This is a genomic window from Methyloceanibacter sp. wino2, from assembly GCF_003071365.1.
Classification (GTDB): Bacteria; Pseudomonadota; Alphaproteobacteria; order Rhizobiales; family Methyloligellaceae; genus Methyloceanibacter.
Genome location: NZ_CP028960.1, coordinates 1,084,975 through 1,141,439, shown reverse-complemented (window position 1 = coordinate 1,141,439; position 56,465 = coordinate 1,084,975). Strand labels below are relative to the sequence as shown.

Annotated in this window: 52 protein-coding genes, 1 tRNA gene and 1 pseudogene (2 of these 54 only partly in view); 31 read left to right on the top strand and 23 right to left on the bottom strand. The window is 63.8% G+C overall.

What is annotated here, in order from left to right:
• Window positions 1-2,494, top strand: partial view of a ligase-associated DNA damage response DEXH box helicase gene (locus DCY11_RS05300; RefSeq protein ID WP_108681658.1) — the 3' portion only. The gene continues 110 nt to the left of window position 1, outside the view; 2,494 of the gene's 2,604 nt are visible here — the last part of the coding sequence; the start codon falls outside the window, past its left edge; the stop codon is at window positions 2,492-2,494.
• Complete coding sequence (gene pdeM, locus DCY11_RS05295) at window positions 2,475-3,200, top strand: ligase-associated DNA damage response endonuclease PdeM (RefSeq protein ID WP_159079825.1); 726 nt, start codon at window positions 2,475-2,477, stop codon at window positions 3,198-3,200. The genes DCY11_RS05300 and pdeM overlap by 20 nt, the downstream gene beginning before the upstream one ends.
• Window positions 3,201-3,223: 23 nt before the next feature.
• Here the strand turns inward: pdeM and DCY11_RS05290 are convergent, their stop codons facing one another.
• The 3 genes from DCY11_RS05290 to DCY11_RS05280 all read right to left on the bottom strand — a co-directional run bounded on the left by DCY11_RS05290 (window position 3,224) and on the right by DCY11_RS05280 (window position 8,054).
• On the bottom strand, window positions 3,224-4,036 hold the full coding sequence (locus DCY11_RS05290) for a TIGR02186 family protein (RefSeq protein WP_108681654.1): 813 nt from the start codon (window positions 4,034-4,036) through the stop codon (window positions 3,224-3,226).
• Between the two features lies 1 nt (window position 4,037).
• Window positions 4,038-4,964, bottom strand: a complete 927-nt coding sequence (locus tag DCY11_RS05285) for a sulfite exporter TauE/SafE family protein (protein WP_108681652.1) — start codon at window positions 4,962-4,964, stop codon at window positions 4,038-4,040.
• Window positions 4,965-5,111: 147 nt separating this feature from the next.
• Window positions 5,112-8,054 carry an SEL1-like repeat protein gene (locus DCY11_RS05280; RefSeq protein WP_108681650.1) on the bottom strand — a complete coding sequence of 981 codons (2,943 nt, stop codon included), beginning with the start codon at window positions 8,052-8,054 and terminating at the stop codon, window positions 5,112-5,114.
• A gap of 296 nt (window positions 8,055-8,350) precedes the next feature.
• Here DCY11_RS05280 and DCY11_RS05275 point away from each other — a divergent pair, with 296 nt between their 5' ends.
• Window positions 8,351-8,785: a secondary thiamine-phosphate synthase enzyme YjbQ gene (locus tag DCY11_RS05275; protein ID WP_108681648.1), complete on the top strand. Its 435-nt coding sequence runs from the start codon at window positions 8,351-8,353 to the stop codon at window positions 8,783-8,785.
• A 3-nt stretch (window positions 8,786-8,788) separates the two neighbouring features.
• On the opposite strand, the gene pip is transcribed toward DCY11_RS05275, so the two are convergent.
• The 5 genes from pip to DCY11_RS15455 all read right to left on the bottom strand — a co-directional run bounded on the left by pip (window position 8,789) and on the right by DCY11_RS15455 (window position 15,119).
• Window positions 8,789-9,751, bottom strand: a complete 963-nt coding sequence (gene pip / locus DCY11_RS05270) for a prolyl aminopeptidase (protein WP_245409501.1) — start codon at window positions 9,749-9,751, stop codon at window positions 8,789-8,791.
• Between the two features lies 1 nt (window position 9,752).
• Window positions 9,753-11,615: a cation acetate symporter gene (locus tag DCY11_RS05265; RefSeq protein WP_108681644.1), complete on the bottom strand. Its 1,863-nt coding sequence runs from the start codon at window positions 11,613-11,615 to the stop codon at window positions 9,753-9,755.
• A gap of 3 nt (window positions 11,616-11,618) precedes the next feature.
• Window positions 11,619-11,924 carry a DUF4212 domain-containing protein gene (locus DCY11_RS05260; RefSeq protein ID WP_083241098.1) on the bottom strand — a complete coding sequence of 102 codons (306 nt, stop codon included), beginning with the start codon at window positions 11,922-11,924 and terminating at the stop codon, window positions 11,619-11,621.
• 211 nt (window positions 11,925-12,135) lie between these two features.
• Window positions 12,136-14,337, bottom strand: coding sequence for an autotransporter outer membrane beta-barrel domain-containing protein (locus DCY11_RS05255; RefSeq protein WP_159079824.1), 2,202 nt, complete (start codon window positions 14,335-14,337; stop codon window positions 12,136-12,138).
• On the bottom strand, window positions 14,334-15,119 hold the full coding sequence (locus DCY11_RS15455; RefSeq protein ID WP_159079823.1) for a hypothetical protein: 786 nt from the start codon (window positions 15,117-15,119) through the stop codon (window positions 14,334-14,336). Before DCY11_RS15455 ends, DCY11_RS05255 begins: the two co-directional genes overlap by 4 nt.
• Before the next feature lie 470 nt (window positions 15,120-15,589).
• Between DCY11_RS15455 and DCY11_RS05245 the strand changes: the two genes are divergently transcribed.
• From DCY11_RS05245 to DCY11_RS05210, 8 genes and pseudogenes are all read left to right on the top strand, one after another.
• A complete protein-coding gene (locus DCY11_RS05245; RefSeq protein WP_108681636.1) occupies window positions 15,590-15,949 on the top strand; it encodes a 2Fe-2S iron-sulfur cluster-binding protein in 360 nt (119 codons plus the stop codon).
• On the top strand, window positions 15,946-17,394 hold the full coding sequence (cysG, locus tag DCY11_RS05240; RefSeq protein ID WP_108681634.1) for a siroheme synthase CysG: 1,449 nt from the start codon (window positions 15,946-15,948) through the stop codon (window positions 17,392-17,394). Before DCY11_RS05245 ends, cysG begins: the two co-directional genes overlap by 4 nt.
• Window positions 17,387-17,683 carry a DUF2849 domain-containing protein gene (locus DCY11_RS05235; RefSeq protein WP_108681632.1) on the top strand — a complete coding sequence of 99 codons (297 nt, stop codon included), beginning with the start codon at window positions 17,387-17,389 and terminating at the stop codon, window positions 17,681-17,683. Before cysG ends, DCY11_RS05235 begins: the two co-directional genes overlap by 8 nt.
• Window positions 17,670-19,324, top strand: a pseudogene (locus DCY11_RS05230) (nitrite/sulfite reductase). Before DCY11_RS05235 ends, DCY11_RS05230 begins: the two are co-directional and overlap by 14 nt.
• Window positions 19,230-20,465, top strand: coding sequence for a phosphoadenylyl-sulfate reductase (locus DCY11_RS05225; protein WP_108681630.1), 1,236 nt, complete (start codon window positions 19,230-19,232; stop codon window positions 20,463-20,465). The pseudogene DCY11_RS05230 and the gene DCY11_RS05225 overlap by 95 nt, the downstream one beginning before the upstream one ends.
• Entirely contained in the window at window positions 20,462-21,367 is a 906-nt protein-coding gene (gene cysD / locus DCY11_RS05220; protein WP_108681627.1) for a sulfate adenylyltransferase subunit CysD, read from the top strand. The genes DCY11_RS05225 and cysD overlap by 4 nt, the downstream gene beginning before the upstream one ends.
• Window positions 21,367-22,851, top strand: a complete 1,485-nt coding sequence (locus DCY11_RS05215; protein WP_108681625.1) for a GTP-binding protein — start codon at window positions 21,367-21,369, stop codon at window positions 22,849-22,851. Before cysD ends, DCY11_RS05215 begins: the two co-directional genes overlap by 1 nt.
• A gap of 61 nt (window positions 22,852-22,912) precedes the next feature.
• Window positions 22,913-23,710 (top strand): sulfite exporter TauE/SafE family protein, encoded by a 798-nt coding sequence (locus DCY11_RS05210; RefSeq protein ID WP_108681623.1) that lies wholly within the window; start codon window positions 22,913-22,915, stop codon window positions 23,708-23,710.
• Window positions 23,711-23,753: 43 nt separating this feature from the next.
• On the opposite strand, the gene DCY11_RS05205 is transcribed toward DCY11_RS05210, so the two are convergent.
• Entirely contained in the window at window positions 23,754-23,972 is a 219-nt protein-coding gene (locus tag DCY11_RS05205; RefSeq protein WP_108681620.1) for a hypothetical protein, read from the bottom strand.
• A 191-nt stretch (window positions 23,973-24,163) separates the two neighbouring features.
• On the opposite strand from DCY11_RS05205, the gene DCY11_RS15450 reads away from it, so the two are divergent.
• The gene (locus tag DCY11_RS15450; protein ID WP_159079821.1) at window positions 24,164-24,397 is read left to right on the top strand and encodes a hypothetical protein; all 234 of its coding nucleotides are present in this window, start codon (window positions 24,164-24,166) and stop codon (window positions 24,395-24,397) included.
• A gap of 38 nt (window positions 24,398-24,435) precedes the next feature.
• On the opposite strand, the gene DCY11_RS05200 is transcribed toward DCY11_RS15450, so the two are convergent.
• From DCY11_RS05200 to DCY11_RS05190, 3 genes are all read right to left on the bottom strand, one after another.
• Window positions 24,436-24,663: a hypothetical protein gene (locus DCY11_RS05200; protein WP_108681618.1), complete on the bottom strand. Its 228-nt coding sequence runs from the start codon at window positions 24,661-24,663 to the stop codon at window positions 24,436-24,438.
• Complete coding sequence (locus DCY11_RS05195) at window positions 24,660-25,055, bottom strand: hypothetical protein (protein WP_245409453.1); 396 nt, start codon at window positions 25,053-25,055, stop codon at window positions 24,660-24,662. The genes DCY11_RS05200 and DCY11_RS05195 overlap by 4 nt, the downstream gene beginning before the upstream one ends.
• Before the next feature lie 61 nt (window positions 25,056-25,116).
• Window positions 25,117-25,446, bottom strand: a complete 330-nt coding sequence (locus DCY11_RS05190) for a hypothetical protein (protein ID WP_108681614.1) — start codon at window positions 25,444-25,446, stop codon at window positions 25,117-25,119.
• 189 nt (window positions 25,447-25,635) lie between these two features.
• On the opposite strand from DCY11_RS05190, the gene DCY11_RS05185 reads away from it, so the two are divergent.
• Window positions 25,636-25,944, top strand: a complete 309-nt coding sequence (locus tag DCY11_RS05185; RefSeq protein ID WP_141701858.1) for a hypothetical protein — start codon at window positions 25,636-25,638, stop codon at window positions 25,942-25,944.
• A gap of 114 nt (window positions 25,945-26,058) precedes the next feature.
• Here DCY11_RS05185 and DCY11_RS05180 read toward each other — a convergent pair whose 3' ends face one another.
• Window positions 26,059-26,310 (bottom strand): hypothetical protein, encoded by a 252-nt coding sequence (locus DCY11_RS05180; protein WP_108681612.1) that lies wholly within the window; start codon window positions 26,308-26,310, stop codon window positions 26,059-26,061.
• 325 nt (window positions 26,311-26,635) lie between these two features.
• Entirely contained in the window at window positions 26,636-26,884 is a 249-nt protein-coding gene (locus DCY11_RS05175) for a hypothetical protein (protein ID WP_108681610.1), read from the bottom strand.
• A 542-nt stretch (window positions 26,885-27,426) separates the two neighbouring features.
• On the opposite strand from DCY11_RS05175, the gene DCY11_RS05170 reads away from it, so the two are divergent.
• Window positions 27,427-27,897, top strand: a complete 471-nt coding sequence (locus tag DCY11_RS05170; RefSeq protein WP_159079820.1) for a class I SAM-dependent methyltransferase — start codon at window positions 27,427-27,429, stop codon at window positions 27,895-27,897.
• A gap of 40 nt (window positions 27,898-27,937) precedes the next feature.
• Here the strand turns inward: DCY11_RS05170 and DCY11_RS05165 are convergent.
• Window positions 27,938-28,012, bottom strand: a tRNA-Thr gene (locus DCY11_RS05165).
• A 262-nt stretch (window positions 28,013-28,274) separates the two neighbouring features.
• Between DCY11_RS05165 and DCY11_RS15675 the strand changes: the two genes are divergently transcribed.
• The 7 genes from DCY11_RS15675 to DCY11_RS05135 all read left to right on the top strand — a co-directional run bounded on the left by DCY11_RS15675 (window position 28,275) and on the right by DCY11_RS05135 (window position 33,312).
• The gene (locus DCY11_RS15675) at window positions 28,275-28,442 is read left to right on the top strand and encodes a hypothetical protein (protein ID WP_174202135.1); all 168 of its coding nucleotides are present in this window, start codon (window positions 28,275-28,277) and stop codon (window positions 28,440-28,442) included.
• 101 nt (window positions 28,443-28,543) lie between these two features.
• Window positions 28,544-29,833 carry a UDP-N-acetylglucosamine 1-carboxyvinyltransferase gene (gene murA / locus DCY11_RS05160; protein ID WP_108681606.1) on the top strand — a complete coding sequence of 430 codons (1,290 nt, stop codon included), beginning with the start codon at window positions 28,544-28,546 and terminating at the stop codon, window positions 29,831-29,833.
• A gap of 86 nt (window positions 29,834-29,919) precedes the next feature.
• Complete coding sequence (locus DCY11_RS05155; protein WP_108681604.1) at window positions 29,920-30,480, top strand: DUF2948 family protein; 561 nt, start codon at window positions 29,920-29,922, stop codon at window positions 30,478-30,480.
• A gap of 6 nt (window positions 30,481-30,486) precedes the next feature.
• Window positions 30,487-31,785, top strand: coding sequence for a histidinol dehydrogenase (hisD, locus tag DCY11_RS05150; RefSeq protein WP_108681602.1), 1,299 nt, complete (start codon window positions 30,487-30,489; stop codon window positions 31,783-31,785).
• Between the two features lie 2 nt (window positions 31,786-31,787).
• Window positions 31,788-32,291, top strand: coding sequence for a UPF0262 family protein (locus tag DCY11_RS05145; RefSeq protein WP_069443036.1), 504 nt, complete (start codon window positions 31,788-31,790; stop codon window positions 32,289-32,291).
• Between the two features lie 3 nt (window positions 32,292-32,294).
• Window positions 32,295-32,747: a low molecular weight phosphatase family protein gene (locus DCY11_RS05140; RefSeq protein ID WP_108681600.1), complete on the top strand. Its 453-nt coding sequence runs from the start codon at window positions 32,295-32,297 to the stop codon at window positions 32,745-32,747.
• Window positions 32,748-32,844: 97 nt separating this feature from the next.
• Window positions 32,845-33,312 (top strand): hypothetical protein, encoded by a 468-nt coding sequence (locus DCY11_RS05135; RefSeq protein ID WP_159079819.1) that lies wholly within the window; start codon window positions 32,845-32,847, stop codon window positions 33,310-33,312.
• 37 nt (window positions 33,313-33,349) lie between these two features.
• On the opposite strand, the gene DCY11_RS05130 is transcribed toward DCY11_RS05135, so the two are convergent.
• The gene (locus tag DCY11_RS05130) at window positions 33,350-33,622 is read right to left on the bottom strand and encodes a DUF3303 domain-containing protein (protein ID WP_069443034.1); all 273 of its coding nucleotides are present in this window, start codon (window positions 33,620-33,622) and stop codon (window positions 33,350-33,352) included.
• 354 nt (window positions 33,623-33,976) lie between these two features.
• Between DCY11_RS05130 and DCY11_RS05125 the strand changes: the two genes are divergently transcribed.
• Window positions 33,977-37,570 carry a hypothetical protein gene (locus tag DCY11_RS05125; RefSeq protein WP_159079818.1) on the top strand — a complete coding sequence of 1,198 codons (3,594 nt, stop codon included), beginning with the start codon at window positions 33,977-33,979 and terminating at the stop codon, window positions 37,568-37,570.
• Between the two features lie 163 nt (window positions 37,571-37,733).
• Here DCY11_RS05125 and DCY11_RS15445 read toward each other — a convergent pair whose 3' ends face one another.
• Both DCY11_RS15445 and DCY11_RS15440 read right to left on the bottom strand, forming a co-directional pair.
• Complete coding sequence (locus DCY11_RS15445) at window positions 37,734-37,910, bottom strand: hypothetical protein (RefSeq protein WP_159079817.1); 177 nt, start codon at window positions 37,908-37,910, stop codon at window positions 37,734-37,736.
• Window positions 37,911-38,528: 618 nt separating this feature from the next.
• Window positions 38,529-38,744, bottom strand: coding sequence for a hypothetical protein (locus tag DCY11_RS15440; RefSeq protein WP_141701856.1), 216 nt, complete (start codon window positions 38,742-38,744; stop codon window positions 38,529-38,531).
• 330 nt (window positions 38,745-39,074) lie between these two features.
• Here DCY11_RS15440 and DCY11_RS05115 point away from each other — a divergent pair, with 330 nt between their 5' ends.
• The 7 genes from DCY11_RS05115 (at window position 39,075) to DCY11_RS05085 (ending at window position 48,783) form a co-directional block, all read left to right on the top strand.
• Entirely contained in the window at window positions 39,075-40,835 is a 1,761-nt protein-coding gene (locus DCY11_RS05115) for a sulfatase-like hydrolase/transferase (RefSeq protein ID WP_108683682.1), read from the top strand.
• Window positions 40,836-41,139: 304 nt separating this feature from the next.
• Window positions 41,140-42,168: a hypothetical protein gene (locus DCY11_RS05110; RefSeq protein ID WP_159079816.1), complete on the top strand. Its 1,029-nt coding sequence runs from the start codon at window positions 41,140-41,142 to the stop codon at window positions 42,166-42,168.
• Window positions 42,169-42,445: 277 nt separating this feature from the next.
• Window positions 42,446-44,071, top strand: a complete 1,626-nt coding sequence (locus DCY11_RS05105; protein ID WP_108681590.1) for an arylsulfatase — start codon at window positions 42,446-42,448, stop codon at window positions 44,069-44,071.
• A 100-nt stretch (window positions 44,072-44,171) separates the two neighbouring features.
• A complete protein-coding gene (locus tag DCY11_RS05100; protein WP_108681588.1) occupies window positions 44,172-45,161 on the top strand; it encodes an HAD family hydrolase in 990 nt (329 codons plus the stop codon).
• Between the two features lie 194 nt (window positions 45,162-45,355).
• Window positions 45,356-45,763: a hypothetical protein gene (locus tag DCY11_RS05095; RefSeq protein ID WP_141701854.1), complete on the top strand. Its 408-nt coding sequence runs from the start codon at window positions 45,356-45,358 to the stop codon at window positions 45,761-45,763.
• Window positions 45,764-45,774: 11 nt separating this feature from the next.
• Window positions 45,775-46,194 (top strand): hypothetical protein, encoded by a 420-nt coding sequence (locus DCY11_RS05090; RefSeq protein ID WP_159079815.1) that lies wholly within the window; start codon window positions 45,775-45,777, stop codon window positions 46,192-46,194.
• A 162-nt stretch (window positions 46,195-46,356) separates the two neighbouring features.
• Window positions 46,357-48,783: a tetratricopeptide repeat protein gene (locus tag DCY11_RS05085; protein ID WP_108681584.1), complete on the top strand. Its 2,427-nt coding sequence runs from the start codon at window positions 46,357-46,359 to the stop codon at window positions 48,781-48,783.
• 3 nt (window positions 48,784-48,786) lie between these two features.
• Here DCY11_RS05085 and DCY11_RS05080 read toward each other — a convergent pair whose 3' ends face one another.
• Together DCY11_RS05080 and DCY11_RS05075 are read right to left on the bottom strand one after the other, a co-directional pair.
• Window positions 48,787-49,521 (bottom strand): nickel/cobalt transporter, encoded by a 735-nt coding sequence (locus DCY11_RS05080; protein WP_108681583.1) that lies wholly within the window; start codon window positions 49,519-49,521, stop codon window positions 48,787-48,789.
• 89 nt (window positions 49,522-49,610) lie between these two features.
• A complete protein-coding gene (locus DCY11_RS05075; protein ID WP_159079814.1) occupies window positions 49,611-49,910 on the bottom strand; it encodes a hypothetical protein in 300 nt (99 codons plus the stop codon).
• Window positions 49,911-50,139: 229 nt separating this feature from the next.
• On the opposite strand from DCY11_RS05075, the gene DCY11_RS05070 reads away from it, so the two are divergent.
• The gene (locus tag DCY11_RS05070) at window positions 50,140-51,282 is read left to right on the top strand and encodes a glycosyltransferase family 4 protein (protein WP_108681579.1); all 1,143 of its coding nucleotides are present in this window, start codon (window positions 50,140-50,142) and stop codon (window positions 51,280-51,282) included.
• Here the strand turns inward: DCY11_RS05070 and DCY11_RS05065 are convergent.
• The 3 genes from DCY11_RS05065 to DCY11_RS05055 are packed head-to-tail and all read right to left on the bottom strand — an operon-like array spanning window position 51,279 to window position 55,191.
• Complete coding sequence (locus tag DCY11_RS05065) at window positions 51,279-52,208, bottom strand: NAD-dependent epimerase/dehydratase family protein (protein ID WP_108681577.1); 930 nt, start codon at window positions 52,206-52,208, stop codon at window positions 51,279-51,281. The two genes, DCY11_RS05070 and DCY11_RS05065, sit on opposite strands and share 4 nt — an antisense overlap.
• 6 nt (window positions 52,209-52,214) lie before the next feature.
• Window positions 52,215-53,222, bottom strand: a complete 1,008-nt coding sequence (locus tag DCY11_RS05060) for a glycosyl transferase (protein WP_159079813.1) — start codon at window positions 53,220-53,222, stop codon at window positions 52,215-52,217.
• A 4-nt stretch (window positions 53,223-53,226) separates the two neighbouring features.
• Complete coding sequence (locus tag DCY11_RS05055) at window positions 53,227-55,191, bottom strand: nucleoside-diphosphate sugar epimerase/dehydratase (RefSeq protein ID WP_108681573.1); 1,965 nt, start codon at window positions 55,189-55,191, stop codon at window positions 53,227-53,229.
• A 172-nt stretch (window positions 55,192-55,363) separates the two neighbouring features.
• Here DCY11_RS05055 and DCY11_RS05050 point away from each other — a divergent pair, with 172 nt between their 5' ends.
• Window positions 55,364-56,465: the 5' portion of a TRAP transporter substrate-binding protein gene (locus DCY11_RS05050; protein WP_108681571.1), read on the top strand. Its footprint extends 47 nt past the window's final position; only the first 1,102 of its 1,149 coding nucleotides appear in the window; it begins with the start codon at window positions 55,364-55,366; its stop codon lies beyond the right edge, outside the window.

Sequence of the window (56,465 nt, the reverse complement as noted above, 5' to 3'; positions counted from 1 at the left end):
TCAGCTCGACTTGCTGGAAACGGTCCAGCGCGGCTCCGATGCGCTCCTGATTGCGCCCACCGGCGGCGGTAAAACGCTCGCGGGCTTTCTGCCCGGATTGATCGATCTTGCCGGCCGGCCGCTCACCAAACAGAGCCACGGCGTGCACACGCTCTATGTCTCGCCGCTCAAGGCGCTCGCGACCGACATTGCCCGCAATCTCGCAACGCCCATCGCCGAGATGGAGCTGCCTATCCAGATCGAGACCCGCACCGGCGACACGCCGCAGTCCCGCCGCGCGCGTCAGCGCGTCCTGCCGCCGGATATTCTGCTGACGACGCCCGAGCAGATCGCGCTGATGCTCTCCCACAAGAGCGCGGCGCAGATCTTCGGCAACCTCAAATATCTCGTGCTCGACGAGTTGCATGCCTTGAGCGCCAGCAAACGCGGCGATCTTCTGGCGCTCGACCTGGCGCGGCTTCGCTCGCTATCGCCGGACTTGCGGGCAATCGGCCTATCGGCCACCGTTGCCCGTCCCTACGAGCTCTCCGCCTATCTCGTGCCCCAGCAGGACGGCGGGGCGCCCGCCACCCATTTCGCCGAGATCGTCACGGCCGAGGGCGGGGTTCAGGCGGACATCACGATCCTCAAATCCGAGGCGGACCTGCCCTGGGCCGGTCATTCCGCGCGCTATGCGCTGCCGGAAATCTACGAGGCCATCAAGGCACACAAGATGTCCCTCATGTTCGTCAACACGCGCTCCCAGGCGGAGATGCTGTTCAACGAGCTGTGGCGTTGCAACGACGACAATTTGCCGATCGCGCTTCATCACGGCTCGCTCGACGTGGGCCAGCGGCGCAAAGTCGAGGCGGCCATGGTGGCGGGCAAGCTCCGCGCGGTCGTATGCACCTCGACGCTCGATCTCGGCATCGACTGGGGCGATGTCGACCTTGTCGTCAATGTCGGCGCGCCGAAGGGCTCGAGCCGTCTGGCCCAGCGCATCGGCCGCGCCAATCATCGCCTCGACGAACCGAGCAAGGCGCTGCTGGTGCCGGCGAACCGCTTCGAGGTCATGGAGTGCCAAGCCGCGCTCGAAGCGGCGGGGGAGGGTCAGCAGGACACACCGCCCACGCGCCCCGGTGCGCTCGACGTGCTGGCGCAGCACATTCTCGGCACGGCCTGCGCGGAACCTTTTGACTCCGACTTGCTTTTTAAAGAGGTCACAAGCGCGGCGCCGTATCGCGATCTCTCTCGCGAAAGCTTCGACCAAGTCGTCTCTTTTGTGGCTACGGGAGGCTACGCGCTCGCGAATTACGACCGCTACGCCAAACTGAAACGCACCAAAGAGGGCGCCTACCGCGTGGCTCATCCGCGTATCGCGCAGCAATACCGTCTGAACGTGGGCACCATCGTCGAAGCGCCTATGCTGCGTGTGCGGCTGGCGCGGCTCAAGGGTGGCGCGCTCAAGCCGACAGGTGCGCTCGCAGGGGGACGTATCCTGGGCGAGGTCGAGGAGCACTTCATCGAACAACTCGCTCCGGGCGATACTTTCGTGTTCGCAGGCGAGGTGCTGCGCTTCCAGGGCCTGCGCGAGATGGATGCCATCGTGACCCGGGCGCATGCGACCGACGCCAAGGTGCCCGCCTATGAAGGGGGGAAGTTCCCGCTCTCCACCTATCTCGCCGAGCGCGTGCGCCTCATGCTGGCGGACCGCCGCCACTGGGCCAAACTGCCGGAGCAGGTGTCCTATTGGCTGAAACTGCAGTCGGCCTTCTCGATCGTTCCTAACGCGCAGGAAATGCTGATCGAGACCTTCCCGCGCGGGCAGCGCTACTATCTCGTCTGCTATCCCTTCGAGGGCCGGCTGGCGCACCAGACGCTCGGCATGCTTCTCACGCGCCGCCTGGAACGGGCGGGCGCGGCGCCGCTCGGGTTCGTCGCCAACGAATATGCGCTCGCCGTCTGGGGCCTCAACGATATGAGCGCGATGATCCGCAACGGGCGCCTCAATCTGCGAGAGCTGTTCGACGAAGACATGCTCGGCGATGATCTCGATGCATGGCTCGCCGAGTCCAACCTGATGAAGCGTTCCTTCAAGGTCTGCGCCATCATCTCCGGCCTCATCGAGCGCCGGCATCCGGGTCAGGAAAAGTCCGGACGCCAGATGACCGCCTCGTCGGATCTCATCTACGACGTGCTGCGTCAGCACGAGCCCGACCATGTGCTGCTGAAGGCGGCCTTCGCCGACGCCGCAACGGGGCTGATCGATTTGCGCCGGCTGGGCGAATTCTTGAAGCGTATCGGCGGACGAATCAGGCATAGTGAGGTGAGTCGCGTATCGCCGCTTGCTGTTCCTGTCATGCTCGAGATCGGGCGAGAAAGCGTTCCTGGCGATGCGGGCGACACCCTGTTGCGTGAGACCGCCGAAGAACTCGTTGCCGAAGCCCTTGGAGAGGAAGCTTCGAGCGGCGGGACGCAGAGCCCTGGGGGGGAGCATGCTGCACGCCAGACTTGATCTCATGCCAGAGACCGCACCGACATTGCGCTCGCATCTCACCATCGGAAAACATTCGTTCCGGCCGCTCGTGGCGGGCGCCCTTTACTGGCCGGAGCAGGATGCGCTGCTCGTCGCCGATCTTCACTTGGAGAAGGGTGCTGCCTTGGCCGCCCGCGGCATGCTGCTGCCGCCTTATGATACGCGGGCGACCCTGTCGCGGCTCGGCAAGCTCATCGAGGCGCTCGACCCACAGCGCGTCGTTGCGCTTGGCGACAGCTTCCACCGCAGCGAATGCGCGGACAGGCTCGTTGACGACGATTTCGCGATGCTGCGGTCGCTCCAGAAGGGCCGCGACTGGTTCTGGATTTGCGGCAATCACGATCCGCATCTGCCCGAGAGCGTTGGCGGGACGGTCTGCGGGTCGCTGACCATCGAAGGCGTCGTGTTGCGCCACGAGCCGTCGGAGGAGGCGACGGGGCCGGAGATCGTCGGCCACTTGCATCCTATCGCGCGTATTTCCAGGCGCGGCACAGTCGTCCGCCGCCGTTGTTTCGCGAGTGACGGCAGCCGCCTCGTCATGCCGGCGTTCGGCGCCTACACGGGCGGCCTCAACGTCATGAACGAGGCCTTCAAGCCGCTCTTTTTCTGGCACCAGCTCGAAGCCTGGATGATGGGGCGGCACGCGGTCTATCCGGTTCTCGGCAGCCTGCTCCTTCCCGACTAGACGCCCTCGGTGCTGGACACCTCTTAGTCTTTGCGGAAGGCGAACCAGCCCATGAGGCCCGCAAGCACCGCGATGGCGATGCCGAGAATGCCGTAGAGAAACGGCTGGTGAAGGGCGAGATTGTAGATCGTCGCCTCCATTCCGGCCTTGTTGACCTCCAGCGATCCCTTCGTCTTGCTCGCGAGGGTTCCGTCCCGAAAGAGATACACTTCCACTCGGTAGCGGCCCGTCGGGACGTTTGCCGGCAGGGCCACCGTCGCGCGAAAGAGGCTGCGGCCAATAAACACCACACCGGAATCATCTTCCGTATACAGATTCCTCTCTTCCATCAGCCGGATCAGGGCAGATTCGAAGCTCTGTTCCTGCGGGCTGCCGGCGGTCTCTCGTCCGAAATTGAGCTCCGACAGGCCGATGTCTAGCTCCTTCAGAGTCTCGTTCGACGCGATGGCGCGGACCGGACGCGACGACAGGACCGCGTAGAAGCTCGGCGCATCCGGATAGGTCGCGCTCGGACCGTTCACCCAAATTCCGCCCACGCGTTTCTTCCGCCGGATCGTGATGGGATCCGTGGGGCCACGCACCAGGGCGATCACGTCGTACTTCCCCTGGGTCGGCATGCGGGCGTCGCTGAAATCGATGCTGCCGAAGATCAAAATCTCGACGCCGCTGAAATTCGACTGGATCGCGACCTCGCGCGTTGAAATATCCGCCACGACCCTTTCGTGGCTCGTTCCGGGTTTGAGCACCGGTGCAGGCGGCACAACATCCTGGCCGAGCGCGGGGCCGGCGCCAAACGCCAGCGTCAGAAGCGGGGGGATGAGCAGGGTCGTGCGCATCTCAACTCCCCACCATCGGAATGATGCTGTAGAGATCGGCCGGACGCACCACCAGATCGATCAGGATCCGCGCCGCAACGCCGAGCACCATGAGCGCCAGCAGCGCGCGCAGCTGCTCGCCGCGGAGCTTCTGTCCGGCGCGCACACCGAACTGACCGCCAACAACGCCCCCCACGATCAACAGAAACGCCAGGAGGATATCCAGCGTGTGATTGAGCGTGGCATGGAGCAGCGTGACGAGAGCGGTCACGAAGATGATTTGGAAGATCGATGTGCCGACCACGATATTGGTAGGCATGCGCAGGATGTAGATCATGGCGGGGACCATGACGAAACCGCCGCCCACACCCAAGAATGCCGCGAGCAACCCGACGAGCGCGCCGATCACGAGCGGAGGGATTGCGCTGATATAGAGCCGCGAGCGTGGAAAGCGCATCTTGAACGGCAGGCCGTGAATCCAATTGTGCTGGCCCGACTTCCGTGCGGAGACGGTCTTCCCCGCCCGCTGACGCCGCATCACGTTGACGCTCTCCCAAAGCATCAATGCGCCGATGGAGCCGAGGAAGACGACATAGGTGAGGGAGATGATGAGGCCGGCCTGACCGACGCCACGCAGATAGCGCAAGAGAAGCACGCCGATGAGCGCGCCCGCGACACCGCCTGCGATGAGGATGGCCCCCATATGCAAGTCGACATTACCGCGCCGCCATTGCGCGAGCGTACCCGATACCGATGTGCCGACGATTTGATTGGCGCCGGTCGCCACGGCGATGGCCGGCGGAATGCCTGACAGCATCAAGAACGGGGTGAGAAGAAATCCGCCGCCGACGCCGAACATGCCCGATAGGAAGCCAACCGCCGCACCCAGACCCAGCATCACCAAGAGGTTCACTGAAATCTCGGCAATCGGCAGATAAATCTGGAACATCGGTTGATCGGTCAGTGGGCGGGCGCTTGTGCACCGTGTTCGCCGCAGGTCGGGGAGTCAATGCGCCAAGCGGGAGAAGCCGCATTTCTCACCGAATTTCGGGCGGAAGTGTGGACAGGTCGTTGTATGACCCAGGGGGCGGCCCCCTTAGCTTGCGAGCGCCTCGAGCTGGGTGACGAGCGGGATGGTGATCTCACCGGTCTGAGCAAGCCCGTTGCGCTCTTGGAAGCGCTTGACGCCGGTGCGGGTCTTCTCGCCGGCGAGGCCGTCGGGAACACCCACATCGTAGCCCAGCTTATTGAGCAGGGTCTGGGCCCGGCTCACCAGCGTGGCCCCCTGAGGCGTCTTGGTTCTGGCGGAAGAGGTCGCCCCGTTACCCCACGAGTCCGGCTCGGTCACGGAGTTGGCTTCGGGCGCCGTCGCCTTGGGCTTCCACATGGCAACTCTGCCGTCGATGGTCAGGATCGTCTTCGGGGAAAGCTGAGCACTGACGATATCGCGGCGCTTCTGCGCCTCCATGTCCCCCTGATTGCCCGCAAGCACGTACCACTTGTAGGCCTCGGCGAGGTTCTTGGTTTGACCCAGACCATGCTCGGCCAGGATGCCGAGATTGAACTGGCTGTCGGCAAGGCCGCGCAGCGCCGCTTCCCCATACCACTTGGCTGCAAGCGCGTAGTTCGGCGTCGCGCCTCCGCCGCCGCTCACGCTGACGGCGAGATTGTGCATGGCTTTGACGTTGCCGCGTTCGGCAGCGGCGAGATACCAGCTGCGCGCGGTATCGATATCGGCGGTCACGCCGATGCCGCGCTCATACATGGTGCCGAGCCGGTATTGCGCCGGGGCGAGTCCGCTCCGCGCGGCGCGCTCCATCCACTCCGCACCGGTCTTCGGATTGGCCGTCACGCCGGTTCCGTCGATGTACCGGGTACCGATGACGTATTGCGCGATCGGGTTGCCGCTCGCGGCCGCTTCGCGAAGGGCCTTCGACCCGAGGGCCTCCGGCGGCACAGGACCTTTGACAGATGTCGTTGTCAGCTGCTCGGCCAGCGCCACCTCTGTCGCGGATGCAGGCTCTTCAACCGAGAAGACCACGTCGCTCGGAAGCGATCCCGTCTCGTCCGACCGCAGCGACGCGAGTTGGGGCGCCGGCGTGAGGCTTTTCGAGGGAGTCCCGTGGCTCGGCGACTTGGGGATGTCCGTCACGCCAGGTTCTGCTTTGCCGACGCGATCCTCGAGGGGCAAGAGCCCGGGCACGGACGCGGTCTCAGGAACGGGCGCAAACCCGAACATTCCCGATTGCTGATCGCCGGGCAGTTCCTCCATAGGCGCTTCCATGGGCGCCGCAGGGGCCGTCTGGTTGGACGCTTCGGGTGAGGGGGCCTCTCCGCTCGGGAGCGCCGCTCCGCTTTGCGGAATCGCGCGCGTGTCGTCCGCGGATTTGGATCCCAGCCGTCCGTAGAGGAGGAGCGCGCTGATGGTGAGGAGCACCGCGGCGGAAATGATGAGATAAGGCCGTTTCCGGTTGCGGCTCTGGTCGTCCGCTGCGAGGTCGACGCGCGGCTCGCGGCGCACGGGACGCTCCTCGCGGCTTTCGGCGAGGGCGGCAGCCTGAGCGGCCGCGGCCTGGGCCGCGCGGCGCGCTGCGGCAACCATATCCTCAGAGGCCCCGCTCTCGCGCGGATCGTCGGCGCCCAGGTCCTGAGCGGCCGCTTCCACATGCGGGGCCCGGGCGCGCTCGAAGGCGGCCAGAAGATTGCGCGGTTTCGCATTGGGCGCCGTCGCATCGAGCCGGTTCCGCAGCGTCTCCTTCACGCGGATCTCGGCCTCGTCGGCGCTTGAGCGCGGCGGGCGCGCCGCTGCGCGCTGGGGATTGGCGCTCGCGTTAGGGTCACGCGGTTGCTGCGGTGCCGGCTGAGCCTGCGGCGCCGGTTGCGCCTGCGGGGCAGGCGCAGGCGCCGTTTCCTGCACAGGCGCGGCCGGCTGGGGCGCCCTGGCAACAGGTTCCGGCTGAGCTGAGACCGGCGAGCCGCCGGGGATGGTCCGCTTGCGTTCGGTCTTCGCGACGAATGGATTGGTCTGAGGCGATCGCGCCACAGGGCGTTCGACTTGCTGCACGAGCTGTCTCAACGACTCGTGAACCGATTGCAGCGTGTTGTTGAGCTTGTCGTCGGCCTGGCGGGTGGTGTCGCCCACGGCGTTCAGCTCGCGCTGCATGGCCTCGAGCCGGTCGGTCGTCTTTTGCGAGTCGTCCGCGACGAGGCGGGCGGCCTCGACCGCGGCCTTGGCGGCAATCTCCTGAAGCTTCGCTGCGTCGATTTCGGCCGGTTTGGGCGGCGTGTCCCTGGTCTCCAGGCGCGAGAGAAGCTGGACCAGGCGCTCCTCGACACCGCCGAGGCGGCCGAGCTGTTCCTCGGCGCGGTTTAGTTGCCGTCCCATGTCGGCGATTTGCTGCTCGACATGCTCCAGGGCTGCCCGGCTCGGCGCGGCATCGAGAGATTGTGCGATCTGGTTGCCGATCTCTTCGAGGCGCGCGTTCAACGCTTCGATCGTGCTGCTCGGCATGGCCGCGCCGATCGATTGTTCCAACCGGTTTGCCATCTCGGTCAGCCGGTTGTCGAAATCGGCAGAGGCGGCGACGGGCTTGGACTCCCAAGGCCATTCGACGGGCGGGGCAAGCTCGGGGGCGAGATGATTGGTGCTGCGGGCGTGTTGGATCGACTGGGCGAAGGGGCTGGGCGCCGGCTCCTCGTGGCTTATCCCGTAGGGCTGTTCGTCGAGATCGCCCCGCATGCCGCCGGTGATCGCGCGGCCCAGGCGTTCGAAGTCGTCGAGGTGTGTCCTGGGCTCGGTCTCCAGCCGCTTGGCCAGGCTGCTCACCTGCTCATGCAGCCGGTCGAACGTGTCGGCGTTCTCCGGCGTGCTGGTGCTGCGCGCCGCATTCGTCGTCTGCGACAATTGATCGAGGCGGGAATGAAGTTCGTTGAGGGCCTGGCCGTAACGGCGTTCCGTCTCCTCGACCCGGTCCACCAGACGCAGCAGCAGTGACTCGACGGTGCGCTGATCCATCGGTTCGGCCAGAAGCGCGTCCATTGAGGACTTCAGGGAAGGGCTGCCCGGTGTCTCCCAATGACGCTCGGACCACCGATCGCCGGTGATGTCGTCTTGCCCCCGCTGCTTGCGGACGTTTGCCAACCTGCGTTCGAAGCCATACCGTTCCCCATGAATTAGCGGCCGTTTCCGCTCCCCAAGCGGCTGTCGGCACGACCGCGGTGGCACTTCCGCAGCGGTCCATTGGACGGTGGCAAGTCAGGGTAAATTTTCTCTTAAGGATTGACCGATATTGGGACAGGCCGGTCGTTTAGTCGGAACAAGCGAGGGGAGTCTCTGTGGCTGGTTTGGAAGAGCGGAGCCATGTCTTGACCGTGCCGACGCGCGGGAAAGGCTTTGTCAATTTCACGCGGGCGGTTGCCGCATGGCTGGAGTCGATCCGAGCTCAAGGCGGCTTGCTGACGGTCTTCGTGACCCATACGTCGGCGTCCCTCACCATTCAGGAAAACGCCGATCCGAATGTGCGGGTCGATCTGCTGGACGCGCTTGAGCGGATCGCGCCGGAGGACCACCCTTACGTTCACCACGAAGAGGGGCCCGACGACATGCCAAGTCACATCAAGTCGATGCTGACCTCCGTGAGCCTCTCGATCCCCGTTCGCGAGGGGGCAATGACACTCGGCATTTGGCAGGGCGTCTATCTGATCGAGCATCGCACCTCACCCAATAAGCGCCAGGTGGTGCTGAGCTATATCGGCCGTGTGGGCGAGTGAGGGTCAGTCGCCGGCGAACATCCGCGTTTCTGCGATCAAGGCGTGAACGATTCCGGGTTCCGTCATCGCGTGTCCCGCATCGGGAACGATGCGCAGTTCCGCCGTGGGCCAGGCCTGCGATAGGTCAAACGCATTTTTCATCGGCGTGACCACGTCGTAGCGGCCATGCACGATCGCGCCGGGGATGTCCGTCAAACGGTCCGCGTTCTGCAACAGCTGATCGTCCGTCTCGAAGAAGCCTCGGTTCACGACGTAGTGGCATTCGATCCGCGCGAGCGCGAGGGCGTAGCGGTCGGCCGTCAGATAGCGCGTCCGGTCGTGGTCCGGCAGAAGCGAGAGTGTCCGTCCTTCCCAGGACGTCCACGCCCGGGCCGCTTCGATCTGGACGGACTTATCCGAACTCGTCAGCCGCTTGTAGTAGGCGCCGATCATATCGGCCCGCTCGTCTTCGGGGATGGCGCTGGTAAAGTCGGCGAAGGCCTCCGGGAACAACCAGCTGCAACCGTCCCGATAGAACCAATCGAGCTCGGCCCCCCGCATCAGGAAGATGCCCCGCAGGATCAGTTCGCGGACGCGGTCGGGATGCGCTTGCGCATAAGCGAGGGCGAGCGCCGATCCCCATGAACCTCCGAACACTTGCCAGCTTTCGATAGCGAGATGGTCGCGCAAGGCTTCGATGTCGGAGACGAGATCCCACGTCGTGTTGTTCTCGAGCGAGGCGTGAGGATGCGACCGGCCGCAGCCGCGTTGATCGAACAGCACGATGCGGTAGAGCCGTGGATCATGGAAGCGCCGCATGACGGGCGACACGCCTGCCCCGGGCCCGCCGTGGAGGATGACGACGGGCTTGCCGACCGGCGAGCCGCACTCCTCGAAATACAGCTCGTGTCCCCCCGACACTTGAAGGCGCCCCGTGCGGAAAGGGGCGATCGCGGGGTAAAGCTGGAAACGTTGTGGCTCGGTCAGGTTATCCAAGCTGATCCTGTTGTTCTGTCTTGTTCTGCACGGCCGATGCTTGTGCTTCAGCCTGGTCGTAGAGGGTTTCGCCATCAGGGCGCCGCATCGCCTCGAAGAACGCGGTGTCCGCCGCCTTGGCTGCGGGGCCGTAGAGGCTAGCGCCGATCCCGCCGACAAGGGCGAGCAATGCCGAGACGAGGCTCGCTGCCGCCGTTCCTGCGGCGGTGTCGGCGATACCGACAAGGCCGCCCGCAATGAGGCACAGAAGCATAACGCCAAATCCCGTCGCCATGCTCGCAAGTGCTCCCCACAGCGTGCATCGCTGCCACCACGTAGACAAGAACAGGGCAGGGAAGAACGTCGCGGCGGCAAGCGCGAAGGCCGTCACCATGTAGCTCAAGGCGTCGACGTCGGCGATGAACAGGTAGATCGCCGTGATCAGCGCGGTACCGGCGATGGCCGCCCAAGCCAGCAGCAGGCGGGGCAGAACGATCGGCTGCGGATCGATCGAGCGGTACAGATCGTCCGACAGGCTCGCGCTGAGCGTGAACAGGTGAGAGCCGGATGCGGCGAGTGCGATCGCAAGTCCGGCCGCGGCCATCAGCGCCGTGAGGATATAGGGCAGCGCCGCGAGTGTCGGCAGCGCCAGAGCGACACCGTCGCGCGCGACGAGGAGGTCGCTGAAGCTGATCGACCCGTCTCCGTTGAGGTCCGTGGCGCGCAGCAACTGAAGCGCGCTCAAATCGTTGAACCAGGCCGGCATGCCTTGCGTGGGGATGAGAACGATATCTCCGAACATCAAGACCTTTGCGAAGACGACGAGGGCCGGCGCCGTCATGGCGAAGAGGGAGACGAGCAGGAGTGCCCAGGCCGTAGATCGGCGTTGGTCTGCGACGGACGCGGTCACACCGCTCCGGGCCAGCAGGCTGGGCAAAGCGGCCGTGCCGAGCGCGAAACAGACAAACACCGCGAAGAAACCCGCCTCCGAGATCGTGCTGAAGGCCTGCAGAAAGGGAGTCACGGCGGCGACCGGTTCGTGACCCGGGAAGCCCGCGACCGCACTCGGACCGGCTGCACCGACACCGGCCGCGGCTTCCGCGTTCGCTAGAGAGCCGAGCAGTCCCCCATAGGTGAATTGCGGCGCCGGCAGGTTCGTGAGAACCACCGCGACGACCGTCAGCGGAATGGCGAGGCCGAGGCTGCCCGTGATGAACTGGGCGCTGCCCGACCAGGTCAGGGCGCGCATGCCTCCGAGAATTCCCGTCGCGGCGATGAACACGATCACGATCAGCACGGCCACCCAGTACGCCGCGGGCAGGAAGAGCGAAAGCACCATGGCCGCGATCTTCGCTTCGGCGGCAAGCAGCAGAAATGTCGGCGCGATCAGGAGCGCGCTCGCCACCATGCGCGTCAGCGGTGAGCGAAAGCGCAGGCCGAAATAGGCCGGGAGCGTATAAGCCCCGACACGCCGCAAATAGGGCGCAAACAGCACGGCGGCGAGCAACAGACCGCAGACCCAGCCAAGACCGATCGCCAGACCGTCGAAGCCGACGAAGAACAGCGCGCCCGTGTACGCGAAGAAGCCGGTTCCCCCGACGGTGATCGCCGCCATGAGGAACCCGTTGTATATCTGCGGAACGCGGCGCCCCGATGTGAAGAAGTCCTCGATGTTCAGTGTGCGCGCCGCAACGGCGATAGCCATGTAGAGGACCATCGGCATCAGGATCATCAGCCGCGCGATCGATCCGCCGCCCCATCCCAATTGCTCCGCCATGGCCAGCAGGATCGCGAGCGAGACGAAGGCGCTGGCGACGATCCCGTAATAGGCGCCGAGGTGAGGGTTCGGCGTGCGCTGGCGTGATTGCAGAGCCATCGCCTAGGTAACCTCCTCGTTCATGCTGCGGGTCAGGTCGATCCGTTCCTGGACGCGCACGTACCAAAACGTGACGAAGACCGCGAAAAGGATCAGCCCCTGAGCGAGCAGATAGAAGCCGAGCGGGAAGTTCAGAAACCAGATGCGGTTGAGCGGAATCGCGTAGAGGATGGCCACGACCACGGCGAACAGCACGACCGACACGGAAGTGATTGCGACAGCCAGCGTCCGCAGCTGGTGACGGTCGCGGGCCGCGTTCTCGATCTCAATATCGTGCTGCGCGTCCTGGTCGGTGTTCTGCGTCGTCACGCGTCCTGCCCCGTTGCGTGGTTGAGGTGCCGCCGAGACCCGCCTGCCGTCAAGGCACGGAAGCCATACCGCCGCATGGCGGTACCTTGAATGCACTTAGCAGCCGGGCCAGCCAATGCAAACCGTCCTTCGCCAACAACGAGGCCAAAATGCGGTTGGCGCAGGAAGCGGATACCGCAGCGATGCTGCGTTCCGGGAAGGGGAGCCGCGCCTACCAGGTCAGGCGCATGCCGCCTCTGGCGCTGATGCCTTCCGTCTGGTCGGCGAAGATATAGTCGATCTTGGCGAACACGGCGGTCTGGGCCTCGGGGTTGAAGAAGTTCACGCCGCCCGACACTTCGCCCCAAACCTCGTCCGGCTTATCGGTGAAGACGAAGTCGGTCCCCCGCGACGTCAGCGTGGCGCTGTGTTCCCCGGAGAGCAATCCCCAGAAGCTTCCCGTCACGAACGGCTCGAAGGTGGTGCCTTCCCAGATCTGCGACGACGTGCCCATGCGCAGGCCAAGGCGGCCGCGCACCTGCTCGTCGTCGGCGAAGTCGATGCTGTTGCCCTGGTGGGCAAAGTCGTCGACATGCGTCCACGAGACCGCGATCGTACCGAGCGGTTCGACGAACGGGCCGTCCTTCAGACCGCCGAAGCGGTAGCCGCTGTCCATGCGAAGACCGTAGGTTTGCGTATCCAGGGTCTCGGGATACTCGACCGAGGCCGTCGGCTCGACCGTGCCGAAGAAGGCCTTGAACAGGGTGTCGAAGAAGAAACCGCCGCGCAGATACGTCGCGTAGGCGCCCGCTTCCAAGGTGCTGATCTCGAACGAGCGGGCAATGGCGTCGTATTCGAGCGACGATTCCACAGCGCCGCCGAGGACGCCGAAGACGAGCATGTCGTCCGGCGAGAAGATGTCTTCCTTGCCGAAGTCCACGCCGGACTCGACCTGCCAGATGTCGAGATCCCGGCCCAAATCGTAGCGGTAGGTTCGGCCGTTCGCCTTCGTCGTTCCGTTGTCGTCTAGATCGAGCCAGGTGCCGCCGCCCCGGGCCCAGACGGCAGGGACCAGGTCATACAAATCCTGACAGCGGATCCGTTCCTGAGGATTGTAAATGTCGTCGCAGACGGACCCGCGCGCCAGGACCGCTCGCAAGTCGACCGTCTGGTCGAACCATGTCTCCGTCGACTGGTGGAAGACCTCGTGCGTGGCGGTGATGACATGCGGCAGAATATGAGATCCGCCGCCGGCGTGGCTCTTCAGGTCGAAGCGTCCGCTTCCCGTCGGCGTGAACACCAGGTCGTAGTCGAAGAAGCCCGCATCGATCGGCTTGTCGAGGTAGAAGTTCGACGCGTTCACATTGCCGTCCACGAACACGACGGGAATACCTTGGCGGTTGAGTTGACCGGGTCCCGGATTGACGTTGTTGACCCTTAGCCGCGTGCGCCCCGTCGTGGTGCCCTCGACAGTAAGCGTATCGGACTTCGATCCCGGCCCGCCGAGAAACGCATCGACGCCCAGCGTGGATTTGCCCGAGCCACTGAACTTCAGGTCGGTGCCCCCTGGCGTGTTCGACATGGTGAAGGAATCGCCGGTCTTCCCGTCCACCATCGTGATGAGGCCCTTATTCTGGAACCGTTCGAGGCCGGTGAAGCGCGTGTCCTCGTTCGTCCCAAACTTGTTCGCAGTGCGCAGCGTGCCGCCGGCCTCGTTGAGGAACAGGTCGGAGCCACCGCGGAATCGGCTGGTGTCGCGCGCGTTGAACTCGCCGCCCGCCATGTTCGTGAACGTGTCGCTGCTGCGCGTCAGATCCACGAAACCCGTGATCAGCCCCGAGTTGTTGATGGATGTGCTGGCGCCGGCGGTGTCGATAGCCAATCCCGATCCGGCCGAGATGTCACCGCTATTGTTGATCGTCGTCGAGGTGGCGCTGTAGCTGTAAACGGCCGCGGTCGACCCGAAAAGCTCGCCGCTATTGTTGACGGTGATCTCCGATCCCGGACGGAGGGAGACGGCCGTGATGCCGTAGGCGAAGCGCCCCTCGGCGCGAATGGACCCGGAATTGTTGATCGTGATCTCGCTGCTCCGGCCGGGGCCATAGACGCCGGTAAGGGCATAGATGCCGTCAGCGAACGCACCTTTGGCCAGAACCTCACCGCTGTTCGTGATCGTGATGTCGGAGTTGCGCCAATTCGTGGTCGCGTAGATACCCTCCGCTGCAAAGCCGGTTGTCGTGACTTGGCCGGTGTTATTGACGTTGATCGATGAGGCGGGGCCGAAGGTCGTGAGGTTCATACCCTCCGCGTCAAAGCCTCGGGTGAGGATATCGCCGGTGTTGGTGACCGAGATGTCCGCGTTACGGTCGTAGGTCAAGCCGAAGACGCCTTCGGCATTCGTGCCGCGCGTATCGATCGTGCCACTGTTCGTCACCTTGATGTTGCTACGGCGGTCGAAGGTCGCTGCGACAATGCCGTATGCATTCCGGCCGCGCGTTGTGATTTCGCCCGCGTTGGTAATGGTGACGTCGCTGTCTCTTGAAAACGTCGCGCCGTAGATACCGTCTGCGGCATAGCCGATCGTGGCCACCTGGCCGTTGTTTTGGATTGACACAGAGCCGGAGATGCCCCCGGCTGCGGCATGGATGCCGGTGGCGTAGCCGCCGGCCGTGGCAATGCCCCCGAGTTTGTAATGTTGACCGCACCCACCGTGGTGGCCAGCGCGTAGATGCCATAGGAGAACAGCCCAGCCGTAGCGATGTCGCCCGTGTTGGTGATGTTGATCGCGCCGCCGAACGCCGTTGCGGCGGAGATGCCGGCGGAAAGGCCGCCCGCCGTAGCCAGATCACCCGAATTGTTGATGGTGATGCGTCCGGCGATCAGGGTGCTCGTGAAGATGCTGGATGCCGCGGGGCCGATAGTGGCGAAGTCGCCAGAATTAGTGAGGTTGATGCTGGCGCCCGGACCGATCGTAGTAACGACGGCGCAACTGCCCACAAATATGCAATCGTCTGCATTATTGATGTTCTGGGAGAACGGTGAGTTAAGAACGAATACGGCCTGCTGCGCTTCGGCGGCGCTCGTCGAGACCATGAAGGTCGTCGCGATCGCCGTTCCGGCTAGAAGAAGGCGCCGTCGCACCCCGTCCGCGCCGGAATGGCTGGTTGTGCCCGCGCGCAAAGCCCCTGTGCGGCGAAGCGCCGTTTGACGTCCCATGATCCCCCCCGGAAACTGTCGATACGACCGGAGCAAAATGGCGGAAAAGTTTGATAGGGACTAGGGGAAGCCTCCAAATGCTCCACAGCCGAGTGCTGATTCACAGCAGGCGTTGCTGGAAAGAAACAGTTTTTCTCGTGGCGCCCGCGCCGGAGATTCTGTTCGCGAAGCCGCCCGGTGAAAGAAAAATGTCCTGCGTTTAGGGTTTCTCGGGAACAATTTTGCACTAAAGGCGGCATATGGACATTTGCTGGGGAATGATTTTTCAGTAGCGCTTCTTATTTACGGGGCCTGCCGCCCTTTTTGAGAAGGCTGGGGCCGGGGGCCTGGGAACAAGGTTTCGCCCGATCTCATGGCGGTCTTTCAGGCGTTTACGATTGGCAGTTTTGCGGACTTGCGGGGCGGGCGGCCGCCCAGTACACGGGCCGTTCTTTTTCAACCTCGACGCCTTTTGGAAGGTGGCTTGAGACATGTTTATCAACGTGCGCATGCCGGACGGTTCCACGCACCGCCTCGAAGCCATGGAGGGGTGGCGTGTGATGGAGGTCATTCGCGACTGGGGTCTGCCCATCAAGGCGGAATGCGGCGGCGCCTGCGCGTGTGCGACCTGCCATGTCTGGGTGGCGGATAGTTGGGTCGACAAGCTCGTCCCGCCGACTGACGAAGAGACTGAGATGCTCGACGGGGCCTTCTCCGTGGACGACCGGCGCTCGCGGCTTTCCTGCCAGCTCCTGATGACGCCCGAACTCGACGGGCTGGAAGTCGAGCTTGCGCCCGAAAGCATTGCCGACATTGCCGACAACACGGCAGCGACAGGAACCTCGGGATGATGCGGACCTTCCCCATCTTCGTCAGCTTCGATGGCAAGCCGCCGCTCGTGGTCGGCGGGGGTCCTCTTGCCGCCATCAAGACGCGGCTGCTCCTGAAGCGGGCCGGGCACGTCGATGTGGCTGCCGAGACCCTGAACCCCGAGCTGTCGGACCTCGAGGCCGAGGGCAAGGTTGTCTTGCAGCCGGCCCATCCGGGCGTCGATCAAATTCGCGGGCGGCCGCTGGTGATCTCGGCCACCGAGATCGAGGGTGAGGACGCCCGCATCGCCGAGATCTCGCATGGCTTGGGCGTGCCGGTCAACGTCCCGGACCGGCCGGCTCTTTGCACCGCCGTGCTGCCCGCGATCGTGGATCGCGGCGAGGTTACGGTGGCGGTCGGCACATCGGCCGCCGCGCCGGTTCTGGCCCAGCGCCTGCGCGCCTGGCTGGAGAATGAGTTGCATCCGCGGCTCGGCGACCTGGCCGAACTCGCAGGGCAGTTTCGCGATCGCGTGGCCGAACGTCTCCCCGAGGGTACCGAGCGGCGCCGGTTGTGGGAGCGAATCTTCGACGGCCCGGCCGCCCGCGCCATGCTTCACGGCGACGAGGACGCCGCCCGTAAGCTGATCGACCACGAGATTGAAACCGCCGCTTTGGCCGGAAACGGCGAAGCCCCGGAGTCGCAGGGCCGCGTTCTTCTCATTGGTGCCGGTCCCGGCGACCCCGAACTTCTGACCATGAAGGCGGTCCGGGCGCTCAAGGCCGCCGACGTCGTCTTCTACGACAAGCTCGTCGGCGACGGTGTCTTGGAACTAGCCCGCCGCGAGGCGGAGCTGGTTTCCGTCGGCAAGGCGAAGGGAGCACACAGCGTACCGCAGGCGGAGATCAACGCGCTGTTGGTGGCGCGCGCAAAGGCCGGGCACACCGTCGTCCGGCTCAAGGGCGGCGATCCCTTCATCTTCGGCCGCGGCGGCGAGGAACTCGATGCGCTGCGCGCCGAGGGGATTCCCGTCGAAGTCGTCCCGGGCGTCACGGCCGGCGCTGCTGCTGCGGCGAGCCTGCAGATTCCGCTGACCCATCGCGACGTGTCGCACACGGTCACGTTCCTGTCTGGCCATGAAGCGGGCGGGAAGGCGCCGAGCTTCGAGCATCTCGACCTGAAGGCCTTGGCGTCCGGCAACAACACGCTGGTGGTCTATATGGGCGTCACGACGGGCGCGGTGATCGCACAGCGCCTCCTGGAGGCCGGGTTCCGTGAAGCGTTGCCCGTGATTGCCGTGGAGAACGCGAGCCGGGAGAACGAGCGCCGCGTCGCCACCACGATTTCCGCGCTGGCGAACGACACCGGCAGTCTTGGTTTGAAGAGCCCCGCCGTTCTGATCTTCGGAGAGGTGGCCGGACTACCCGCCGCCGGGGCCGTTGAAACTATTTTGGCTCAAGAGGAGGTCGTGCGCGCCTATGCCTAGCGTCGTTACAGCAAACCGCTTGGACGACGGCATCGTTGTCTATCTCGCACCGGGTGGTGCGTGGACGGAGGACATTGTGGAGGCGGCCCGCGTCGAGAGCGAGGACGAGGTCAAGGCGCTTGAGGCCACCGCTGAGGAGGCTGTCCGCGAGCGGCTCGTCATCAGCGTCTATCCGATGCCGATCGAGGTTAAGGACGACGGCACCGTCGATCCCATTTCCGTGCGCGAACGCATTCGCGCGTCACACCGCACGACACTGACAAAGGACTGGTACGATGTACCGCTATGATGAATTCGATCACGCCTTCGTAAACGACCGCGTTGCGGAATTCCGCGACCAGGTCGCGCGGCGGCTGACCGGCGAACTTTCCGAAGAAGTGTTCCGTCCCTTGCGCCTGCGCAACGGGCTCTATCTGCAGCTGCATGCCTACATGCTGCGGATCGCGGTCCCCTATGGCCAGCTGTCGCCGCGCCAGATGCGGCAGCTCGCGATGATCGGCCGGAAGTGGGATCGCGGCTACGGTCACTTCACGACGCGCCAGAACATCCAGTTCAACTGGATCAAGCTGGTGGACGTGCCCGACGTGCTGGCCGCGCTGGCCGAAGTCGAGATGCACTGCATTCAGACAAGCGGCAATTGCGTGCGCAACGTCACGTCGGACCCGTACGCGGCGGCCGCGAACGATGAGCTGGAAGACCCGCGCGTCTGGTGCGAGATCCTGCGCCAGTGGTCGACGCTGCATCCGGAGTTCAATTGGCTGCCGCGCAAGTTCAAGATCGCCGTTTCCGGCGCCGCGGAGGACCGCGCGGCCACGGCGTTTCACGATATCGGTCTGCGCATCGTGCGTGGCCCGAACGGCGAGAATGGCTTCCGCGTCCTCGTCGGCGGCGGCATGGGACGTACGCCCTATGTGGGTCAGGTGATCCGCGAGTTCCTGCCGAAGGAGCATCTGCTCTCCTACGTGGAGTCGATCCTGCGCGTATACAATCTGCTCGGACGCCGGGACAATCTGTACAAGGCGCGCATCAAGATCCTCGTGAACACGCTCGGGATCGAGAAGTTTCGGGAAGCAGTCGAAGACGATTGGAATGCGACGGCCAAGGGTGAGATCGATCTTCCCGAAGACGAGCTCCGCCGCATCGCGTCCTATTTCGCGCCGCCCGATCTGCCTGAACGCGCTCCGCGCGACGAGGCCCTTGCCGCGCGCCGCGAGAGCGATCCGGCCTTCGCGACCTGGTACCGCAACAACGTGCTGCCCCATCGGGTGCCGGGCTATGCCTCCGCCGTGATCTCGCTGAAGGAGCCGGGCCGGACGCCGGGCGATGCCTCATCCGACACGATGGATATGGTGGCCGATCTCGCCGAGCGTTTCGGCCATGATGAGATCCGGGTCAACTACACCCAGAACCTGGTTCTGCCGCATGTGGCGCTGGCGGACATCCCCGCGCTCTATGACGCGCTTGCGGAAGCGGGGCTCGCGGTCGGCAACAACGAGTTGCTCGGCGACATGATCTGCTGCCCGGGTCTGGATTACTGCAACCTTGCGAACGCGCGGTCGATCCCCATCGCCAAGGAGATCGCCAAGAAGTTCGAGGATCCTACGCGGCAGGACGAGATCGGCAAGATCCGGGTCAACATGTCCGGCTGTATCAATGCCTGCGGCCATCACCACGCCGGCAATATCGGCATTCTCGGTGTCGATAAGAAGGGTACGGAGCTTTATCAGATCACCCTTGGCGGCAGCCCGAAGGATGACGCCGCGGTGGGCACCATTATCGGCCCGGCTTCCGCGCCGAGAAGGTGCCGGAAGCAATCGATACGATTGTCGAGACCTATGTCGAAAACCGGAACGAGGGAGAGAGCTTCCTCGAGACCTGGCGCCGCGTCGGTGCTGCGCCGTTCAAGGAGGCTCTCTATGGTGCTCGTTGATTTGTCGACGGGAGCGCTGATTTCGGAACCCGACGAGCCGGCGGTCGTCCTGGAGCCGAACGCGGATCACGACGCGCTGGCTTCCGCAATTGGCGGCAACGCAGGGCCGATCGCGATCATGTTCCCGAGCTTCGCGGACGGACGTGGATTCAGCTTGGCTCGCATCCTTCGTGATCGGCTCGGGTTCACCGGAGAAATTCGCGCGGTCGGATCGCTGATTCCGGATCAGTCGCAGTTTCTGCTGCGGTCCGGATTCGATACGGCCGAGATTGCCGATCCCGGTGCGGCGGATACGTGGAAGAAGACGCTGACGCGAATCGGCCGCAACTATCAGCCCTCGGCGCGCAACCCGATGCCGCTGCGCTGGAACGCATCCGCCAAGGCCGCGGCCGAACTCGATCGGGCACTGGCTGCGACGGACGATCTCGTGGAGCGCATCAAGCTGATCGCCGAACACATCGAAGGCCGCATCGCGTTCTCGACGAGCGTCGGTCTGGAGGATCAGGTGATCCTGCAGGCCATCGCCAAATCGGGCGTGGCAAAGTCGGGCGCCGAGATCGATGTTTTTACGCTCGACACCGGCCGGCTGTTCCCGGAAGTCCTGGAAACGATCGAACTATCCGAGTTGCGTTATCGTACGCGCATTCGGCTCGTTGCGCCCGATGCCCGCGAAGTTGAAGAGCTTGTGTCCCGCGACGGCGTGTATGGTTTCCGCCAATCCGTCGAGAACCGGAAGAGCTGCTGCGAGGTGCGCAAGGTCCGTCCCCTGAACCGGGCCCTGCAGGGCGCGCAAGGATGGATCGCCGGTCTGCGGCGCGAGCAGTCGCAGGCGCGCGCGGACGTACCGCTGGCCGAATGGGACGCAGAGCGCGGGCTGATCAAGATCAACCCGATTGCCGACTGGTCCGACAAACGCCTCAACGACTACATCGATGCCAACAATGTCGTGGTCAATCCGCTGCATGCGCAAGGCTTCGTCTCGATCGGCTGCGCACCGTGCACGCGCGCGATCCAGCCGGGCGAGGACCCGCGCGCGGGACGCTGGTGGTGGGAGACCGAAGACAAGAAGGAATGCGGGCTGCATGTGGCCGAATCCGAATGTTCGGCGGTGCCAGTCGCACACCGGGAGAAGGCCGCATGACCGCGCTGACATCACACCTCAAGCTTCTCGAAGCCGAGAGCATCCACATCTTCCGCGAGGCCGCGGCGCAGTTCCGCGCGCCGGTGCTGCTGTATTCGATCGGAAAGGACTCGACGGTTCTGCTGCATTTGGCGCGGAAGGCGTTCTGGCCAGCCAAGCCGCCGTTCCCGCTGCTTCATGTGGATACGACGTGGAAGTTCCGTGACATGATCGCGTTTCGCGACCGGACTGTCACGGAGATGGGGCTCGATCTGATCGTGCACACCAATCACGACGGAGCGGCGAAGAACATCAACCCGTTCGATTATCCGCCGTCTGTCTATACGGACATCATGAAGACCCAGGCGCTGCGCCAGGCGCTCGACAATGGCGGCTACGATGCCGCGTTCGGCGGCGCGCGCCGCGACGAAGAAGCGTCACGGGCCAAGGAACGCGTGTTCTCGTTTCGCGCCGGCGGCCATAGCTGGGATCCGCGTCTGCAACGGCCCGAGATGTGGCAGCTGCTGAACGGCCGTCTCGGCAAGGACGAAACCGTGCGGGTCTTTCCGCTGTCGAATTGGACCGAGGCGGACGTGTGGCGCTACATCACGCTCGAGAAGCTCGACGTCGTGCCGCTCTATTTCGCGAAGGAGCGCCCGACGGTCGAACGCGACGGGCAGATCCTGATGGTCGACGACGAGCGCATGCGGCTTCAGCCGGGTGAAGAGGCGGTGATGCGCAGGATCCGCTTCCGCACGCTTGGGTGCTACCCGCTCACCGCCGCCATCGAGTCCGAAGCGACGGATCTGGAAGCGGTTGTGACCGAGACCTTGGACGCGCGTGTGTCGGAGCGGGCCGGGCGCTTGATCGACCATGACGAGGCCGGGGCGATGGAGATGAAGAAGCGCGAGGGGTACTTCTAATGAGCTTGGCAGCGCTCTCCGAAACAGAAGCCGCGCAGCCGGTCCTTCAGCCCGGCGACAAGTCGGAGGCCATGTTGCGGCTCCTCACCTGCGGCTCCGTGGACGACGGCAAGTCGACCCTGATCGGCCGTCTCTTGTGGGATGCCGCCGGCGTGACTGACGATCAGCGCGCGCAGATCATGCATGCCTCGCACGCCCGTGCCGTCAACGGGGAACGCATCGACTTTTCGCTTCTGCTCGACGGACTCGTGGCCGAACGCGAGCAGGGCATCACGATCGACATTGCCTGGCGCTATTTCGAGACCGAGCGCCGCCGCTTCGTGATCATCGACTCGCCCGGACACGAGCAATACACCCGCAACATGGCGACCGGTGCCTCGCATGCGGATGTCGCCATCCTGCTGGTCGATGCGCGCCACGGCGTGAAGCGCCAGACGCGGCGGCACGCGGCGATCTGCAATCTCGTTGGCATCAAGAAGGTCATTCTCGCCGTCAACAAGATGGATCAGATCGATTGGTCCGAAGAGCGCTATCGCGCGATCGAAGAAGACTTCCGCTCCCTTGGGGGCAATTTCAGCTTTACGGACGTTACCTCGATTCCCGTTGCGGCGCTGACAGGCGCGAATGTCGTTGCCCGATCCGAAGAGATGCCGTGGTACGACGGCCCGACGCTATTGGAATATCTCGAGAGCGTTGAAGCCAGAACCCAGCCCGAAGATGCGCCGTTCCGCATGCCGGTGCAGATGGTCTTGCGGGCGGCGAACGACTTTCGTGGCTACGCTGGCACAGTGACGTCGGGTACGATCCGCGTCGGCGATCGCATCGTGGATGCGCGCAGCGGACTTGGTGCGACGTTGCAGCGCATCTCGACTATGGACGGCGATCTCGAGAGTGCGTCGAGCGGTGATGCCGTCACGCTCGTGCTCGACACCGATCTCGACATTTCGCGTGGTGCCGTACTGACGGAAACGCAGCGGCGCCCCACCAACGCCGATGTCATCGAGGCGCGCCTCGTGTGGCTGTCCGAGAAGCCGTTCGATCCGGAAGCGGGTTACCTGTTGCGCACGGCAACCGATCTGACGCCTGTCACATCCGTGAGCGTCTCTACACTGATCGATTTCGAGACGCTTTCCTCGGCGCAGGCCCATACCTGCAGCATGAACGACATCGCCGACTGCCGCATTCTCCTCGGGCGGTCGACGGCATTGGACCTCTTCGGCGATCTTCCGCTGACCGGCAACTTCGTCCTGGTCAACGCACTGGACGGCGCCACCGTCGCAGGCGGCGTGATCACATGGGTACAAACTGGTGCGGCGGCCGTTGGGGACAACGTACTGGTGCTTGACCGAGCCCGGCTGTCTGGCTTATGCGCGGACCTTGGCGATTCTCCGGAGGACAGGGCCGAATACGATCGACGTGCCCAAGAGGTGGCAATTCTGTTACGGTCGGCCGGCGTTCCGGTGCTGATTGAGACGGATCGCTAAAAAGACGTTGGATCCGTCTCGGTCCTGATCGTGCTGGATAAGTCGGGGGAGGCCCTCATAGATGATTGATCTCAGCGGGGTCATTGCCCTGCTGCCCCTCGCTGGTGCCGGATTCGGTGTCGGCTTCTTGGTGGGACTGACAGGCGTTGGCGGCGGCGCATTGATGACGCCGCTGCTTATTTCGAGTTTCGGCGTTCCGCCCTCCGTCGCGGTGGGTACGGACCTCCTCTACGCGTCGGTGACCAAAACGGTCGGCGGCTGGCGGCACCACGTGCAGGAGAATGTCGACTGGCCGATCGTGCTGCGGCTCGCGATGGGTTCGCTGCCGGCGTCGATCATACTGTTGGCCATCATCGCCTACGTTCCATTGGACACCGAAGCGATGGCGGGGTGGATCCGCTACGGCCTTGCCTTCGCGCTTCCCGTCAGCGCGGTGGCGATTGTGCTCTATCCGATCATGATGAAGTCGCATGCGAACGGCAAAGACCCGGAAGGACCGCCCCAGCACGCCGCCCTTACGGTGCTGTTCGGCGCCGCCCTCGGACTGCTGGTTACGCTCACGTCGGTCGGCGCCGGCGCCATTGGCGTGGTCGTGCTCGCGCTGCTGTTCCCGGCGCTGCCGGCCAAACGCATTGTCGGATCGGACATTGCTCATGCGGTGCCGCTGACACTGGTGGCCGGTGCAGGCCACCTTGGACTGGGTCATGTAGATTTCGGGATTTTGGCAGCGCTGCTGGTCGGGTCGATCCCAGGCATCTTGCTCGGCACGCGCCTCGCGGGTGTCGCACCGGACTGGCTGCTCCGGCCGCTGCTCGCGATCACCCTGTGCTACGCAGCGTATGCGCTCCTCACCAAGTAAGGTGTGAGGAGCGCCCGCGCCCAGCGGTCATACGAATTGTGTCTTAAGCAACCCGCTTCTCGGGCTCGATGCCGAGATACTCGTCGACGTTCTGTCTGGCTGCCGCAAGTGCCTCCTCGGGCGTGGACGAAAGCGTCCGCAAGGGGGACATGGCCAGCATCGGAAGATCGTCCCGCGTAGGGATGATGTTCGCACACCAGTTCGACCATTCCTGACGAAGCCGGATTTCATAGCCTCGGTATTGGGACTTATCGCTTACCATTGTCGCTACCTCCGCGATTTATGTCCCCCGTGTTTCAAGACATTGGGATTGTCACGGAACTTTCAATAGGATTGGCCCAGGATCGCACGGACGGCAGGGCTGGAGGCGTGGATCCGGCCTCTATGGTTAAGTAGGACTTATCAAGGCGTTAGCCTTGATTGCGGCCTTGCCGGACCACTGGAGAGACGCCGATGTTGCGAAGATTTAATCTCGTCCGCACCGGTCTTTTGGCATTCGGGGCCCTGGTGGCTTTCGCCCTTGCCGCCCCGCATCAGGCTGACGCGGCGGCGATGAGCCCGGCCAAGCTCGACCGATCTATTTCAGGCGCGATCGCGAGCCCGGTGCACTGCAAGCCCTATTTCCATTGCATCAAGCGCTGCCGCCGCTGCGTGCGCATTTGCCATCGGTGCCCCAAGGGGAACTAAGGAGGGGCACTAGTCGGGCGCGTTGCCGCGCGCCGGCGCTAGCACCTGTTCTTGAGGAATCCGCGGTTCATGAAGCGCGGATTGCGCATGAAGGGCGGCACGGGCCCTTTCTTGCAATCCTTGGCGGCTGTGCTCTTCTTCTTTTTCTTTTGGACGCTGGCCTTCTCGTCCGAATATTTTTTCGCGATTGCAGGATCTGCTGCGAGCCCCACCGCGCCGCATAGGACGATTGCGACGACCGCCGGTAGACGGATTAGTTTAATCATGTGGCTTCTCCTGCTTTCGTATTGTCGAACCTCGTTCGCGCCAGGATCTGCTCAAAAGCTGTCGGCAGCGACACGTTGTGCGGCGCAGCCGCGAACATCGGCGCGATGTCTTCCGCGCTGTAGCCCGCGAGCCGGCAGCCGATCGGTGCGACGTCGAACAAGGCCCATGGGCGCATCCGTGTGAAGCGGAGAAACTCGTTCACGCTCTCGGCGATGTCCTGGCGCGCCCGTGGCCTGCCAGTTCCGCTCCGTGTGGGGATCGCATAGGCGTTCCCTTGCGGACCGCATCCCTGACCGTAGACCGCGCCACGGGTACGAAGCGCGACCAGTGCGTCGCCGTCGGTGTGGTGTCCGGCAACATCCGAGCCGAACACAAAGACGGGCCTGTCCATGTGCATCGTTTGGCCTCCCGAATTTGAGCGGCGCGCCCCGCTGGGCGGAGCGCGCCCGATACTAGCGAATGCAGGCGTTGTATTTGTTGCGCCACTTGGCGGCACGCGTTTCCTGGTACCGCTTTCGGTAATACTCGCAGTTCCGCGTCAAAGCGGCGTGGCCCGCGCCGACACCTGCGCCGACCCACAGAGCGCGCGTGCCCCAGCGGGCGCCGTTGTACACGCCGCGGCCCACCCCGCGCGCGCCGCGATAGACACCCCGCGTTGCAGCATTGACCCCCTTGGTGACGCCCTTGGCCACGTGGGGCCGTGCATCCGCGGGCGCCTCGAACGTCAGCGTCGCGCCAAAGGCGACAAAGCAGAAGATCGCAAGTGCTGTGATTGTTTTCATGGCCCGGTTTCCTCCCTGTCCTAGCCGTCGTTGAGCCTAACACATCGGCGCGAAGCGATCTGCCCTTTGCATTGGCGGCAGCGTCGCCGCAGCGGGATCGACGTCGACTGAGTTAAGGATAACAGCGCTTTGGTCTGGCTTGGATTTTTGTCCGCATGCTGTAGTTCCCGGTGTTCAAGGGAGAGAGATATGACCCGAAAACTGACAGTTGGCGTTTCGGCCATTTGCGCTTCGATCATGGCGTTCGCGTTGGTGATGGTCTCGTCGTCCCCAGCTTCCGCCGGTGGCCGCTATTCCGGTTACGGATATGCGACCGCGTGTTGCTGCTGCTGCGTCACCTACCGCACCTGCGGCGGCTACGTTCGTGGGCGCGGCTACGCGGGCTATGGCTACGCAGGTTACGGCTATGGCCGCTATGGCTACGCCTATCCGCGCTATCCGTATGCGCGCGGCGTCGCCCGGCGTCAGCTGCGCCGTGAGGCCATCCGCGGCTGGTAGCGCTCGGCCGGCTCTAGGGCTGCGCACATTGGCGCCTGCCCAAAATGAATCGAGGCCCCCGGTGCTGAGCGCTCCGGGAGCCCCGTCGGACTCTTTGTGGCAATCGCCAGAGGTCTAGCTGCCGGAAGTCTCTTTCTTGCCCTTCGGGCACGCCTCGGCGGCTCGCTTGGCGGTCCGGGCATCTTCCTTGGTCGGATAGGACGTATCGCCGATCATGACGAGGGTGGCGCCGTTCGGCTTCTTCTGGACGATCTTGCACTTCTTCGTGGCGGTATCCTGGGCCACGTAGAACGCCTCGTCCTGAGCGAACGCCGGACCACCCACCAGAACCAGCAGGCCGACCGCAATCAGAGCATATCTTTTCATCGCTTGTTGTTCTCCAGATAGAGCCGCCGAAACGGTCTCATCAGATGCCTCGGGAACGCAGCCCTGATCGTCTTCGTCCCGACGGGCGCCGTGTGCGCAGTTCTCCTGCGCCAAGGCAGCCGGGACACCGCGGCGATGCCGGGCGCGGCAGCGAACGCAGCTAAGGTCTTCATGGTTCTGCTCCGGGGCGAAACACCGGAAACCGGACGCATGAATCGGTAATTGGGCTTGCCGACGAATTCACGGCTGGACGGCGGCAGGGGCGGACTTTTTCCCGCTCAAACTGCGGCAGCCGCACAAAATTTTTGCGCGGTGAGACCGGCTCTTACTTCTGGCTCACGAACGTCAAATACATCAACACGAGATACACGATCGGCACGACCGTCAGCACGCCTAGTTCGATGAGCATGGGTGCGGGGCAACTCGTGGTCCACATGCGGTAGCCGACAAATAGAACAGCCGCCAAAACCAGGACGATGCCGATGTACCAGGGCAGGAGTCTGTTATTCGTTTCCAAGGTGATGCCCTCCGTCTTGTTGAGCGCCTTCGATTGCTGTGAGCGCGGTGCAAGCACCAGCCTAGCATGCTGCAATGCCCGGTTGTGAAGCCCGGCCTGGGAACGCCCTGCCTTGTAGCCAGCTGCGCGCTGCCTTGGATGGGTAGACGGAAACGATATGGTTCGGGAAACAGGGTGCCGCCGGGCAGGATCGAACTGACTACCTTGGCATCGCCGATGACGCGCTCGGCGCCAGGGAGGCGTCCGAACCAGGAACCAGCTCTTCCTTCAAAGATCGTTTGCCTCTCGTTTGTCTGGGCGCGGTCTCGCATCACGGCCCACCAACATCCGGCACAAAGTTGTTCGCGAATGGTATATGCCGTAGAAGTAGCAGTCCTATCTCCTCAGTGAAATCGGCCACGCTTGCTAGGCGGCCCAACCACCGGAGGCTGACTGTGCGTGAAACCTTGACTCGGTTGACTATCAGAGCACGGACGGCCTCCCCGCGTTGGATACGCACCGCGTATCGCATTGCTGTTGGTCAGAAGGGGAGCAGTCGATCTCGATCCTTGCGTCCGGGTCTTGTCGAAAACTGCCGGTGCGTCACGTCGAGATACCACTTGCTCGACCAATTGCCGAAGAACGGCGTTGTCATGGAGGTCGGCACTCAGCGTGGCGACTTTGCCCGGGCCATTTTGGAGCGGGCCACACCGAGAGAGCTACGCCTTGTCGATATCAACTACTCGCTATTCGACGACAAGGATCTGACGGGCGATGCCGTAACCCGTCATTGTGGAATGAGCCATGAGGTCATCGGGTCGTTCCCAGACGAGCACTTCGATTGGATCTACATAGATGCAGATCATTCCTACGAGGCGACTCTGAGAGACGCGTGTGCGTCGGCACCAAAGCTGAAGCCTGGAGGTTTCCTCGTCTTCAACGACTTCGCACATATCGACTCCGAGCTTGGTCGCTACGGCGTCCACAGGGCCGTGACCAACTTTGCACTGGAGCGAAATTGGCGTTTCGCACTTTTTGCGTTCAGCCCGGATGCGCTGTACGACGTCGCCCTCCAAAAAGGCGGGGCCTAGACATGCTCTTTGCCAGGCGATTGGGGCGTGGTTGAGAATCTGGTGCCGCCGGACAGGATCGAACTGTCGACCTCGTCATTACCAATGACGCGCTCTACCACTGAGCTACGGCGGCGTTCCGTTGACCTGACGGCGCGGCGCGATCTGTCGTGTGATCGCGAGGCTCCGTTGGTGGTCGGTGGGTCCGCGACGGGCGGGCTGACCTGAGGTACCCCTTGCAGGGAATCGATGGGGGTGCCCCCTCCCGGTGCGGCGCGCAAACTGCCATAGCAGGCTTTGCGACGCAAGGATTCCGCATGCCGCTCGCGGCCTCTTACGGGCGCCGGGGCAATAGGGTAAAAGGCGCGGGCTTAAGCGGGCCCGACAGGGGTGGCGGAATGGCCGAAGAAGACAAGCGCACACCGAAATCGGCGCCTATAACGGCGCAGGATGCCAAGCAGGAACGCCTGGCCCAGGCGCTCCGCGCCAACTTGTTGAAACGCAAGGAGAACGCCCGCGCCAAGCGCTCGGGCTCGAAGGCCCCCGATGAAGGGGGACAGGGATGATGCGGAAAGGTTAGACTGGCCGCTTGCCGCATTGCCGACCGTGGCGAAACAGGGGAAACGGGGCGCGTTAGACACAAGCGCTTCAGAGGGAGTAGCGCGTTATGGATCGTATCCGCATTGTGGGCGGCGAACGGCTCACGGGCACCATTCGGATCAGCGGTGCCAAGAACGCCGCGCTGCCGCTGATGATTGCGAGCCTTCTCACCGACGAGACTTTGACGCTCCATGGCATGCCGCGCCTCGCGGACGTGGCGCTGCTCGCGCGCATTCTCGGCAATCACGGCGTGGACGTGACCATCGCCGGCAAACGGGCCGGTCAGGACTCCAACGACGGGCAGACCTACAAGTTGACCGCTGCGGAGATTGTCGACACCACGGCACCCTACGAGATGGTCGCGCGCATGCGCGCCAGCTTCTGGGTGCTGGCGCCGATTCTGGCGCGGTGCGGCGAGGCCAAGGTCTCTCTGCCCGGCGGCTGCGCCATCGGTACGCGCCCCGTCGACCTTCATCTCGTGGCGCTCGAGGCGCTCGGCGCCGACATCGAGCTGGACGCCGGCTACGTGATCGCCAAGGCGCCCAAGGGCCTCAAAGGCGCCCGCATCCACCTTGAGAAGGTGTCCGTGGGCGCGACCCACAACGCCCTGATGGCGGCGGTGCTGGCCGAGGGCGACACGGAAATCGTCAACGCCGCCCGCGAGCCCGAAGTCGGCGATCTTGCTGCCTGTCTCGTCGCAATGGGCGCCAAGATCGAGGGCATCGGCACGTCCACCCTACAGATCCAGGGCGTGCCATCGTTGCACGGGACCGAGCATCGCGTTCTTCCGGACCGGATCGAGACCGGCACCTATGCCATGGCCGCGGCGATCACCGGCGGCGATATCTTTCTGGAAGGCGCCCGCGCCGAGCTGCTCCAGGAGGCGCTCCTGGCGCTGCGCTCGACGGGCGTCGAGGTTTACGAAGAGGAGGGGGGCTTGCGCGTCTCGCGCAACGGGCATGGGCTCGAAGCCGTGTCCGTGGAGACGCAGCCGTTCCCGGGGTTCCCGACCGATCTCCAGGCCCAGCTGATGGCGCTGATGTGCACGGCGAAAGGCGTCTCGGAAGTGCGCGAGACCATTTTTGAGAACCGCTTCATGCATGTGCAGGAGCTCGCCCGGCTCGGAGCCCGCATCGACCTTCGCGGCGACACCGCGCTGGTCCACGGGGTAAACGGGCTGCGCGGCGCGCCCGTCATGGCCACCGACCTGCGTGCGTCGGTCTCGCTCATCATTGCGGGGCTCGCTGCGCAAGGAGAGACCACCATCGGCCGCGTCTACCATCTGGACCGCGGGTTCGACCGCCTCGAAGAGAAATTGCGCAAGTGTGGCGCTCAAATCGACCGGATCGCCGGCTAGGCGCCTGATTTTCGGAATGTCTTCCGAAGCAGACCGAAAGCATGGTAGGTCCAGGTCAGTTATGCTCTTACCGGTGATTTCTTCTTATGACGACGCTTAAGCTGCTCGCTCTCGACGCGGAGGACCTGCAGGTCGTGTCCTCGCAACTCCAGGACGCGGTCGTGCGGGTCGGCGATATGACCTATTTGCCCTCGCAGAAGCGCTTCGCGGCGGTCCTGAACCGGTTCGATTGGCAGAGCGCCGCTGCCACCGATGCCGATGGAGAGCGTTTTCGCCGGCTGCGCACGGCGCTGCGCTTCGACAGGGTGCTCGGCGCCCGCCACAAGGCTCTCGCCCCGCAGAACAAGGACCGCGTCCTGTCTCTGCTCGCGATTGGCTTCGAGGAGGGCGAGGCCCCCGGCGGCCGGGTCGTGTTGTATTTCGCGGGCGACGTGACCGTGCAGCTCGACGTGGAGTGCATCGAGGCGGAGATGCGCGATCTGGGCCCCGCCTGGCGGACGCGCAACAAGCCGAAACACCCGAGCGAGGGCGAAGCTGACGGAGCACCGGAAGCCGACCCGCAAGTGGAGCCTGAAGTCGATTCCCAAGGTGACGCCACGATGTCCGCCGACGCAGAGTCAAACGGCTCCAAAGCCGCGGGCGTTTGAGGTCTTATGGTTCAGATGCTGGATACCCGTGAGGACGGCTTCGCGGCCCGCTTCGAGGAACTGCTCGGCATGAAGCGCGAGTCCTCGGCGGACGTCAACGACGCCGTGGCCAAGATCATCGCCGATGTGCGCGCGCGCGGCGACGAGGCTCTCATCGATTTCACGCAGAAATTCGATCAGCTCGATCTTCGTGAGGCCGGCCTCGCCGTGACGGAAGCTGATATCGCAGGCGCTCTCGCCGCTGTCGAAGAGGACACGGTCGAGGTGCTGAAGCTCGCCCACGAGCGCATCCTCGCGCACCACAGCCGGCAGCTCCCGGCGAGCGAAAGCTATATCGACGCCACGGGTGTCGAGCTCGGCCAGCGCTGGTCGGCAGTCTCCTCGGCCGGCCTTTACGTGCCGGGCGGCACCGCCAGCTATCCGAGTTCGGTTCTGATGAACGCGGTGCCTGCTAAGGTCGCTGGCGTGGAGCGCCTGGTCATGGTGGTTCCGTCGCCGCGCGGGGAACTCAATCCCCTGGTGCTTGTGGCGGCCGCGCTCGCGGGTGTCGACGAGATCTACCGGGTGGGCGGCGCGCAGGCCATTGCCGCGCTCGCCTTCGGCACCGAAACGATCCGCCCCGTGTCGACCATCGTCGGCCCCGGCAATGCCTATGTCGCCGCGGCCAAGCGGCAGGTCTTCGGCCAGGTCGGCATCGATATGGTCGCGGGGCCCTCCGAGGTGGTCGTCATCGCCGACAAAGAGAACGATCCCGCCTGGATCGCCAGCGATCTGTTGGCCCAGGCCGAACACGACGCCGCTGCGCAATCCATTCTCATCACCGACGATGCGGGTTTTGCCGAGGACGTGGTTGCTGCCGTGGAGGCCCAGCTAAAGACGCTGCCGCGCGCCGAGACCGCGCGGGCGAGCTGGGACGATTTCGGCGCGGTGATCCTGGTCGGGAGCCTCGCCGAGGCCCCGGCGCTGTCCGACCGGCTTGCCCCGGAGCATCTGGAAATCGCCACGGAGAACGCGGACGCGCTGGCCGAGGAAATCCGGCACGCCGGGGCGATCTTCGTCGGCCGCTACACGCCCGAGGTCATCGGCGATTACGTGGCCGGCACCAACCACGTCCTGCCGACCGCGCGCAGCGCCCGTTTTGCATCGGGCCTCGGTGTGCTTGATTTCATGAAGCGCACGTCGCTGCTGAAGCTCGACGCCGAGAGTCTCAAGAAACTCGGGCCCGCGGCTATGACGCTCGCCCGGGCCGAGGGGCTCGACGCTCACCGCCGATCCGTCGGCATCAGGCTCAACCTGCCGGATTGATTATGACCGAGACGGACGCCGACAGCCCTTTTCCGGACACCGCACGCTTGCTTGCCGTCACGTTGGACGAGGCTTCGCTGGGCCGCGACAGCGTCGAAGTCGAGCACGAGCGCGAAGTCGCCATCTTCGACCTCCTGGAAAAGAACAATTTTCTTCTGGAAGGCGACGGACAGGACGGTCCCTACACGCTGCATCTGTCGCTGGCCGACAACCGGCTTGTGTTCGCGATCTCCGATGAAGACGGCAACGCGCTGCAGCAGATCATGCTGTCGCTGTCGCCGTTCCGCCGCATCGTGAAGGACTATTTCCTGATCTGCGACAGCTACTACGCGGCCATCAAGACCCAGCCCGCCTCCAAGATCGAGGCGATCGATATGGGGCGCCGGGGACTGCACGACGAAGGGAGCCAGCTCCTGATGGAGCGCCTGAAGGGCAAGGTCACGGTGGATATCGCCACCGCGCGGCGACTGTTCACGCTTCTTTGCGCCCTTCACTGGAAGGGCTGATCCGTGAGCGCTGGCGGGGACCTGCCCGGCGCCGTCCTCTTCGCGTGTGCCAGCAATGCGGTTCGCTCGCCCATGGCCGCGGCCATGTTGCGCCATCTCGCGGGACGGCGGATCTACGTGGAATCCGCCGGCGTCCGGGCGGGAGAGCCCGACCCGTTCGCGATCGCGGTCATGGAGGAGATCGGCATCGACATTTCGGATCACGTGCCGCGGGCCATCGACGATCTGCATGACCTCGGTTTCGACCGCATCGTCACCCTGGCGCCGGAAGCCCAGCACAAGGCGCTGGAAATCGCACAGGGCTACGCCATCGACGTGGTCTATTGGCCGACGCCGGACCCGACGCTGGCCACCGGCCCCCGCGATATGATTCTCGACGCCTATCGCGGGGTTCGAGACCGGCTATTCGGGAAGATCAAGGCCGAGTTTCCGGTGCAAGGGGCAGGGGGCGTCTAGGCCTGGCTGCCGGTAGGCCAGATTCTTTCACCGAGCCGGGAACGCCTTGAGCGCGGAGCCGTTTTTCCTTCGTCCCCTAGTAACGATTGGACTGACGATGAACGAAGCTTCACGAGCAAATGGCGCAAGCCCGCACCAGGGCCACCCGCAGCACTTGGAACTGTCCACCGACCAGGCGGTAGAAAATGCCGCCCTCGCAGGCGCGGCCGCCGTTCAGAAACTGGTGTCGGAGCGCAATGAACTGCGCACGCGCCTTGCGGCCCAGGAGCAGGAGACCGCCGCCTACCGAGCGCTCAACAACGAACTGCGCCGTCGCCTGCTGATGGTCCACCAGACCTATGTGGAGATGGCCAAGGGCGTCGTCGGCGATCTCGAGCGGTTCGACGCCGCACTCAGGGAGTCGGCGCAAGACGCCCATGCCACGATCGAGGCCCGGATGCAGTGGGAAGAGGCCGCGGTGGCATCCGCGCAAAACGGAGCGGCCCGGGTCAATGGCGCACATGTCAATGGCGCACAAGCCAGTGGGGCCCATCAGCCGAAGGGCCCCGCGCCGATAAAGCCGTAAGCCGCGCGCGCTTGGCGGCGGCCTAGACTTCGGTCTTCTAGCCTTTGGCTTCCAGGAATTTCTTCAACTGGTCGAAGTCCATGACCGGGATGAGATCGTGGACGTTCAGGTCTGTCCACGGCTCGAACAGCATCGCCACGGCCTCCGGCTTGTCCGATTCGATCAGGATAAACGTCTCCTGCTGCATGAGCGAGATCCAGACGCCCTTCAGCTTGACGCCGGGGACCTCGGGCACCCCATTCTCCATGAAGCGCCCAATACTCTCATCGCGGTCCTCGGGCTGCATCGTGACATGGCACATGAAAAGCATTCCGACCTCCTCAAGGTATGGTGTGGCACGGCCGAGGCCCTGCCCGGCGGCAATCCGTACGCAACATTGCCCCTGTATTGAGACATCCCGTTGAAGGACCAGCGCATTCTGCGTTTCCGAGAGGAAGGCCGAGGGCTGACGATCTCCCCGCTGCGGCAGCCACGACGGCGCAATCTCCAGTCGAGTGTTGCGTTCCTGCACTAGTTTTGAGGAGCGCCGGTTGGATACAGTCAGACCAAGGATTACGACTGGCGCGATAGGGCGCGCCGATCGGCAGGGGGGTTCGTGGGCCGTAGATTCTCAGCGAGGCGGTCGCCGTCCGCGCGCACGCTGAGGCGTGCCGGGCGCGCGGCCGTGCGCCAATCCGCCCCCAACATTCTCCATCCCCGTGTGACGCCCGCGACGCGCCGTTCGCTATTACTGGGCACGGCGCTCGCTTCCACGCTGCTGATCGCAGCGTTGAGCGCGCCGACTCCGGCCGCCGCGCAAGCGACGTGCCTGCCCGGTGATCCCGGCGTCACGGGGACGACGGGGCCCATCTCGATCGTCCCGCCTGTAGGCGCCATTGATTGCGTCAATGACTTCGATCGCGCAAATGGCGGCATCGTCATCGAATTAGAGACGGACGATGACGATGAGTTCATTTTCCTGGACAATAGCGGGAACCTCACATCTGCAGGCGGTCGAGCGGTCGATATCCTCACAACCGGTGACCGCAGCATTATCGACGTCGACAACACGGGTGACATAGACATAGAGGGCACGCTGCCGTTCTACGTCCGCACGACGGGTACTGGCAGCACGATCGATTTCTACAACACGGCCCATCTCACGGGCGAGTATCGCGGAACCTGGATCACCACCTTCGGCGACGACAGCGCCATCACCATCACCAATACGGGCGATGTCGATCTGGAAGGAGGGTTTGCCCTTTACGGCTATTCCTACGGCGACCGCAGTACTGTCGTCATTACGAACTCTGGCGCGCTTGCCGGGGGTAGCGTAGGGATTTTTGCCGCTACCGATGGCGACAAGAGCCGCATTGACCTCACCAATAGCGGCGCAATCTCCGTCGTTGGCAGTGATCCCGATCCCGTCTTCGGCATCAATGCGTTTGCGCTAAGCACAAACAGCCCTATCACGATCAACAACACGGCCAATATTAGGGCGACGTCTTCTTATGGTGACGTCTATGGCGTCTATGGGCTTTCGAACGCTGAGAACAGCGGGATCGCCATCACCAATACGGGCACCCTCTTCGTCAAATCGTCAAATGACGAAACAGAGGGCATCAACGCCGCAACATATGGCGCTAATTCAAAAATCACAGTCCGCAATACGGCCGACATAACGTCTATCGCGGGCACCTTTGCCGACGCCATTGACGTTCTTACCGACAACGACTTCAGCCCTGTCGTCGTGACCAACACCGGAACGCTCTTCGTCAGGGGCAATGGCGACGAAAACCGCGGCATTGAAGTCAACGCGAACGGCAACGAAAGCCCGATCACGATTACGAATAGGGGGGCGATCACCGTCCGCGGTGGCGGTGACGATATGGCCGGCATTGCTGCGTACGCCGAAAACCGCGACAGCCCGATTTGGATCGCCAACAGCGGCGAGATCAATGTGAAATCGTCGAACGGCGATGCCGACGGCATCTATGGCGGCACGGACGGTCCGAGAAGCGGTGTCACAATCATCAATACCGCGAAGTTGACGGTCGATGCGGACGATTGGAGCGACGGCATCGATGCGGAAACCACCGCCGAGAACAGTGCCATCAAGATTATCAATAGCGGCGACATCGTTTCGACAGCGAGGCAGAACGGTGCCGAAGGCATCGATGCTACGACCCGGAACGACGACAGCTCCATCACGGTCTACAACAGCGGCAATTTGACGGTGCGCGGCGGGGATTACGCCAATGGCATCTTTGCGGAGACGGGCTTCTTCTTTGGCGGCAGCGACCGCAGCGCGATCAGCATAACGAACCGGGGCAACCTCGACGTTACCGCGACGAGAGAATACGCAACCGGTATCTACGCGCGGACGTACTGGGACGACAGCCCGATCTCGATCACCAATAGCGGTGACATCACCGCGCGCACCAGCGCCACGCAATACTACGCGACCGGCATCTGGGCCGACAGCGGCGGCCTGAACAGCCCCGTCACCATCGCCAACTCGGGGTCGGTCTATGCGGAAGGTGCGCTAAGCACCGGCATTTTCGTCTACAGCTACAACGCCAACAAGACGACCATCACGAACACGGGCGAGATCGGCGCGTCCTCGCACCTGGCTATCGACGTCTACGGCCAGGGAACCGCCACGATTTTCAACGCCGGGCACATCACTGGCTATGTGAAGCTCACGGAGCAGCGCGACCGCTTCGTCAACCGGGCGGGCGGTATCTTCGAGACCAAAAAGACGTCTCTGTTCGGCGGGGGCGAGGATGTGTTCTCGAACCAGGGGGGCGCCACTGTTCTGGCCGCGACGAACGCGAACGCTCGCGAGATGAGTGGCTTCCGGGGCCTCGAGACCTTCAAGAACAACGGCGGCGCGATCTCGCTGGTCGACGGCGGGGTGGGGGACAAATTCACCATCGCCAATACGCCGGGGTCCGCGGACCTCAAATTCGAAGGCGGCGGCTATCTTGCGGTGGACGCGTCCTTGCGCGGGGCCGGCTCGAAGGCGGACAACTTCATCGTCGACGGCGACGTGTCGGGCGTGACCAAGGTGATGGTCAACAACACCAGCACGCTGCCGGGCGTTTTCAATTCGCAAGGCATCCCGGTCGTGTTCGTGGAGGGGCAGACCCCGCAGGCAGGCAACTTCGTGATGGCGGACGGACCCATCGACACAGGGCTGTTCGACTACGACCTCTACTTCGTGCCGACGGGCTCCGGATACTGGGAACTGCGCAGCTTTGCGGGCGCGTCCGCTCATATGCTGCCCAAGCTGCTGACGGCGGCCCAGGATCTGTGGCACGAGACCTCGAGCACCTGGTTCGACAGGACGGCGGATTTGCGTGTGGTGCTGAACGGGGGCGGGGCCCCGGCCTATGATGCCGGCGCCAAGTCCATGGCTGAGCCTTCTTCAAATGGCCTGACACCCGGCGTGTGGATCAAGGGCGGCGGCTCGCGGCTGGATCGCAACGGCTCGGCCACCACCTCGGCCTATGGGCGCAATTACGACTACGATCTCGACAACGAGCTCTCCACGGTCGACCTGCAGATAGGCGTCGATATGGGCAGATACGACGTACTCTCGGAAGGCGACGTGCTGGTCTTCGGCGTGCTCGGCGGCTTCGTCGGCGCCGGCCTCGACTACGACAGTCTCGCCGACAGCTTCAACTTCTCCGGCGGCCAAGTCGGCGCCTATGCCACCTATCTCAAAGACGGCCTCTTCGTCGATACGCTGCTGAACGTGCATCTCTACGAGATCGACACGCCCAATCTCGGCTTCCCCGACAGCCTGAACGCCACCACGGTGGGCCTCAGAACCGACGCCGGCTACCGCTTCGGTTCATTCACCGGCGGGGCCTTCTTCGAGCCGCTGGCGACGATCGAGATCGCCTGGGCCGATATCGACGGCTTCAACGTGGGCGGCAACAAGGTCAGCTTCTCCGACGACGCCAATGTCAGAGGCCGCATCGGCGGCCGTGTCGGCACCACCATGGAGGCCTGGGAAGGCACCATGATGGAGCCGTTCCTGATCGCGAGCCTCTGGGGCAATCTCGCGGAAGACAATGCCGCCACGCTGGTCTCCTCCGGCACCACCTTCCAGTTCCAGGACGATCTGGACGATGTCTGGGGCGAACTCTCGGCCGGCGTAAACCTGTTCAACTTCTCCCAGACCACCGCCGTGTTCGCCAAGGTCGACTATACCTTCGGCGAAGACGTCCAAGGCCTCGGCGGCAAGGCCGGCATGCGCGTGGCTTGGTAGGGCCCTCATGTAGCCGCTAGGCGATAGGGCCAATAATCAAGCGCTCAAGTAGGCCGAAGGCCGGTAGCGCACAGGTCATGCCCTCATGCAGCCGCTAGGCGATAGGGCCAATGGTCGTGCCCTCAAGCAGCGCGAAGCGCGGTAGGGCAAATCAAGACGCCTGCTAGGCGCGGCCGCCGGTGGCGTCTTCCGACGTGCTGTCGTCCGCCGAGACCACGCTCTCGATCTGATCAAACTCGATCTCGTCGTCGGATCGGGTCAAAGTCGCAGACGGTACAAAGCTCAAGCCGTAGACCAGGCCAACAAGGACCACGCTGGTCAGTAGCGATAGGATCGACATTTCGTTACTCCCCTCCCTCAATTTGTCTCTTTCTGGCAGGTGAAGGGGGCGGGGGCTCGACCGAATCCGGGCAACTCTGGGGCCTTAGCCGCCTACCGCGCCACACGGCGGCCCTAAGGCTTACGGCTTCGTAAACACCGGCGGTCCGCCGGGCGCCTTATGGCCCCGTGGGGCGCCAGCACTCAAAAAACGGCGACTGTGACATGTAGGGCACAGCATCCGGCCCCGGGTTGGGCTATAAGAGTCCCATCAACTGTCGATTCTGCAGGGAATTTTTTGGGGGATCCAACCATGCGCATGTTCATCGCTCTTGCGATCATCGTTTCTGCCACGCTCGGCCTGGGCGGTTGCTTCGGCCACCACGAGAAGGCCGTCGTCGTTGAGCCGTTGAAGCTCGGCTAAGCAGCTGACGACGAGGTAGCTAAGCAGTCTATCTCTACGGCAATGCCAACCCCGGCCAGGGAAACCCGGCCGGGGTCTTTGCGTTTGGGGCTGCCTTTCGGCAAATCGCGCGCGTCCATAGGAATCGGCCCCAATGCCCGGTGAGGCGGGCAGTGCGGCGCTCGGAATAGGTCCGCGCAGCTGTTGTGGTGTGGGAAGAGACCCGCGAGGCGGGGGCTAAAGCCAGCCGAGAGCCTTGGCTTCGGTGTAGGCGGCCTTCCAAGCTTCGGCCGCGAAGGACGCCTCTTGGCCGCTGATGCTCGGTGCGGTCAGAAGTTCGCTGGCTTCGAGCATGCGGCACTGAGCGTTACGTTGGAACGTCAAAGCATAGGACGTTCCGGGCCGGGTCACGCGAAGACCGTTCTCAAGCACTTCGACGTCGATGTCGCTCATGACGCTCGCAATCCTTCTGAAACGACTGGAGACGATTCCGGCAATTTCCAAGTGCATCTGCGCAGACAAGCCGTGGAAAATCAAGCACGGCTTGCCGGTTCCAAATGTCACGATGAGAAGAAGCCGACGCGCCTGATCCCGATCCAACCCACGCCTCCGAGCGCTCATCCAGCGGTAGTGCGTGGACGTTTATGCGTTCGTCACTTGATCTCGCGAAATGGGCCACGATAATCGCCGCTTGGCGACTGATTTGGCCGGGATTGCTTGGTGGTTCTGCCAGCGATCCGGTTTCCCCCGAAAGCCATCAAGTCCACCCGAAAGGAAGGCTCCATGTTCCGGCAAGTTTCGACAGGGCTCTGCGCGGCCGCGCTGCTGTGCCTGATCGGCGGCGCTGCTGCCGCACAATCGAATATTCGAGGATCGACGACCGGGCCGACGACCGCCCCCGGCTACAATCATCCTGAACAGTACATGCATCTCGATGCCAAAAAGCCCGCCCCGAACATGTACCCGGTGATCCGGCATGAGAAGCTCGAGGAGAACGCCGCCGAGAAGCTGGCGGCGCTGGCCGAAAAGACGGGCAAGAAGCCGAATATCCTGATCTTCCTCCTGGACGACGTCGGCTGGATGGATCCTGGCTTCAACGGCGGCGGCGTTTCCGTCGGCAACGCGACGCCCGAGATGGATCGATACGCGGCGGAGGGCTTGATTCTCACGTCGGCCTACTCCACGCCGTCCTGCTCGCCGACCCGCGCGACCATCCATACGGGCCAGAACCCGCTGCATCACGGCATTCTGCGGCCGCCGATGTACGGCGAGGCCGGGGGGCTCGATGGCGCCACGACCATGCCCATGCTCCTGCAGAAGGAAGGGTACGTGACCCAGGGCGTCGGCAAGTGGCACATGGGCGAGAACACGGGCTCCCTGCCGCAGAACGTCGGCTATGACGACTACATCGGCTTTCTCGGCGTGTCTGACATGTACACCGAGTGGCGCGATGTCTACTTCAATCCGGAAGTCGCGCTATCGCCGGATCGCTTCAAGATGATGGAGGAGGACAACTTCAATCATTACGAGGTGCATTGCACGCCGGCCGACAAGGACAAGTGTCAGAACGGCAAGCTCATCGACCTCGACTACATCAAGGATCTCGATACCCACTGGATGGATGTCAGCCTGGCTTTCCTCGACAAGATGAAGGGCTCCGACAAGCCGTTCTACCTCTATCACGCGACGCGCGGCTGCCATTTCGACAACTATCCGTCGGACGAGTGGGCGGGCCGTTCCATGGCGCGCACGGTCTACTCGGACTGCATGGTGCGCATGGACTATGTCTTCGGCCGCCTCATGAAGAGGCTGGAGGAAATCGGCGAAGCGGAGAACACGCTGGTGATTCTCACGTCGGACAATGGGCCGGAGTGTGAAATTCCGCCGCGCGGCCGCACCCCGTTCCGGGGCTGCAAGGGGTCCAGCTGGGAAGGCGGCGTCCGTGTGCCGACCTTTGTCTATTGGAAGGGCATGATCCCGTCGCGCAAGTCGGATCAACTGTTCGACTTGGCGGACATCTTGCCGACGGCGCTGCATCTTGCAGGCTATCCCGGTGCCAAGCTTGCTGGGCTCTTCTCAGACAAGACCTATATCGACGGTGTCGACCAAGCGGCCTTCCTGGTCGCCGACAAGGGGCTGTCGGCCCGGCGCAGCCGCATCTACACGATGAACCAGTATTACTCCGCGATCCGGATCGACGAGTTCAAGGCGACGATCACGGGCCAGATCGAGGACGGCATCATGAAGCGCGGCTATACGGGGGGCTTTTCCGGGTCTGTCTTCACCGACACCGGCGGTGCGGTCGTGGTCAATCTCTATACCAACCCGCAGGAAGACGTCTCGGTCGGCGTCCGTCATATCCCGATGGCGGTGCCGTTGGGCGAGACTGGCGGCTGGTACTTGAAGGAGCTGTTCGAGTATCCGCCCCAGTTCAAGGTCGGCTTCATGTCCAACAATCCGCCGATCTACGACACGATCCCCATTGGCGAAATGGCGGTGAAGGCCTGGATCAAGAAGCACGGCTTCGGGCGCTTCCAGAACTAGGAACGCAGCTCAGAGGACTGCGAGGAGACGTGACGGGGTGCGCCGGCAACGGCGTGCCCCGTCTCGGTTTTTACAATGGTCCTAAGCTGTTGTTTCCATGCAACAGTCCTCAGGAATCCCGCGAGCCTGCGGAAATTCGATCAACGACAGGTCGAAGCGGCATTACTCTCCCTGATTGCGATATTGGGGAGCTGTCATGTGGCGTAGCGTCGGTTTGAGCCTGATCGGGGGCCTGCTCATTGGCAGCTTATCGCCCCTAGCCGCTCAAGCAGAAGACACTGTGTCGTCTCCCTCCGAGTGGACCGTGACAGGCGGATTCTACGGCTGGTTTCCGTGGGTGCAGGGCAGCACCGACGCCAATGGCGAAGACTTCAATATCTACGCGACACCGATCGACCTCATCGAGAATTTCGATGCGCCCCCGGTCATGGTCAATTTCGAAGTCAGCCGGGGCAAGTTCTCGTTCTGGGGCGACGCGCTCTACGCGAAGTTCGCTTTCGGCAACGACTTCGCGTCGGAGGCCGAGCCCATTCCCATTCTGAAAGTCGGCGTGTCGGGACCAACCGAGACGGACTATTCGCTCGGTGTCTATCAGTTCGGCGGCTTCTACGAGGTGGCCGACTTCGTCGGAGAGCAGGGCAATACGACGCTCGAGGTCGGCGCGGGCATGCGCTTCATCCAGCAGGAGATTCGGATCAAGGCACAAATCGACGCCGCGGCTCAGGTTCGCTTGGGCAAGCTCGCGAACACCATCGAGCGCCGGATCCAGAAGATCGAGAATCAGGAACAGCGGCTCCAGGCGCTCGCCGCCCTGAATGACGTGCGCCGGGAGGATCTGGACCGTAAGATCATTCGCGCAGGGGACAAGGGACGCGAACGGCGCGTCGCCCAGCTCGAGAAGCGGCTTAAGCGCGTCGACGATCGCGGTCAGGCCCTTGCGGCGCTCCAGGCGGTCGAAAAGTTTCGGCTGGAACTGCTCCGGCACGCGCTCCGGATCGACGGCAAGCAGTTCAACGATCAGTTCGCCTTTGTCGGAACGGACAATTTGGATTGGGTCGATCCCACCATCGCCTTGCGCCTTCAGCACGACTTCGGGAACGGCCACTCCGTTACGGCCACCGGGGACTTCGGCGGCTACAACGTCGAAGAGGGTCTCTCCAGCCAGATCGTGCTGACCTACGACATCGAGGGGACGTTGTGGGGCTTCGATACGACGACCTCGCTCGGGTACAAGGCCTTGTGGCTTAGCTACGAGGACCAGACGCCGAGAGGCGACGTTGGCATCAGTGCCTGGCTGCACGGTCCCATCGCCGAGGTCGCCCTCCGCTGGTAACGCCGGCGGTCACAGGCGAGCGGTTACGCTCTGCTTCGCCTCGCGTGCACGGACGCAACCTCGAACCTCTCTTGGACGTTTCCTCTGTGGTCGGAATGCGGCTCTCTTGAAAGGCATTGCTGTCGCGAACTGACAAGGCTGCGCCCTCAATCCCGATTAGAGAAACCGCCAAACGACGGTTACACTCTACGTGTAGTTGGTCATCAGAGCCCGACTAACCAATTGGGTCAGAAGAGAATTCAACGGCCCGACAGAACAAGTACAGGAGAAGCGTCCCATGGAACTGCTAATAAGAGGCCTCGCTCGAGCCGGCCTTGTGACGGCAGTGGCGGCCTTGCTGTCCGTGACAGTCTCTGCACCACCCGCCTTTGCGCAAGACACCGGCGAGGCAAGCGAAAGCGCCAAGTCCGAAACCAAGACTGACAAACCCAACATCCTTGTGATCTGGGGCGACGATATCGGCATCTGGAACATCAGCCATAACAGCAAGGGCATGATGGGGTACGAGACGCCGAACATCGACCGGATCGCGAATGAAGGTCTGTCCTTCACCGACTACTACGGCCAGCAATCCTGCACCGCCGGCCGGGCCGCATTTCTCGGCGGCAACGTGCCGGTCCGGACGGGCATGACCAAGGTCGGACTTCCGGGCGCAAAGGAAGGCTGGCAGGAGTCAGATGTGACGATTGCCACGGTGATGAAGAGCCTCGGCTACAAGACCGGCCAGTTCGGCAAGAACCACCAGGGCGACCTTGACGAGCATCTGCCGACCAATCACGGCTTCGACGAGTTCTTCGGCAATCTCTACCATCTGAACGCGGAAGAAGAGCCGGAGCACCCGGACTATCCCAAGGACCCCGCCTTCCGCGAGAAGTACGGGCCGCGCGGTGTGATCCACTCCTGGGCGCACGAGGACGGGACCCAGAAGATCGAGGACACCGGCCCCCTCACCAAGAAGCGCATGGAGACGGTCGACGAGGAGACGCTCGTTGCGGCGGAGGAGTTCATCAAGAATGCTGTGGAGGAAGGTGAGCCCTTCTTCGTGTGGTGGAACGCCACGCGTATGCATTTCCGCACGCATGTGAAGGAAGAACATCGCGGCCTCTCGGGTGAGACCGGAAATGAGTATCAAGACGGCATGGTCGAGCACGACATGCAAGTCGGTGAGTTGCTCAAGCTGCTCGATGACCTCGGCATCGCCGACAACACCATCGTCTTCTACTCGACCGACAATGGGCCGCATTTCAACACGTGGCCGGATGGCGGCACGACGCCGTTCCGCAGCGAGAAGAACTCGAACTGGGAAGGCGCCTATCGTGTACCGGCCTTCGTGCGCTGGCCGGGACACTTCCCCGCCGGGAAAACCCTGAACGGCATTGTCTCGCATGAGGACTGGCTGCCGACATTCGCCGCTGTTGGAGGCAACCCCGACGTCAAGGAACAGCTTGCCGGCGGTGTCGAAATGGAGGGCCGAACCTACAAGAACTACATCGATGGCATGAACATGCTGCCGTACTTCACGGGAGACGCGGAGGAATCGCCGCGCGATGAGTTCATTTATGTCAACGATGACGGGCAGATCGTCGCCATCCGCTACAAGCCTTGGAAGGCCGTGTTCCTGGAGAATCGCGCCAAGGCGTTTGAAGTCTGGCGCGAGCCGTTCGTCGAGTTGCGGGTCCCTCTGGTGTTCAATCTGCGCCGCGATCCGTTCGAACGCGCACAACACAACTCGAACACCTACAACGACTGGGTGCTCGACAGAGCATTCGTGCTCGTACCGATGCAAGGCTTGGCGGCTCAATTCCTGCAGACCATGCAGGAATACCCGCCCAGTCAAACGCCTGGTGCTTTCAACCTCAGCAAAATCGAGGAGCAACTGAAAGCGGGCATGGGCTCGAACTGATCCGTTAGACTTTCAAGGGACCGTCAGTTAGCACTGGCGGTCTCTTTTTTCGTCTGAGACAGTTCATCCGAGACAGTTCATTTGAATCTGGAGAATTGAAATGAAGCGTCTTCTGATCCCGATCGCCACCGCAGTCATGGTGTTGGCCGGTGCTGCACACGCGCAGACGACCGACCCGCTTCCGTCGTGGAACGACGGTCCGACGAAGGACGCCATCGTCGGCTTCGTGGAGAAGGTGACGGAGGAGGGCGGATCCGACTACGTGCCGCCCGCCGATCGTGTCGCGACCTTCGACAATGACGGCACGCTGTGGGTGGAGAAGCCCGCCTACACGCAATTGATCTTCGCGATCGACCGCGTGAAGGAGCTGGCGCCCGAACATCCAGAGTGGAAGGACAAACAGCCCTTCAAGGCCGCCATCGAAGGCGACATGAAGACGCTCGCCGCTTCGGGCGAGAAGGGACTGCTGGAGCTCGTCATGGCGAGCCATGCGGGCATGACGCCGGCGCAGTTCCAGACAATCGTCGGCGACTGGCTCGCGGCGACCAAGGACCCGCATTTTCAGCGCAAGTATACCGAGCTCGTCTATCAGCCCATGCTCGAGCTGCTGTCCTATCTGCGCGACAACGGCTTCGCGACCTATATCGTGTCCGGCGGCGGCATTGAGTTCGTGCGAAACTTTTCCGAGCCTGTCTACGGAATCCCACCGGCGCAAGTCGTGGGCTCCAGCATCAAGACCAAGTATGACGTCGTCGACGGCGTACCGACCGTCACGCGCTTGGCCGAGGTCAACTTCATCGACGATAAGACCGGCAAGCCGATCGGCATCACCGAGCATATCGGCCAGCGTCCGATTTTTGCCGCCGGTAATTCAGACGGCGATTTCCAAATGCTGCAATGGACCACGGCGGGCGATGGATCCCGCTTCGGCATGATCGTGCATCACACCGATGCGGAACGCGAATATGCTTATGACCGCGATTCCGATGTGGGCCGGCTTGACAAGGCACTCGATGCGGCCGTCGAGAACGGCTGGATCGTGGTCGACATGAAGGACGACTGGGGTCAGGTCTTTCCTTCGAAAGAATAGCCGTTACGGGACAAATTCCGGCGAGGCAGCCGATGCCCGCGCGTGCGGCCCCAAACATGCGTTGCCCAATGTCTCGGACTAGGCGATATAGCAACGGTAGGGTTGGGCGCCTCGGAGGGGGTGTCCGGCAATGGTGTCGGGTTGGCACCGAGCAAATCGGCGTCGTAACGGCGCTGCCCAAGGAGAAGGATCCTATGAAACGATTGAGCCACGTCTTGTGTGGTGTCGCGGCCGTGCTGATGGTCGTCGTCATCGCCCCCGTCGCCAACGCTCAGGCCTTGCTGGTCTACAAGGAGGGTGCGACTGACGCCCAAGTCAAAAAGGACCGGGTCGCCTGCCACGAATGGGCGGTTCAGCAGACGAATTTCGATCCCACCGCGACGTTCGCGGCTCAGCAAGCCGGCATTCGGACCCGGACCATCATGGAGGTCTCGACCGCGCTGAACGAAGCGTCCGCCGGCACCGATCCGCGCTGGACGGCTGGAGGCTTCGGCAACACGCGCACGTCGGCCGATGTTCGCCGCTTGAACGCACTTTATGCTGACTATCTCAAGGCCGGGGCGCTCTGCCTTGAAGGCCGCGGCTACGTCGTTACCCAATAGGAGCTCAGACCATGCGATCGATGATTTCCAAATCGGGCCTCGGGCTCATTTGTCTGCTTGCGGTTCCGGCGACCGTTTCCGCCGCCGAGGGCACCTATATGTGCGCCGTCACGGACGTGTATGAATGCGTGGAAGTGGCTGGCTGCAAGCGGGTGTCGCTCGACTTCGCCAACCTCGCGCCGGTGCTGAAGTTCGACTTCGACAAGAAAGTCATGACGTCGGACGACATCGGCAGCGATCCGCGCGAGATCGAGTTGAGCAACATGGAGGAGATGGGCGATGTCCTCCTTTTCCATGGGATCGGTCAGAACAAAGAGTCGCCCCGCTCGTTCAGCGCGGCCATCTCCAAGAAGACGGGTAAGATTCGCGCCGGCATCACCACAGCCGATGCGACGCTGTCTCTGACGGGCGACTGCGTGGACAGTTTCTAGCTCGGTTACAAAGGCCGGCAGAGCGCTGCCGGACCAGAGAACTTTGATGCAACGGGCAGGTGCTAGCGCCTGCCCGTTCTTCGTGGAAATGTCCTATCCTTAGCCGCCTGACGCGCCCCTACGAGCGGAGCCATTTTGGACAGCCGACGCAAGACTTCCGGCATGAGTGAGCCGTCGAACGACGCGCCGGCGCGCGCCGATGGTCCGGCGTTGCCTTTGCGGTCGAAACTCTTCCTGCTGATCGGTGTCGCCGCGCTGGCAGCCATGGCCGTTCTGGCCATCGGGCTTATCGCGAACATCCTCGCGTCGGAGCCAGCGGCGACCGCCGACCGCGCGGGCGACCCCGGTTCTAGTTCGTCCAGCCAGTTGAGTTTCGTCGGCACCGAGACTTGTATTGGGTGCCACCAAGAGGTGGGGACGCTGTGGCAGCCGTCGCAGCACGCCCATGCCATGGCCCATGCCACAGTGGACACGGTGCTGGGGGACTTTAGCGGCACCACGTTCGACTATTACGGAACGACGTCGTGGTTCTTCAAGAAAGACGGCAAGTTCTTCGTCGAGACCGACGGGCCTGACGGCATCCTCGATACCTTCGAGGTCAAATACACGTTCGGCCTCGATCCGCTGCAGCAATATCTCATCGAGTTCCCGGATGGGCGCGTACAGGCGCTGACCATCGCCTGGGACAGCCGGCCCGCGGCGGAAGGCGGGCAGCGCTGGTTTCACCTCTATCCCGACGAGAAGATCGGCCACGACGATCCGCTGCACTGGACCAAGCTGAATCAGAATTGGAACTTCATGTGCGCCGAGTGCCATTCGACCGGCGTCGCCAAGAACTACGACCCCAAGACAAAGCGCTACCACACGACCTGGAAGGAAATCACGGTCGGCTGCGAGGCCTGCCACGGGGAAGGCTCGGCGCATGTCGTCTGGGCCGAAGAGGGTGCCAAGGCATCGGCCGACGACAACGCGCTCGGTCTCCTGGTCCGCTTCGACGAACGGAAGGGTGTCTCGTGGTCCCTGGACCCCAAGACGAAACAACCCAAGCGCAGCGCGCCGCCGATGAGTGTCCGCAAGGAAGTCGAGATGTGCGGACGCTGTCATGCGCGCCGTGGGATCCTCTCCGAGGCGTTCGTGCCGGGCCACCCTCTTGCGGACAGCCATCAAGTGGCGCTGATCTCGCGCGGTCTCTTCCAGGCCGACGGGCAGATGCTCGACGAGGTCTACAATTACAGCCAGTTCAAACAGTCCAAGATGTTCGCGGCGGGTGTCACCTGCAGCGATTGCCACGATCCGCACAGCGCAAGGCTGCGCGCGCCGGCGGCGGAGGTCTGCACGCAGTGCCACGCGGGAAGCTACGCGGAGCCCAGCCACACCCATCACCAAGGCGCCGACGCGCCGAATTGCATTTCCTGCCACATGCCGGCGCGCGAGTTCATGGTCATCGACACGCGGCACGACCATTCCTTCCGCGTGCCGCGGCCGGACCTGTCGGTGATACTCGGTGTCGACAACGCCTGCACCGATTGTCACACGGACAAGACCGCCGCGTGGGCTGCCAAATCCATCGAGGATTGGTATGGACCTGAGCGCAAGGGCTATCAGAACTTTGGTCCGGCCTTCCATGCGGCGTGGACCAGCGCCCCCGACGCCGCGGCCTTGCTCGCAGCCGTCGCCGAGGATGACGCCGTGCCGGCCTTCGTTCGCGCAAGCGCCGTGGAGGAACTGACGGCGTATCCGTCCGAGCGGACCGGGGACGTCGTTCGCAAAGGGCTGTCCGATCCCGATCCGCTTGTGCGGCTCGCGGCCCTCGATCATCTGGAGACCGCGTCCGGGGAGCAGCTCTGGCCGCTCATCGCACCGCTCCTCGACGATCCGGTTCGCGGGGTGCGAGGCGGGGCAGGCTTCCTGCTTGCCGGAACGCCGGAGCCGAACCTGTCGGAGGCCGACCGCACGCGTCTCGAGAAGGCCGAGAAGGAGTTCGTGGCCGCGCAGATGCTGAATGCGGACCGGCCCGAGTCCCAGTCATTGCTGGCGCGCTACTACATCCGCAAGGGAGAGCTCGACAAGGCGGAGAGCGCCTACAAGACGGCCCTCGATCTCAGCCCGCATTTCACGCCGGGTGCCGTCAATCTAGCCGATCTGTACCGCGCGCAAGGGCGCGACGAGGAGGGGATCGCAGTCCTGCGTGAAGCGTTACGCCTATCGCCGAATGACGGGGGGCTGCACCATGCGCTGGGGCTGGCCTTGGTCCGCCAGAAGATGTCCGACGAGGCCATCGCGGAACTGGCACGAGCGGCGGAACTGGAGCCGGATCGGGTGCGCTACACGTACGTCTATGCGGTGGGGCTCAACTCGATCGGCAAACGTGCCGAGGCGATCGCTGCTCTTAAGTCGGGCCTTGAGCGGCACCCCCAAAATGCGGATGTCCTGACTGCGCTCGTGAACTACTCCCGCGCGGAAGGCGATCTGAAGGGCGCGCTCGTCTATGCGCAGCGCCTGGCCAAGGCGGACCCGGCCAATCCCGAGGTCAAGTCGCTGGTCGAGGCCTTGACCAAGCAGGTCATGGAGCAGCGAAGCGCGCAGTAGCGCTTAGGCCGTTTGCGCGCCCAGGACCAGCCAGACGCCGAACAGGACAACGAGGACCGCGCCGCCGATCTCCAGCACGCGCCCCAGCCAGCGCCGCGCGCCTTCCGTTCGCGAGAAGAAAGACAGGAGCCGCTCGCGGGAGAGCGTAGCCAGCACGGCGACGGCCGAGATGGTCAGCACCATCCCCGCCGCCATCGCGGCCGTGACGGCAAGCCCTGCTGCGAGGAGCCCGCGGGCCAGCGCGTAGCTCATGATGAATGTCGTCAGGGGGCAGGGCACGAGACCGGTGACGAAGGCAAGCGTGCGCCCCCTTCGCGGGGACTGGGCTTGCGCGTCATCCGGCGCCGCGCGGCGGACGGCCCGCCAAACCAGATAGGCGCCGATGACCACCACGAAGATCCCGCTCGCCAGTTCGAACTGGGGTGTGCGCCCGCCATAAGCAAAGGCCCGCGAAATGACGGCAAAGCCTGCAAGAACCAGCAAGATGGCTATCCCCACATGCGTAAGCGCGAGGATCGCGCCGTTGGCGATGCTGGAGAGCAGGCTGCCCTTTTGGCCGAGGTGATAGGAGAACAGCACGGTCTTGCCGTGCCCGGGCATCATCGCGTGGAGGACGCCGAACAGGACGGCAGCGGCCATGGCGGCAGCGAGCGCCGGCCAGCTTCCACTTGCGACATCGCGCAGCCCGCTGGCCATGCCTTCGTAGAGCCAGCGTTGAAGGGCGATTAGGTCTTGCATGGCCCGGGCTGTTTCACACGAGGGCGTGCGCGCAGCAAGTCACACGCGCGTGCGATCCCGCGAACGCCACAAGGCCGTCAGAAAAAATTCTAGCGGAAGAAAGGCCCAGAGCGCCAAGCCGGGGTGGGCTGGCTGATGCCGGGGGCCGGAATGGCGATGCCGTTGCCGTAATCCGATGCGAAGGCTGAGCTTTCGCCGTTATTGGCGAACGGCATGGCCAGCGAACTGCCCTCGAACTGGGGCATACTGTAGTTCGGCGACAGGCCAAGATGCTCGGCTGCGCTCTTCGGAATTTCGGCGTCCTCGCCTTGAATCTCAAAAGCACCGGCGCTGAGCGGCATGAGTGCCACGCTCGAAGCGGCGACAAGCGCTAGATAGAAAGCACGCATCAGTGTCATCCCTCGTCCGGCGAACCCCGTCTCGCCCAATGCCACCCGGATTCCGGGCGCTATCGGTGCAAAGTTTACAGCGATTTGCCGCGCAACGCCAGACGCCGCCGCGGCTTCCCAACATTGTGATGCCCCAGCGTGACCTCGGCGCCACAAGTGTCGGAGACGAGAAAAATCCGGTGTCACGGCGAAATTGCGGCAGGCTCCGCAAGCGGCTAAAGCATGAGCCATGGCGCCGCGCATCCTCTACATCGTTACGGAAGATTGGTATTTCCTGTCCCACCGCCTGCCCATGGCGCGCGCGGCCAAGGAGGCGGGCTACGAGGTCCATGTGGCCGCCCGGATCCCCGACGGCGCGGCGGCCATCGAGGCGGAAGGCTTCGTCCCGCACAACTTGAGCTGGAGCCGGGGCAGCATCTCCGCGCGCGACAGCCTTTCGGCGGTTCTGGAGTTGCGGGGCCTGATTCGCGAGGTCGCGCCCGATCTCGTTCACAACGTGGCTCTGAAGCCCGTCCTGCTCGGCACCCTGGCGGCCTTCGGCCTCAGGGACGTCGCGATCGTCAACAGCCTGACCGGCATGGGCGCGCTCTTCGTGGACGGTGGCGGGGCCAGCAGGCTGACCCGAAAGCTCGTTGTGATGGCCCTGAGCCGCCTCTTGCGGCGCAAGCGGTCCATCACCGTCGTCCAGAACCCGGAGGACCGGGCCTTCGTGGCGGGGCTCGGTGTGCCCGACGAGGCGGTCACGATCATCGCCGGATCCGGCGTGGATATCGACAAGTATCAGCCGCTGCCCGAACCGGAGGGCACGGTCACGGCCGCCTTCGTGGGCCGCATGCTTCATCACAAGGGCGTACTGACGCTTGTCGAGGCCTTCCGGCGCGCCACGGCTGATACTGCGAACGGCGAGCCGTCCGAGTTGCACCTGCTCCTCGCGGGCGACTGCGATCCGGAAAATCCCGGGTCGCTCGCGCCCGAGCAGCTGCGGGAGTTTGCGTCGGCTTACGGGATCGACTGGCTCGGCCACGTGAAGGACGTGCGGGAGATCTGGAGCAAGGCCCATTTCGCCGTGCAGCCGTCGCGCGGGGGCGAGGGCCTGCCCAAGAGCCTGCTGGAGGCGGCTGCCTGCGGCCGGCCCATGGTGGCGACGGACGTTCCCGGCTGCCGGGAAATCTCCATTCCCGGCGAGACCGGGTTCCTGGTGCCCGTCGACGACGCGGATGCCCTCGCCAAGGCGATGCTGGAACTCGCGCGCGATTCAAGCCTGCGGCAGCGCTATGGCGCCGAGGCCCGTCGGCTCACGGAAGAGAAGTTCTCGTCTCAAGCGATCGGCCAGGAAACGGCTGCGCTCTATGGGCGTTTGATTGCGAGCTAAAATGCCGGCTTCTGGGGCGTGCGCATCATCTGCTTGATGCCCTCGGCGCTGTCGACCTCGGGTTTCCAGCCCGTCGCCATCAACTTGGCGGGGTCGATCTCGAACGTGCCGCAAACCCGTTCCCAGTCGGCTTCGCGCCCGAACGACTTCATCAGCCGCCGAATGGCCCTGTGGGGCATTTTGACGAGTTGCGGCGGGCGCCCCAGCCCCTCGCGCATGGCGGCAACCATGCCGGCCACGCTGATCGGCTCGGCGTCGGCGACCAGATAGGTCTCGTTGCGGGTCTCCTCCGTCTGGAGAACGTGGACGGTGGCGGCAATGAGATTGTCGATCGACAGCAGCGACCGGCGGTTGTCCAGCCCGCCGAACGGGAGCGGCATGGGTGTCTTGGCGATGGTGGCCAGCGAGGCGATGTTACCTTTCACATTGGGGCCATACACGACCGCGGGCCGCAGCACCGTGTAGTCGACGCCGCTCGCGGCAACACGGCGTTCCGCTTCGAGCTTGGTCCGACCGTAGATCTCGGTAGGCTCAGGTGTGTCCGCTTCGGTGATGACGGTCGGCGACGACAGGCCCGCCTGGGCACGAACCGACGACATCAGCACGAACCGCTCGATCTTGCCCTTAGCTTGCTCGGCGAGCTCGGCCACGGCCTCGGTGTTGATGCGCGTGTAGATATCGTCGGACAGCGTGCCGGGCGCGTGCGCGATACCGGCGAGGTGGACGATGTGGCTGACACCGTCGAGCGCGGCGGACCAATCGGCGGGGCCCGACAGATCCGGCATCGCGATGGGCTCGATATTGGGCCCGGCGGCAAGAAGGGACGGATCCCGCGCCGCGGCCCGAACGAAGAAGCCTTGTCGGGCCAAAGCCGGGACGAGGCTTTGGCCGATGAAGCCGGTGGCGCCTGTGACGAGGATGCGCATCGCCGCTCAGCGCCCCCGTGCGAAGCCGGTCAGGACAATCGCAACGCCGCCGGCCCCGAGCACCAGCGTCACCAGATCCACGATCAGCGACAGGCTGAGGGCGGCCGCGATGGCCAGCGCCGCGAGCCACGCGCACAGCAGGAAGATGCGCGTGGTGACTTGCGGAACGCGGAAGCCGCCAACCGTCGCCCGTTGATAGAAGTGGGAGCGATGCGCGTCCGTCACCTTTTCGCCGTTTGCCAGGCGCCGGAAGAACGTCAGGGCGCTGTCGGCAATGGTGTAGAGCGCCAGCAGGAGGGCCGAGACGAGATGCGCCTCCGCGACCCAGATCAGCATATAGGCCAGGAGCAGTCCGATGGGCAGGCTCCCCGAGTCTCCCAGGAAGATGCTGGCCGGGTGCCTGTTGAAAACGGCGAAACCGAGCATGGCCCCGAGCAGCGCGAGCGCCAGGAGGCCGATGCCTGCGGGCACGATTCCGAGCCACCAAAGACAGGCGATGCCGAGCGACATGGGAACCACCTGGGCCACGGTCATCCAGTCGAGCCCGTCCAGGAAATTCACGACGTTCACGAAGCAAACGATCCCGAACACGAGGAGCGCCCGTTCGGCGGCGGCCGGGAGAACGGCGGGCAGGACACGGAAGTCCTGGGGCAACGTCATGATGATCGCAAGCGCCACGGCGCCTTGGATCAGCAGCCGCCACGAGACGGGGAGAGGGCGGGCATCGTCCAGCCCACCCAGGACCGTCAGCACCGCGGCGCCGATCAGAACCGGCACGAGGCTCGGGTTCGGCACGGCCGTCCCGACGAGAAGCCCGATACAGACGATGAAGATCGCAGCCATGACGCCGAAGCCGGCCCCCTCGGGCGTCGCTTGGACGTGGGAAGAGCGGTCGTTGGGATGCGCCATCAAGTGGCGAACGAGAAGGGGTCTGAGGAGGAAGATCAGCGCCGTGCTCAAGGCTGCGCTCACGCCGACTACCGCGGCACTCAAGACAACATCGGCGTCGAGCATGGGATCAGTGCAGGGTTTGCGATTGCGGTTGCCACTCGTCCGTGCCGGGAGCCGCGGCAGCGGTGGCGCTGCCAGGCGCATAGCCCTCGACGGTGGCGTGCAGCATCTCCTGGACCTCGGTCAGGTCGTTGTTCGCGATGGCCTTCTCGAACCGCTCCAGCGCGGCGATCAGCTCTTCATAGGCAAGAACGGGCTCGGACGTCTTGAAGATGCGCGGATGGTCGGTGCCGGTCGTGTCTTCCCCGATCAGCAGCTCCTCGTAGAGTTTTTCGCCAGGGCGCAGGCCCACATAGCGGATCTCTACGTCGCCGTCGGGATGCGCCTCGTCCTGCACTTCGAGACCCGACAAGCGGATCATCGTGCGGGCGAGGTCGTCGATCTTGACCGGCGTTCCCATCTCCAGCACGAACACTTCGCCGCCCTCGGCCATGGCACCTGCCTGGATCACGAGCTGCGCGGCTTCCGGGATCGACATGAAATAGCGGATCACCTCCGGGTGGGTCACCGTGACGGGGCCGCCGGTCTTGATCTGTTTGCGGAACAGCCGCACCACCGAACCAGACGAGTCCAGCACATTGCCGAACCGCACCATGGTGAAGGTCGTGTTGTGCGGGTCTTCGGCCAGCGCCTGCAGGATCAGCTCGGCCAAGCGCTTGCTGGCGCCCATGACATTCGTTGGCCGAACGGCCTTGTCGCTCGAGATGAGCACGAACCGCTCGACGCCCGCGTTGCGCGCCGCCTCGGCGACCACGAGCGTGCCGAACGTATTGTTCTGCAGACCGACCGCCGGGTTCACCTCCACGATCGGGACGTGCTTATAGGCGGCGGCGTGATAGATGACCTCGACATTGTGCTGGTCGATGGTCCGGCGCACGAGGTCGCGGTCCAGAACCGAGCCGAGGATTTGCACCACGGTCGTTTGCCGTTCCGGGCCGCCGGGTCCGACGCGCATGCGGCGCTGCATCTCGGCGAGTTCGAGCGATATCTCGTACAGCGCCGGCTCCGACACATCGAACAGGATGAGCGTCTTCGGGCCGAGTTGCAGGAGCTGGCGGGTGAGTTCGGAGCCGATCGATCCGCCGGCGCCCGTGATCAGCACGGACTTGTCCCGTACCTGGGAGGCAAGGAGGGCCGTGTCCGGCTCGACCGGATCGCGGCCCAAGAGGTCTTCGACGTCGATGGGCCGCAGGTCGCTGATCTCGACGCGCCCGGAGGCGATCTCCTCCAGCGCCGGCAGGGTCTTCACTTCGACGGGATACTGCTCGAGCACTTTGAGCGCGACGCGCCGCTCGCTGCGAAGGGCGGACGGCGCGGCAAGGAGGACCTCGTCCACCTTCTCGTCGGCTATGACCTTGCCGATCTTCTCGGGCCGGATGACCTTGACCCCGTGCACGACCTGTCCGGCCAGAGAGGGGCTCGAGTCGATGAAGGCGACCGTGCGGTAGGTCTCCATCTCGTTGAGCGCGCGCAGCAGCTGAATACCCGCCGGGCCCGCGCCGTAGATGATGACGTTCTTGCGGACATCGGTCTGGATCGGCTCGTACTGGGGCGCCGCCTTGAGCAGCATGGACCCCGCCCATTGGCGGCTCAGCCGGATCAGGATGGCGGCGATCAGGGCGTAAATGACGACCACCGAGCGCGGGTGGTTTTTGACGCCGCTCAGATAGACGACGAGCGCCCACAGCACCGCGGCGATGATCACGGCGATGTAGATCTGCGTCGTGCCGGAGGGACCGATGAAGCGTGTGACGAGCTTGTAAAGGCCCCGCCAATAGAAGACGAAGACGCCGATGATGGGCGCGGCCAGCAAGAGCAGCATCGTCTGCCACGTCTCGGGGATATAGATGCGGCTCAGGCGCAGGGAATAGGCCGCCCACAACGCGATGCCGAGCATCGCGAAGTCGTTCGCAATCAGAAAGATCCGCTTGAACCAGCGGGGGCGTTCGATCAGCCAAACGGCGAAGTTCATTGAGCCCGTCCCGCGCCAGACCTTGCCAAGCCTAGCCTAAGAACTTGATGCACGTCGGAAAGTTGGTCGAACCATAGCGGAAGGCCAAACCAAACGGAAGCAACGGGTTGAGGTCTTGCGGCGTTACCTTCAAGCTCCTTTGGTATCAGATAGGCGCGGGCGGCGATTCGCGATGAAGACTGTTCTTTTCCAAGCGCTGATGGTGGGTGGTTCGTGTTTGGCCGCTGTCTCCTTGGCCGGTGCGGCCCCGGCCGAAGTCGTCACCCTCGAAACCCCCGTTGCCTTCGGGACCCACGTTCCCGGCCTTGGAACGCCTGCGCGCGAATTGGCCAAGCTCCTCGAGGAGCGTTCTGACGGCTCCCTGCAGCTTGCCCTGAAAGAGCCCGGCGAGGGCACGGCCCCGTTCGAGATCCTGGACAAGGTCTCCGACGGCAAGGTCGATGCGGGTTTTGCGACCGCCGGGTACTGGGCGGCGAAGCTGCCCGCGGCCAGCCTTTTTGGCGGATATCCCTTCGGTCCCGACGCGAAAGAGTATCAAGACTGGTTCAACCGCGGCCACGGACGCGCGCTCTATCAGGAGATGTACGACCAGGCCAAGGTCAAGGTCCATGTGGTTCCTTGCGCCTTTGGCGGTGCCGAGGCGGGCGGCTGGTTCGCGAAAGAGGTCAACTCGGTCGACGACATGGAAGGGCTGCGCATGCGCATTTTCGGGCTGGGCGCGCGCGTGGTGATGCGCCTTGGCGCGGTGCCGGTGCTCGTCCCGGGGAGCCAGATCGCGGAGGCCTTCCAGAAGGGCAAGATCGACGCGGCGGAGGCCTACACGCCGGTCGTGGACCGCACCAATGGGCTTCAGGACGCGGCGAAGATCCTCTACCAGCCGGGCTGGAGCCAGCCGGCGACCGTCTTCGAGTTTCTGATCAACCAGGAACGCTGGGACGCGCTCGGGCCCGAGCGTCAGTCCCTCATCGAGAGTACCTGCGGGGAACTGCTCCAGCGCACGTTGTCGGAGAGCATCAACCTGCAGTCGGCGGCGCTCACGGCCTTCAGCAATCAGGACGGCGTCACGATCCTGGAGTTTCCCGACGATATTCAGGCAGCCTTGCGCGAAGGCTGGGACGAAGTGGCCCGGGAAGAGGGGGTACGGGACTACCTCTTCAAAGAAGTCCATGAAGACATCGAGGCTTTTCGGGCCGGCGGCGAGGCTACGGCCCAGGCCGGCAACGGCGCTAGTCAGGGCGCCGGCACAAGCGGTGGCGCAAAAGCCGACGCCGCGA

What these genes read in the sequence shown, in the direction of transcription:
- DCY11_RS05180 (WP_108681612.1), bottom strand. Translation starts at nt 26,310, where the DNA reads ATGAAAAGATATGCTCTGATTGCGGTCGGCCTGCTGGTTCTGGTGGGT.
- DCY11_RS05185 (WP_141701858.1), top strand. Translation starts at nt 25,636, where the DNA reads ATGACCCGAAAACTGACAGTTGGCGTTTCGGCCATTTGCGCTTCGATC.
- pdeM (WP_159079825.1), top strand. Translation starts at nt 2,475, where the DNA reads ATGCTGCACGCCAGACTTGATCTCATGCCAGAGACCGCACCGACATTG.
- DCY11_RS05290 (WP_108681654.1), bottom strand. Translation starts at nt 4,036, where the DNA reads ATGCGCACGACCCTGCTCATCCCCCCGCTTCTGACGCTGGCGTTTGGC.
- DCY11_RS05135 (WP_159079819.1), top strand. Translation starts at nt 32,845, where the DNA reads ATGAACGAAGCTTCACGAGCAAATGGCGCAAGCCCGCACCAGGGCCAC.
- DCY11_RS05090 (WP_159079815.1), top strand. Translation starts at nt 45,775, where the DNA reads ATGCGATCGATGATTTCCAAATCGGGCCTCGGGCTCATTTGTCTGCTT.
- DCY11_RS05070 (WP_108681579.1), top strand. Translation starts at nt 50,140, where the DNA reads ATGGCGCCGCGCATCCTCTACATCGTTACGGAAGATTGGTATTTCCTG.
- DCY11_RS15675 (WP_174202135.1), top strand. Translation starts at nt 28,275, where the DNA reads ATGGCCGAAGAAGACAAGCGCACACCGAAATCGGCGCCTATAACGGCG.
- DCY11_RS05195 (WP_245409453.1), bottom strand. Translation starts at nt 25,055, where the DNA reads ATGGACAGGCCCGTCTTTGTGTTCGGCTCGGATGTTGCCGGACACCAC.
- DCY11_RS05225 (WP_108681630.1), top strand. Translation starts at nt 19,230, where the DNA reads ATGTCGAAAACCGGAACGAGGGAGAGAGCTTCCTCGAGACCTGGCGCC.
- DCY11_RS05060 (WP_159079813.1), bottom strand. Translation starts at nt 53,222, where the DNA reads ATGCTCGACGCCGATGTTGTCTTGAGTGCCGCGGTAGTCGGCGTGAGC.
- DCY11_RS05145 (WP_069443036.1), top strand. Translation starts at nt 31,788, where the DNA reads ATGACCGAGACGGACGCCGACAGCCCTTTTCCGGACACCGCACGCTTG.
- DCY11_RS15445 (WP_159079817.1), bottom strand. Translation starts at nt 37,910, where the DNA reads ATGTCGATCCTATCGCTACTGACCAGCGTGGTCCTTGTTGGCCTGGTC.
- DCY11_RS05200 (WP_108681618.1), bottom strand. Translation starts at nt 24,663, where the DNA reads ATGATTAAACTAATCCGTCTACCGGCGGTCGTCGCAATCGTCCTATGC.
- DCY11_RS05215 (WP_108681625.1), top strand. Translation starts at nt 21,367, where the DNA reads ATGAGCTTGGCAGCGCTCTCCGAAACAGAAGCCGCGCAGCCGGTCCTT.
- DCY11_RS05235 (WP_108681632.1), top strand. Translation starts at nt 17,387, where the DNA reads ATGCCTAGCGTCGTTACAGCAAACCGCTTGGACGACGGCATCGTTGTC.
- DCY11_RS15440 (WP_141701856.1), bottom strand. Translation starts at nt 38,744, where the DNA reads ATGAGCGACATCGACGTCGAAGTGCTTGAGAACGGTCTTCGCGTGACC.
- DCY11_RS05095 (WP_141701854.1), top strand. Translation starts at nt 45,356, where the DNA reads ATGAAACGATTGAGCCACGTCTTGTGTGGTGTCGCGGCCGTGCTGATG.
- hisD (WP_108681602.1), top strand. Translation starts at nt 30,487, where the DNA reads ATGGTTCAGATGCTGGATACCCGTGAGGACGGCTTCGCGGCCCGCTTC.
- DCY11_RS05190 (WP_108681614.1), bottom strand. Translation starts at nt 25,446, where the DNA reads ATGAAAACAATCACAGCACTTGCGATCTTCTGCTTTGTCGCCTTTGGC.
- DCY11_RS05245 (WP_108681636.1), top strand. Translation starts at nt 15,590, where the DNA reads ATGTTTATCAACGTGCGCATGCCGGACGGTTCCACGCACCGCCTCGAA.
- DCY11_RS05075 (WP_159079814.1), bottom strand. Translation starts at nt 49,910, where the DNA reads ATGCGTGCTTTCTATCTAGCGCTTGTCGCCGCTTCGAGCGTGGCACTC.
- DCY11_RS15455 (WP_159079823.1), bottom strand. Translation starts at nt 15,119, where the DNA reads ATGGGACGTCAAACGGCGCTTCGCCGCACAGGGGCTTTGCGCGCGGGC.
- cysG (WP_108681634.1), top strand. Translation starts at nt 15,946, where the DNA reads ATGATGCGGACCTTCCCCATCTTCGTCAGCTTCGATGGCAAGCCGCCG.
- DCY11_RS05055 (WP_108681573.1), bottom strand. Translation starts at nt 55,191, where the DNA reads ATGAACTTCGCCGTTTGGCTGATCGAACGCCCCCGCTGGTTCAAGCGG.
- DCY11_RS05210 (WP_108681623.1), top strand. Translation starts at nt 22,913, where the DNA reads ATGATTGATCTCAGCGGGGTCATTGCCCTGCTGCCCCTCGCTGGTGCC.
- DCY11_RS05205 (WP_108681620.1), bottom strand. Translation starts at nt 23,972, where the DNA reads ATGGTAAGCGATAAGTCCCAATACCGAGGCTATGAAATCCGGCTTCGT.
- DCY11_RS05115 (WP_108683682.1), top strand. Translation starts at nt 39,075, where the DNA reads ATGTTCCGGCAAGTTTCGACAGGGCTCTGCGCGGCCGCGCTGCTGTGC.
- DCY11_RS05265 (WP_108681644.1), bottom strand. Translation starts at nt 11,615, where the DNA reads ATGGCTCTGCAATCACGCCAGCGCACGCCGAACCCTCACCTCGGCGCC.
- DCY11_RS05065 (WP_108681577.1), bottom strand. Translation starts at nt 52,208, where the DNA reads ATGCGCATCCTCGTCACAGGCGCCACCGGCTTCATCGGCCAAAGCCTC.
- DCY11_RS05280 (WP_108681650.1), bottom strand. Translation starts at nt 8,054, where the DNA reads ATGGACGCGCTTCTGGCCGAACCGATGGATCAGCGCACCGTCGAGTCA.
- DCY11_RS05105 (WP_108681590.1), top strand. Translation starts at nt 42,446, where the DNA reads ATGGAACTGCTAATAAGAGGCCTCGCTCGAGCCGGCCTTGTGACGGCA.
- DCY11_RS05085 (WP_108681584.1), top strand. Translation starts at nt 46,357, where the DNA reads ATGAGTGAGCCGTCGAACGACGCGCCGGCGCGCGCCGATGGTCCGGCG.
- murA (WP_108681606.1), top strand. Translation starts at nt 28,544, where the DNA reads ATGGATCGTATCCGCATTGTGGGCGGCGAACGGCTCACGGGCACCATT.
- DCY11_RS05285 (WP_108681652.1), bottom strand. Translation starts at nt 4,964, where the DNA reads ATGTTCCAGATTTATCTGCCGATTGCCGAGATTTCAGTGAACCTCTTG.
- DCY11_RS05080 (WP_108681583.1), bottom strand. Translation starts at nt 49,521, where the DNA reads ATGCAAGACCTAATCGCCCTTCAACGCTGGCTCTACGAAGGCATGGCC.
- DCY11_RS15450 (WP_159079821.1), top strand. Translation starts at nt 24,164, where the DNA reads ATGTTGCGAAGATTTAATCTCGTCCGCACCGGTCTTTTGGCATTCGGG.
- DCY11_RS05100 (WP_108681588.1), top strand. Translation starts at nt 44,172, where the DNA reads ATGAAGCGTCTTCTGATCCCGATCGCCACCGCAGTCATGGTGTTGGCC.
- DCY11_RS05130 (WP_069443034.1), bottom strand. Translation starts at nt 33,622, where the DNA reads ATGCTTTTCATGTGCCATGTCACGATGCAGCCCGAGGACCGCGATGAG.
- DCY11_RS05155 (WP_108681604.1), top strand. Translation starts at nt 29,920, where the DNA reads ATGACGACGCTTAAGCTGCTCGCTCTCGACGCGGAGGACCTGCAGGTC.
- cysD (WP_108681627.1), top strand. Translation starts at nt 20,462, where the DNA reads ATGACCGCGCTGACATCACACCTCAAGCTTCTCGAAGCCGAGAGCATC.